Source organism: Gracilibacillus saliphilus (genome assembly GCF_010994085.1).
GTDB lineage: Bacteria > Bacillota > Bacilli > Bacillales > Amphibacillaceae > Gracilibacillus > Gracilibacillus lacisalsi.
This window is the reverse complement of sequence record NZ_WJEB01000005.1, coordinates 1-57,671: the sequence shown is the minus strand read 5'-3', so window position 1 is coordinate 57,671 and position 57,671 is coordinate 1. Positions and strand designations below refer to the sequence as shown.

Here is a 57,671-nt window from a genome sequence, read left to right as displayed (position 1 = left end):
TGCAGGAACACAATTTTTAGAGACATTGCCTGAAGATATAAAAGAGATATTAGTGGAAACTGGTGAAGAGGCTGCTACGTATGGTAATCAAATAGCTGAAGAGCAATCACAGGAAGTATTAGACCAATTTAAAGAACAAGGGATTACCATAAATGAAATAGACAAGACGGCATTTAAAGAAAAGACACAGAGTGTTTATCAATCATTTGAAAGCTGGACACCTGGTTTATATGAAAAAGTGCAAGAGTTAATAGAAGAACGATAAATATGAAAGCGTTAGTTAAAAATCAAAATAAATAGTAGGAGGAAACTATGTGGAAAAGATTATGGAAATATCTATTAAATATTGATGATTTCATAACGGTCACTGCTTTGTCAGGTGTACTCATTATTACGATTGTGAATGTATTTTTAAGGTTTGTCGTCAACAATCCACTAGTTTGGGCAGAAGAAGTAACGTTAGCTTTATTTGTATGGTTAATCTTTATTGGGGTCAGTTCCACTATGAAAAGAGATGCACATATAGGGATTGATTATTTTGTAAGAAGGTTACCTAGCTCCTTACGTTATATAGTAGATTTATTACGCTATTTCACTATATACTTTGTGCTAATTATCGTTTTCATCCTATTGGGATTAACTATCACTATCCAAGCAGAAATGAAAGTAACATCTGTCTTACGAATAAGCTACTCCTATATTTATATTTCTGTTTTCCTAGGAGGGCTTCTGTCTCTCGTACATCTTACCTCTGACTTTTTACTAACGTTTATTGGTAAGAAGAGAAAGGAGGAGATGTAATATGGCCTTAACGATGACACTCATTTTACTCGCAATATTTATTTTTATAAATGTACCGATAGCTTTTGCTTTAATTGCGAGTAGTTTTGTGTATTTTATGTTATCTGATAATTTTACAAACATTATTTTAATTCAACGAATAGTTGGTGGAGTAGAGTCGATCCCTTTATTAGCTATCGTGTTTTTTATCACAGCAGGCATTTTAATGAACTACACAGGTATTACACGACGTATGCTTACTTTTGCCGATGTGATAACAGGACATTTACCAGGTGGAATGGCAAAAGTAAATGTGGTTCTAAGTACTTTAATGGGAGGACTTTCCGGTTCAAACATAGCAGATGCAGCCATGCAGTCAAAAATTATTGTTCCTGAAATGGAGAAGAAGGGCTACTCTAAAGGGTTTGCAACTTCGTTAACAGCCGCATCTTCATTAATTACACCGATTATTCCTCCTGGTATAGCCCTAATTATGTATGGCTATGTAGGCGATGTGTCTATTGGTGATCTGTTTCTAGCTGGTATCATTCCAGGAATCGTCCTATGTATCCTTATGCTTGTATTAGTTGATTATATTTCAAAAAAGCGTGGCTATGAGGTACAAGAAGGAATAAAAAGACCAGAAACTAAAAAAGTAATAGGAGCTTCAAAGGATGCTGCTTTAGCCATTCTTTTACCCGTTATTATCATTGGTGGGATCAGATTTGGTGTGTTTAGTCCAACAGAAGCAGGTGCTGTTGCAGTATTTTATGCGTTGTTTTTAGGATTAATTGTATTTAGACAAATGAAAGTTAGTGAACTGCTTAAGCCTTTGATTGAAACGGTATATACTGCTGCTTCTATTTTAATTATTATTGCAGGTGCTTCTGCATTTGCCTGGGTATTGACAGTGGAGCAAGTTCCGCAAAGATTGACAGAAGTAGTAACAGGGTTTGTTGGAAATTCCTATATGTTTTTAATTATTATGATGATTTTTTTATTGATCGTCGGGATGTTTATTGAGGGGAATGTTGCCTTAATCATTCTAACACCTCTGTTCATGCCAATGTTAGAACAGTATGGAATTGATCCTGTGCATTTTGGTATCTTTTTTATCATTTGTTTGAGTATTGGAACGATCACACCTCCTTTAGGTACCGTCATGTTCTCGACTTGTTCGATAACTGGAGCAAAAATAGAAGAATTTATGAAGGAAGTGTTGCCATTCTATGCTGTGTTGATTGTAGGTGCTTTAATTATTGCCTTTTTTCCGATCATCACCTTGCTTTTACCGTCATGGCTATAAGTTATAAATATTAAAGATGGAAGGATGTTTACATATGCAAGTTATTCGTTGTGAAGAAGCCCACCAATTTAAAAAAGTAGAACAGGAAATGCCGAGTTTAGCAACAGATAAAGATGTGCTCATTAATATTAAATATATTGGTGTATGTGGGACAGATATTCATGCCTATAATGGCGTCCAGCCTTTTTTCAATTATCCGAGAATTTTAGGTCACGAATTGTCTGGCGAAGTGATAGAATTAGGTTCCCAAGTGGAAAATGTGAAGAATGGAGATAAAGTAGTTGTGATACCGTATATGGAATGCGGAGAATGTGTAGCATGCAGAAAAGGGAAAACGAACTGTTGTACAGACATGAAAGTGCTAGGTGTCCATATAGATGGGGGAATGAGAGAATACATATCTGTTCCAAGTGATCATGTGCTAAAGGTAAATAATATTGATCTTGCTGAGGCAGCGTTGGTGGAGCCGTTGAGTATTGGTGCCCATGCTGTTAGAAGGTCTAAGATTGGCGAAGGTGACACAGTATTAGTGATTGGAGCAGGTCCAATTGGTCTTGGAGTAATGAAATTTGCAAAATTAAAAGGAACAAAAGTAATTGCAATGGATGTCAATCAAGAACGTCTTCAATTCTGTGAAAAATGGGCTAATGTAGATGGGACAGTGGATGCTTTAGATAATGCTGAATCAGCGATTTCCGAGTTAACAAATGGTGACTATCCTGATGTCGTTTTTGATGCGACAGGAAATAAACAGTCCATGACAAACGCCTTTCAGTTGGTAAGTCATGGAGGACAGCTAGTATATGTGGGATTAGTAAAGGATGTTATTTCCTTTGAGGATCCTGAGTTTCATAAGCGAGAGATGAGTTTACTAGGTTCACGTAATGCTACTATTCAAGATTTTGATTATGTGATAACGCAAATGGAAAAAGGAAATGTAGATACAAAAGCCCTTATTACGCACAGACTTCAACTTGCTGATGTACCAGAAAAATTTGAGGACATCTTAGATCCACAGAAGAAAGTGATTAAGGCATTGGTGGATGTGGATTAGGGCTTGGTGACTAAAATATAAATTAGGAAAAAATAAACCAGAATGAGATTTCGATTATTTTCTTCTGGTTTATTTTTAAGGTTAGGGGAGTTTAAGATCACCCTTACTAGCCAGAATAAGTGCGTATAACATCCCCGTAGCTTATTGTTTTCCATGTTTCTACTTTTTAAAGAGCGGTAATTTTCCTAGATAGATGAAATCATCACGATCAGCAGCATCACCTTCAGCGAGGATTGCAGCCTTTGCCTCGACGATTGCTCCTGCTTTCTCCACAAGTTCTTCAAGTGCACGAATCGATTCGCCTGTACTGATGACATCATCGACAATTGCGATTTTTTTTCCTTTTAACAAAGCGGCATCTTTTCCATCTAAGCATAGCAATTGTTCATCGGTTGTCGTTATGGAATTCACTTTATAAATGTTCACCAGAAAACTCGTTACTTTCGTGATGAGATGAATGGTGAACGGTTTTGACAGATCGTTTGTTATAGTATCTTCATCTCTACTAGTAAAAAAAGCGACGATACTAGATAAGACAACTGAAATGGTGATCGTATATACCAAGTCTTGTGTAGCTAAATAAGTGATTAATCCTGTAGCAAAAGAAACCATTCCAGGAATTTTATCACCTTTTGCCATATCCCATGCAACTTTGGTAAGCATAATACCAACGCCCGCCATGATTCCATTGGTAATGACTGGCCCAATCCATTAAATGATCATTTCTAGTGCGCCAAATGCACCAATCACAAACATGATGAAGGCACCAAAAAAGATCATCGATTATCGTTCACGCATATTTTTCCCCATCGATCCTGCAACCGTAATGGTTTCTGCTTGGAATGAGATGACTGCGACGGATCCTGTTACACTATTTCCTAATGCACCTACAATAAAGGCCATTGCGGTTGGAACGGAAGCAAAGCCAAATGCTAATGCTAGAAGCCCTTGCGGTAAACCTTTCAGCACACCACTAAGTGCAGCTAAAATGTCTTTTAATATTTCCACTGTTCTCTTACCTTTCTGTTTTCTACGGAGCTTGCCTTATGTGCACTGCTACAGAAATTAGGAGAATAAATATAAAAAAACGCCTATGATTTCCATAGACGTTTGTATCTTAAAATATACAGAACTAAAGAATGATAGCACAATAATTTTAGATAAAGTGTTCTAACATCCAACGTCCATAGTAGAGCAATTATCGGTTGCTCCGTAGAAACTCCCAGACCATATTACTAGGATTATATGATATAGTTTTTATTTATTCATGTAATTTATCACATTATGTCGAATTAGACAAGGTATTCTTTTAATGTATTGAAGCAGCTAGATCTAAGCATGTTAAGCCAATTGTTAATTATTATTTTGTTCATACTAATAATGGTTTAAATTTGCATTCATAACATATATTGTCCGGTATTTGTCCACTATGATACGAATATTATAGGTTATCTTAAATCACTATTTTTAAGTATTAGGAAGACCTTTTAATTAGATAGTATCCATGTCTTTTGAAAAAATATTCCTACTACAACTCAGCATGTAATCGTGATATAATCAATGTGGATTTAGTTGTAATTCCACAAATTGTAGGAGGAGATCGATTATGCTGATGAAAGATCGCCAATCAAATATATTAGAGAAACTAAATCAATTTCATTCGATTCGCGTTACAGATTTAGTAAAGGAATATAACGTATCAGTTGAAACAATTCGAAGAGACTTAGAATATTTAGAATCCATTGGAAAACTGAAACGAGTACATGGTGGGGCCATCTTAGAAAAAGAAAACAAGGAAGAGAAATCTTTTATTGCTAGAGGCAATTTAAATGTGAAAGAGAAGCAAGAACTTGCTGAAATAGCAACAAGGTTTGTTAAGGAAGGTCAATCCATTGCAATGGACGTAAGTACAACCAACACGGAATTTGCCAAAGCTCTAAAAAAGAAGTTTACACGGCTAACGATATTGACAAATTCATTGCCAATAGCATATGAACTGTCCAGTATGCCACATTACACCATTATCATGGTAGGCGGGATTTTGCGTAATGAAGAATTGTGTGTAGTTGGTGATATGACGGAATCATTTATTACACAATTTCATATTGATACCTTATTTTTAAGTATGAGTGGTATCTCCTTGCATTCAGGGCTTACCGACTACGGTGTCATGGAATGGAATGTGAAGCGGAAGTTAGTGGAATCATCTAATAAATGCTATGTATTAGCTGATAGTAGTAAGTTTGATGCTGTATCTCTATTGAAAGTTTGTTCCTTTAATGAAGTGGATGGAATTGTTACAGACAGTTCTTTATCAGAAAATATAAAAGAAAATTATGAAAAAGCAGGCGTAGAGATTATAAATTCTTAATCAGTACGCCTGTTTTTTTATGCATAAAAAACATAAATGTGGACTTTTGTTTTAAAATGTTGTTTTTTACACAAAATTAAACATTTGTTAACACTTATTCCACATTTATTCGGTAGAATGAGAATGTAAATGATACGAGAAAGGAGTGATCAGGAGTTGGAAGTATCGATAGAGGAAAAAAATGTGGATAAACCCAAGGTGAAAAAGAATCGTTTTAATTGGTACATGTTAACCCCCTGGCTGTTTGCGTTACCGGCAATGATTCCTCTCGTTATTTTTTGGATTTATCCAATGATTAAATCGTTTTGGATCAGTTTAACCGATTGGGATTATATTAGTCCAAGCTACGAGATAGTAGGGTTAGAAAATTATATTCATTTATTTCAAAGCAGTAGTTTTTATCAAGTCTTGTGGAATACATTATATTTTTCGCTGGGAACAGTGATCCCGACAGTTTTTGGTGGACTGTTACTTGCGATGCTTCTTGTTAAAAACAGTAAAGGCTTCGGCATATTTCGTACTATTTTATTTTCGCCATGGGTTACCCCAACAGTTGCTGTTGCTATTGTTTGGTCATGGATATTTGAACCTGAAACAGGGTTAGCTAATTGGCTATTATCCCTTTTTCAAATTGAAGGATTAGCATGGACAAGCAGTCAAAGATGGGCAATGCCAGCTATTATTATTGTTACGATATGGAAAGGGTTAGGGTGGTCGATGATCTTTTATTTGAATGCATTAAAGAAGGTCCCGACTGACCTATATGAAGCAGCCTCTGTTGATGGTGCTTCAGGTTTAAGGAAGTTTATTCATATTTCACTACCACTTGTTTCGCCCACTACATTCTTTCTAGTGATTGTATCCACGGTTGAGGCGATACAAGCATATGACCAGATACAGGTAATGACTCAAGGCGGTCCTGCCGGAAGCACAAGAACGTTGCTGTATATGTATTATCAATTTGCATTTGAAGAGTTTAACATGGGTAGAGCAACAGCCCTTGCAACGATATTAATCATCATTACCGTGTTTTTGTCCCTCATACAATTTGTTGTATCGAAAAAATGGGTACATTACCAATAAATTGAGAAGGAGATTGCAATGACCATAAGGCAACTACTAACCACAACATCCAAATATGTGTTATTAACGATATTCAGTTTTATGATGTTCTTTCCGTTTTTATGGATGGTTGTAAGTTCTATTAAGACGAAGGAGGAAATTTGGCAATTTCCCCCTGTTTGGTGGCCAGGTGAACCGCAATGGGGAAATTTCGTGGAAGCATGGAACATGGCACCATTTGGACAATACATATTAAATAGTGTAATAACGGCGGTTGCCATTGTATTAATCCAACTAATTAACTCTGCGATGATTGCCTATGCTTTTACTCAGTTTCGTTTTAAGGGTAGAAATATCTTGTTCGGGTTAATTCTAGCATCCTACATGTTACCGGTAGCAGCCACCTATGTGCCAAGTTATGTAATCTTGGCAGATTTTCACCTACTTGATAGTTATGAAGGAATTATTATTTCAAATGCTGTTAGTGTTTTTGGAATCTTTCTCTTGCGTCAAGGATTTTTACAAGTGCCAAAAGATGTAGTAGATGCTGCGAAAATTGATGGGGCCAATCATTGGCGAATCTTATGGCGAATTTTCTTCCCATTGACATTACCATCTTTTGTCGCATTCGGATTGATAACGTTTGTGCAGAACTACAACAATTACTTATGGCCATCATTGATAATAAAAAGTGAGGATAAAATGCTGATTACACAAGGTATTCAACAATTTTTTATGCAAGAGGGTGGGTATGGAATGCAATGGCCGCTCATAATGGCAGCAAGTACATTTGTTATTTTACCATTACTGCTTCTTTTCTTGTTTGCACAAAGGTGGTTTATTTCAGGAATTAGTGATCAAGGTGTTAAAGGATAATACAAAGGAGGAAAATAGAATGATGAATCAAGAGCAAAATAAATTTAAGATCGTGCTGTGGGGATTGGTTCTTTTATTTGTAGTAGCTGGTTGTTCAAATGATCAGCAAGAAGCAAGCGCAGAAGAAGAAAATCAGGAAGTGACGGAGATAGAGTTTTGGTATGGACTTGGAGGTAATTTGGGTGACAATATGGAACGGATTATCGACGAGTATAATAATAGTCAAGATGAAGTTATCGTAAACGGTGTTGCACAGGGAGACTATACAGAAACCTATCAAAAATTACAGGCTGCAATTGCTGCGCAAGAGGTTCCTGCAGCAGTACTGTTAGGTGTAGACACCATGAATGCATTAGCACAAAAAGAAGCCTTAGCGCCAATGGATGATTTTATTGCACAAGCAACTGAATTTAATGAAACTGATTTTGTCGAGTCTTTTTATAGTCAAGGTCAAGTGGGTGGCTCACAATATGCACTCCCATTATATGGGACAACACAAGTATTGTATTACCGTGATGATGTCTTCAGTGAATTAGGTATTTCGCCAGATGCTTTGAATAACTGGGAAACATTACTTGAGGCAGCCGAAACGATTAAACAAGAAAAGGATATCTATGGATGGATGCCAATGTGGGGAGCTGGAAATCTAATAGATGCTTCGTTAAGCCGTGGCGGCACCATCCTTAATGAAGAGGGAACAGAAGTAATGATCGACAGTAAAGAATGGATTGAGACTTGGGAGTTTTTTAGAGAAGCGATTCATGAGGACGAAGTAATGGCTATTCAACATGGCGGACAAGGATGGGAATATTGGTATAAAACCATCGATGATGTTCTTCAAAATCGTGCTGCTGGTTACACTGGCTCAAGCGGTGATCAAGGTGACTTAGACTTCTCGATTGTTTCTGCACATATGCAGCCTGGCTGGGAAGGACATGATCCAGCTCCAGTAGCAGATACGTTATTAGGTTCGATTACGGAGCTCGCCTCTGAAGAGGAACAAAAAGCAGCATTTGACTTTCTATCTTACTTTACAAGCTCAGAAGTGACGGCGGATTGGTCGATGAATACTGGATATATTGCCGTTCGTAAATCTGCTAGAGAAGTAGACACATATAAAGAATTTTCAGAGGAGAATCCTCAAATTCTAGTACCTTTAGAGCAGGCAGAAAAAACAACGTCCCATGCTTTTGTTGATCCAACTGGTGGGAACATAACAGATGCTATTAGTAAAGCAGTCGATCTTGTGGAAATTGAGAATGTTCCGGCAGAAGAAGCACTAAAAGATGCTAAAGAAGAAGCGCAACAAGCACTTGATGAAGTATTGGATAATTAAAGGAGGACACTGCATGTCAAATCAAATTAGTCAGGGAAATCGAGCGGAAGTAAATACAAACTATGTAAAGCACTCATTTTTTGTTAATGAAAGGGGTGCTACACTTCGATTGAACTTATCCTTTTCTGTGCCAAATTGGATGATGCTACTTGTATGGGACCCTCATAATCATTTAAGAGCACAATATTTAAAAATAAATGAAGAAAACATTGAACTGTTTCTCTCTCCAGACGGTAGTGAATGCTCGTATAGTATAGTACCGGGTGAAATGACAATAGGGCAATGGGAAATAGAGATTTTTTCTAGTGTAGATCAATACTCATTGCAAGTAGAAGTGGAGTTAGGTCAACATGTGGTTCATTCTGAGCATAAACAAGGTTGGGTAAAAGCTATCAATCAGAAGGATTCTTTCTTTCGTTTAAATAATTACCATTATCAAAAAGTTGTCAACAAAGAGGCAGGGTGGTATAAAGGTGATTTCCACACCCATACGACAATCTCTGATGGTAAATTAACACCACTTCAAGGTATGAATCAAGCAAAATTACAAAATCTCGATTTCTTTGTTGCAACAGATCATAACGTAGTCCCAACTAATTGGATTGAGGATGATATACTAGTCATTCCAGGAGTAGAAATTACCGCAACGAAAGGTCATTACAATGCATTAGGTATTAACAGGTGGTTAGATTGGAGACCGACATGTAGTGATGGTGGCATGGAAAGTGAAGAAGGGATGAATCGGTTATTGCGTGAAACAAAAGAAGCGCAAGGCATTAGATCGATTAATCATCCGATGCTAAAACCATGGGATTGGCAATTCCAGAAAACGGCACTAACAGAAATCGACGTTGTGGAAATATGGAATGACCCAACCTATCAAGATAATGCACAAGCAACCGAGGATGCATTGACATTATGGGACGAATTACTTCTCGATGGTTATCATATCTATGGCATTGGTGGTTCAGATTCTCATATGCTTCCAACGGAAAGTTACCAAGAAGGCGGTGCACCATCGCTAATTGGCGATCCGGCAACATATGTGTTTGCAGAGCAATTAACTGCGCAATCTGTATTAGAGGCTTTAGGTAGAGGTGAGATCTATGTATCTAGAGGTCCTGAATTAGAAATCGAGATGGAAGATGAGAATGGACCAGTAAAATTAGGAAGTACTTGTACGGGTACGCAGCTTCACTATAAAATTATTTGTCACAATGTCACTGAATGTTCCAAAGTGAATTGGATTGTGAATGGAGAAGTAGTGGTGTCTAAGCAAATGGCAGATAACAGCATCATAGAGGAAACATTTCATTTAGACTCTTCCTATAGTTATGTACGAGCTGAAATTCGTAAAGAAGATGGAGAGTTATTAGCATTTACGAACCCAATATTTAAAGGAACGAAAGAGCAAAACCTAAGCAATTGGGGAGAATTATTACAAAAGGCAGGGAAATAATCTTTGGATGACATCAAAGCAATCATTTTTGATAAAGATGGTACATTAATGAAATTTCATAACATATGGAATAAGTCGATACATGAACTACTTTTACACATAAGTAATCGATATACAGATAGTGAAGAACTATATGGACATTTTTCAAAGGCGATCGGTTTTAATGGTGGACAGGTAGAAGCCACGGGTATATTGGCTGGAGGGACGACAAAAGATATCACATATGCATTAAATCAAGTCATTCAGTTATATCTGCCAATGGATACACCAAAAGTGGTTTATTCCTGGGTATCGAATTATATTAACCAGCAGACACAAAAATATATCCATGAAGTTCAACCAACAACTGATCAATTACCTCAACTATTGGATCGAATGAAGGCAAGGAATATTATTATTGGAATCGCAACTGCTGATGATTATACAACGACTAACCTTTGTCTAGATGCATTGCATCTTTCACATTCATTTGAATTCTTAGTGACATCTGATCGGTTTCCAGTACAGAAACCTGATCCAAAAATCATTGATCATTTTTGTGAACTGTATCAATTACGTCCATCACAAGTAGCGGTGGTGGGTGATACTCCAGTAGATCTGGCATTAGCAAAGAATGCATCGGCTGGGTTAGCAATAGGAGTCTTATCAGGCGCTAGTAACCAAAAAGATCTACAAGGAATGGCAGATATAATCATTCCCACAATTGGCGAATTGATAGATAACAATAATAAGTTTATCTGGGAAGAAAAAAAGCGGTAGCATTTAGCTTCGCTTTTTTTCCTTGTGATCATTTAAGTCTATGTGAATTATTTGTTTCTATAGTTCTCTCTATTCATCTTGGTGGCTATTTGGTGCAAGGCTATTATTATAGCAAATCGACAAATTCAGCAGGTGTATTAAAGATGGTATGTGAACAGAAAGGAGTTCATTAGATTTTCTTAATGTATATCTAAAATAAAGGAATATATAGTTATAAAATTTCTTCATCATGTCCAATGATTTATGTTGAATAAAGTTCATTTTATCTTCCATTCTGTCTATATCCTTCGTTAATTTAGTATGCTTTGTATCAACTTTCTCGGATAACTGTTGTATTGAAGTTTGATGTTGCTCCCCTTTTTTTGGACAGTGTCTGTATGGAGTTATAATTTTGATCAAATTTATCAGACAATTCGCTAATAGCTTGGAGGATATGTTTAATTCATTATTTTCCATTCTCTGTCACTCCTTTCTGTAGAAAATAGCACTAATAGCCCGAGATGACGTTGTATTCATCCTGGGCTATTCTGTTACATTTATTCAAGTAATTTTGCCTTTCTTTTGGTGATAATTTTTTTCAGTTTCCATCAAATATAAGATGTTCAGTAATTAGAACGTATTCTACTGAGCAAGAAAAGCTAATACTATGAAGTTTCAAAAGATTATAGTGATGAACTCGAACTTTATTTCAAGTATTCATTGATTCCGTTCTTAATAGCTTCTGCTAAAGATTGTTGGAAATCGTCTGTTAACATTGTTTGTTCTTCTTCTGGATTGGTTATATAGCCGATTTCAAGTAAAACTGCCGGCATAGTAGTATCCTTTAACACGAAATAATTTTCTTTCTTCACACCACGATTTCGAAAACCTGTCGTTTCAGAAACATGTCTGTGTATAATATTCGCCAATCGTTTTGAATTTTTATGATAATAGAAAGATTCTGTACCAGAAACAGATGGGTCCGTAAATGTATTAGCATGTAATGATATATATAAATCGGCATCTAGCTCATTGGCAAATTTAGGCCTTTCTCGAGTTTCTGCTGATAGAAAAACATCTTCTTCTCTTGTCATGTGCACCTCAAGTTTTGGTTCATCTTCTAATAAAATGGAGATCTTTTTAGCTAGACTTAATGTAAAATCTTTTTCGTATGAACCACTAGCACCGATAGCGCCAGGGTCTTCACCGCCATGTCCGGGGTCAATGACAACCTTATATTTTTCTTCTTTTGAGGAAGTGTAAGTAGTATCTGTCTGATTGGATGTATCAGGTTCTAGTTTGTCGGTTAGGGTAAAATACAATAAACCAATAAATAATAATAATAGTAGAAGTCGAATCCATTTTTTCATATAATACTCTCTCCTTCATGCATTTTAAGTTAATTTGAGTTCAGTGAATGACAACGGTCATAACAGTTAAAGTTATATGGTTCGGTGTTATCATCGATTTTCTTTGTTTGAAACCCGTTTTCAGATAAATAAGTTAATAGGGTGGACAGGTGATTGGCAGTCTCTGTTTGATCATGCATCAGAACAATAGATGTAACCCCTGCACTAGCTAAGTTTTCGATTTGATTCACAACAGAATCTACATATTGGTCACCTGATAATGACCAATCACTACTGTCAACATTCCAATCCCATAATTGTAACCCTTTACTAGTCAAAGCCTCTCGATAAGATTCGGTTAGATAAGGAATACTGCCATATGGTGTTCGTATCAACTTGGAATCAATGCCAGTAATGTCTTGAAGAGTTTCCTGAGCTTTGATCATTTCTTCAAGAGCAGTTTGCTCAGAAGCATAAAATTGATCTTTGTCATGCGTAACCCCATGCATTCCCACAGCATGACCGTCTTCTACCATTTTTCTTACCATATCTGGAAACTCTCTCATTGCAGGCTCTAACATAAAAAATGTCGCTTTAGCATTAAATTGCTTGAGCGTATCTAAGATATTTTTTGTTGCTGAGGTGGGGCCATCATCAAATGTTAGATAAACAACTTTTCCTGTATCTCGGGGCTGATCACCCTCCGATGATGCATCTTCATTATTAGAATCCTCGTTGAATGACTTTACATTATTTAGTTCAATCTCCTTTTCTGGTGAGTTCATTTGATACGTAGTCTGTTCACTTTGACAGGCAGAAATAGTGAGAAGAAAGACGAAGTAGATAATTATACTAATCTTCTTCATATGAAAACCTCAATTCTATGTTGTTATCTTCAATTAATAGATTAGTATAGGGAAATAAAGATCAGATAAAGATAAAGTGTATATAAGCTAAAGATTGAATTGCATAAAAAAACCATTCGTTTAATACCGTATTAGGTATTAAACGAATGGTTTAATCAAGCTAATGTCACACTTTATTTAAATAAAAGTAAAAACATACTCCTATTTCAGTATTAAATACTCCGAATGGAACATCATGAAGCTTTAAAATATTTTTAGAAATAGCAAGTCCTAAACCTGTACCCTGTTTTGAGCGTTGAGTTTTCTCTCCTTGATAAAAACGATCCCAAATTTTATCTAGCTGTTCCTCATCAATATGAATTCCTTCGTTTTCTATAGTAACCTTTACCTTCCCTTTCTCACTGATCGTTGAAACGGCTATTTTTCCTTTGTCTGGTGTATGTTGAATCGCATTAGAAAGAAAGTTAGTAATAACCTGTTCCATTCGATCATGATTAGCGATTACTTCAATCGATTGAAGATTTAGATTCACATCCATTTCTTGATCGATTACTTTTAATGACAGTTGATTGTAAACCGAACGAATCAATTCATCAATGAAAAAGGATTCCATTTCGATTTTATATGTCCCTGATTCATATTTAGCCAGTTCTAGCATATCCGCAATCAACCGATCCATGCGGTTTACCTCATTTTCCATCGCACTAAAATAATGATCTTTCTTTTCAACTGCAACCCCGTCTTGAAGAATCGTCATACAGCTTTTCATAATACTTAGCGGAGTTTTCAGCTCATGGGATACCCCTGCAATGAAATCTTTCCGTGTTTGTTCTAATTGCCGTTCCTTCTCGACATCCTGTTGCAGTTGATCGATATAGGACTGTAATGTTGTAGAAAGAAAATTAATATTGTTTGCTAATTCACCAATCTCATCTTTGGATTGAACAGTAATTTTCTCAGGAAAGTCCAAATTTGTCCTTCTTTTCGTGGCATCATTTATACGTAATAAAGGTCTTGCGATTCCTTTTGAATAATAAAAAGCAGCTAACAAAACTAACGCTACAACAAATAGAACAATATATATAATATTCTTTAATCATTTGTACGGCTTCATTAACTGGTTGTAAGGAAGCCATCGTATAGAAATAAATTGTTTCCCCATTGCTATTTTTGGCTGCATTAACGAGTAGCTTATATTGAATATTATCTTGCTCGAAATCCTGTATTTCTGTATCCACATTCTTATTTAGCAGCAGGTCAACCTGGAACTCCTTTAATTTGTCGAGAAATATGGGGTTGGAAAATATATTATGAGTTACATCTGGTATATAAATATCTTTGACGTGACCATATATCGCAAGAGAAGTATCGTCAAACACTTCGGCTTCTTGCAAACCTGTTTTCCCATAGTGTATAGGAATAGGATCCTTGTCTATCCAACACACCGTCAATTGTATCCTGAGGCCGTGCCTCCTGAACCGATTCCCATCTATCAAATACACTACCAAAAGTATCATCAGATCTCCAAAACAATTGATATGGATAAATGGTATTGTCTTCCTTTATCCCTTGAACTTCAACAGTTGGATATTCGTTAAGGATATTCTCTTGATTTATAAGCTCCTCTTGATTGATTAAATAATAAATAGGAATTTTGATTGGTTCATTTTCAACATATTTTCTTTCGACCTTTCTTGTGCTTGTATTTGCGAATATAAATGCTCTTTCTAGTTCAATAAAATAGTCTTCTGTTCCTTTTATGTTGCCATTCTCATCTAACACGACAATCCAAGCATTATGCTCCTGGTAAAAGTCTTGTCCCAATTGTCGCAACCTATCCTCCTCATCAATGTTTAGATATTCTTGACGAAAAGCTGCAATAGCTTCGGTTAACTGATCGACTTTTTTCTCGGCATAAAACCGTTCAAAAAATAAAGTTTGACCGACAAATATAGCCAGTATAATGAACAAACATAATCCAGTTGTTAAAAGGAATAACTTCATTACTATCCGGTTTTTCATGATTTCTCCTCAAATTTATAGCCAGCTCGAACCATTGTTTTAATTTGCTTTGCACTTGTCCCAAGTTTATTTCTTAAATTTCGCATATGTGTATTAATGGTTCGATCATCTCCGGCATACTCTTACCCCCATACTTGATTGATTAATTGTTCCCTAGTTATAACAATATTTTTATTCATCATTAAATACGTTAATATTTCAAACTCAGTATGTGTTAATGCTATGTGTTTTCCATCCACTTTTACTGAATGAGATTGAAGATTCACTTCAATATGTTGACTAGTCAAAAGATGGTCCTTTTTGTTTGGATTGGAGGAATGAGATGTCAGTAAACGTTTTGCCCTTGCCAATATACACGTGGACTATAAGGTTTTGTAACATAGTCATCTGCGCCTAATTCAAAACCTAATAATGTATCTTCTTCATCTGATCGTGCTGTCAAAATAATGATAGGGACAACAGACTTTTCACGGATTCTCTTACAGACTGACCATCCATCTAACTTGGGCATCATAATGTCTAAAATAATTAAGTCAATGGTAAAAGAGGGGGGATAAAATGAGTTTCGCTCGTTGTATATGCATTGTTCATTCATAGGCGAAAAAAACCTCATCTTCAATGAATGTGAAGGGCAAATCCTAATAAGAATTGCTAATTAGATATGAACTGAAAGTCAATATCAAGTAAGAAATAATACTATCGATCTATTTTTTTAAAATTGCAAAAATAGAATTGACATTACTTTTCGTGTAGTGTACATTGTATAGAAACCGGTTACATCCGAAGAAGGAAGAGCATACAATGAAACAAAAATCAATCACTATATACGATATAGCAAGGGAAGCAAACGTCTCATCTGCTACTGTTTCTAGAGTAATAGCAGGGAATTATCCAGTAAGTGAGAAAACGAAGAAAAAGGTCTTCGATCTGATTGAAAAATATGATTATCAACCAAATGCGGTTGCAAGAAGTCTGACAAAGAAAGAATCCAAGATGATAGGGGTTATTCTTCCTGATATCACTAACCCTTTCTTTGCTCAAGTATTCATCGAAGCTGAAAAATACGCACTTACTAAGGGATATACATTAATTTTATGTAACTCTATGAATAGTAGTGAATTGGAGTCAAAACATCTGAGAGTATTATCTGAACGACAAGTTGAAGGCATTATTTTTATGGGTGGAAGAATAAATAAGACCTACCCTGAAGTATCAGAAATCAATGAATTAAAGTATGTCATCGAAAAAATTCCAGTCATACTTGTTAATGGCAGAATGGAAACACTTGAATGTCCGAGTATTTCTACGAATGAGGCCAAGGGAATAGAATTAATTATCGACCACCTAGTCAAACAAGGACATACAAAGATTGGCTTGATCGGTGGGATGATAGGGATTACCACTACAGATATTAAAGTAGAAGCTTTTAGAAAAAGCTTAGAGAAACACAAATTAGCTGCTGTGGACAGTTGGCAAATTTATAGTGGATATGATGTCAAACGTGGCAAAGAAGCAATGGAGGAGATGTTAAAGGTAAATAAACATAATTTACCAACAGGGATCATAGGTATTAATGACCTAGTTGTTATCGGGGCATTAAAGCTGTGTCATCAAAAGAAAATGAATAACTTCTCTTTTGTAGGCTTCGATGATAGTGAATTAACTCAGAATTCAATACCTGAAATTACCTCTGTCAGTCACCCTTATAAAGAATTGGGAGAAAAAGCAGTAGATATGTTATTAAAATCGAAAACTACTGATATTAAAGCGGAAAATCTTTTCATTGACCCTCATTTAGTAATAAGAGAATCAACGATTTAGTGATAGTATTTTATTTTTTTACTAGTTAGTAACCGGTTACCATTATTACTTTTTTTAAACATGGAATAGTAACCGGTTGCTACCATTTAGATTATTGAAGTAACCGGTTACTAACTAGTTACTTTAGCTAAATAACAAATGATCACCCTGTGAAGTATTATACTCTGTAAAATGATAACGTTTACTAATGCTTTGTGAGGGATGATAGTAAAGGAGGTGGTGTATGGCTACATACATGCTATCGTGCAACTAAATTACTATAAGAAAAAAGGGGAGTGTAATGGTGAAAAAATTTAGTTTTTTATTCGTTCTGATGATGGCTGTTGTGTTCATTTTAGGAGCTTGTAGTGATGATGAGAGTGTGGATTCTGAAAATGAAGATGAAGATGTAGTTACTCTTTCACTTTGGAATAGATATTCGGAATTAAGGGGAGGATTTGCTCAATTAATCGAAGATTTTGAGGCGGAGCATCCTGGGATAAGAATAGAAACACAAGACACACCGGAACCTGAGACACAACTAAGAACCGCACTTTCCGAGGGTAGCTTGCCTGATATGTGGACCAATATCGTAGATTTATCAGAATTAATGGAAGTCGATGCTGTCAAAAATCTAGATGAAATATTTACGGAAGATGTAAAAGCGCAATTCCAAGATGGAACATGGTATGAAAATGGTACAACAGCAGATGGATCGGTTTATGGGTTCCCTTTAGCAGCACCACAAAGTAAGGCAATGATTATGTACTATAATAAAGACGTTTTTGACATGTTAGGGTTAACGGAGGATGATATTCCTGCATCATGGGAAGAGTTCAAAGCGTTAGGTCAAACGATTGTGGATGAATCAAACGGAAGTGTTTATCCGATTGTTTGGAATAATCCAGGATGGGCGAATGAACAATTAGTTTCTATGATGGGTACTGCTATTACGCCTGAAGTACCTTGGCAAGAGAACTATAAAGAGGGAGTACCTCAAGTTTATACAGACGGTAAAATTGAAAGCGCTAAATTTGTTAAAGAGTTATTAGATGAAGGGTTAATGTCACCAGAAAGTGTTGAGATCGGATTAGGTGAAGCAGAAGCTTTATTTTCTGTTGGACAAAGTGCATTTTTGTGGAGTGGTGACTGGGTTGGCAGACAATTAGTTGTGGAAAGCGAATTTGAAAATTGGGGTGTAGCACCTCTACCAACGAAAGATGGAAATCCTTATTACTATCATGCTGGTTCTGAAGCAACAAGTATCAGAGTTAGTAATGATACAGAGCATTGGGAAGAAGTTAAGATTTTCTTAGAATACGCATTAGAGCATCTCCATGAGACTGTTTATGTCAATACTGGTGCTGGTTTACCTGCCAAAGAAGATGTTGGGGGAGACCCACCTTTTGAACAATATAACGATATTCTTGAATTAGAAAGTCAATTAGCAATTCCAGTTCCAAAACCGGCAGAATTAAATCCAGAGATTGTAGAATTCAACCGTGCATATCGCAATAAACTCGAAGTTGGTGGGATTGGTGATGCAGTTGTCGGTTATATCACAGGGAATATAGATGATATTGATAGCGAAATAGAGCAAATTGATCAAGATATGAAGGATGCCTTTATGGAAACATTAGACGAATTTCCTGAAGTTTCTCAAGATGATTATATTTATCCGAACTGGGAGCCGTTCGAGCCATATACAGTGGATAAGTATGATGAATTAAGGTAGGCAGTTGACATTACTATAGTCTGGTGCGAGCGAGACTATAGTAATGTATCCTTTTCCTAACTAAAATATGAAAGGGTGATTGAGGTTGGCAAACAATATGGAATTAAGTCAGAAATCGACTAGCAAAGATACATCAAATTTAAGAACGCTTCAGAAACGAAAAACAATTTGGGCTTATATCTTTCTTGCTCCACAAATCATTGTCTTCTTTATCTTTTCTGCTTATCCCATTGTGATGAGTTATGTCTATTCCTTCTATGAATGGAGTGGCATTGGTCCGTTAAATGATTTTATTGGGTTAGCGAACTACCAGCAATTATTGACTTCAGGAAGGTTTTGGAACTCTGCGTTAGTATCGATATATTATATTTTAGGTACAACGTTACTAGGTGTAGGTGGTGCATTAATTTTAGCGATTATATTAAATGACCAAAAGTTAAAAAGCAAAGGCTTTTACCGCGCTATCTATTTCTTACCTGTTGTTACCACTACTGCTATTGTAGGGATCATTATGGGAAGTATATTTGGTATCAATGGTTTCTTTAATCAGTTACTTGTCGACTTTAATATCATCGATAAGCCGATTCCGTGGTTAACTGATCCGATTCTTGCCGTTATTATTTTAATTGTGATTGGTTCTTGGAAAGGGTTAGGGATCAATATGGTATATTGGTTAGCCGGTTTACAATCTATACCAAATGAACTGTATGAGTCTGCTCAACTTGATGGAGCAGGTTTCTGGGCGACATTAAGACATGTCACATTACCACTTTTGAAACCAATAGCTGCTGTTATTATCTTACTTTCTTTAGTAAGTGGGATTAATGCGTTTGATTTGGTGAAGACGCTTACTAATGGTGGTCCTAACTTTGCGACGGAAACGATGGATTTGTTTATCTATAATTATGCTTTTTCGAGCCAATTAGGTGGAGGTCAAGTCAGAATGGGATATGCTTCTGCAGCAGGCGTATTACTAGGATTATTTACCTTTGCTATTAGTATGGTTTTTGGTGCAGCTTCCTTTGGTAAACAAATCATTAAACTAAAAGGAAATAAAAAGAAAAAAGGTGGTGTGAAAGCACTATGATTACTACCAAATCAGCTAGGGTTATGATGCACGTTTTTTTAATTCTGTTCGGAATTGTGTGGATTTATCCTTTCGTTTGGATGGTGTTTTCTTCTTTAAAAACCAATAAAGAGTTTTTAACAAGTGGTACGAAGTTAATACCAGAAGACTTTCAGTGGCAAAACTATTCAGAGGCTTGGATCACAGCTAATTTCTCTGGGTATTTTTGGAATACAGTTATATTTACTGTCTCTACTGTTATTATCGTTATCGTGCTTTCCTCTTTAACAGGATATGCCTTAGGTAGAATTGATTTTCCCGGAAAGAAAACAATCATGATCTGCGTTGTGGCAATCATGTTTATTCCCAAAGGATACACGATTATCCCATTATTTAAGTTAGTTAATGCAATGGGATTGGATAACTCTATATTAGGGATTATTGTAGCGGAGTCATCAGGGGCCCATGTGTTGTTTATCTTAATGTTTGCTTCCTTTTTTGCGAATTTACCTAAATCAATTGAAGAGGCAGCAGAAATCGATGGAGCCGGCGTTTTAACGATTTTCACAAAAGTAATGCTCCCTTTAAGCATGCCTATTGTTGCAACTACGGCCATCATGCAATTTATTTGGACCTGGAGTTCGTTCCTAGTACCACTAGTCTTAACGATTAGTAAACCGGAACTAAGAACATTAGCGGTCGGAATGGAAAATTTCGTTCAAACCTATGCAGTAGACTTTTCAGGTATGGCGGCAGGTGCGACGATATCCCTATTACCAGTTATGATTATCTTTATTATCATGCAAAGATACTTTATTGAAGGTGTTGCAGGGGCAGTTAAAAGCTAGATAGGAAGGGTTGAATAAAATGCCAACTTATACCTCTTCATTTATTTATAAAGTTTCAGATTGGATCATGAAGTTGAGCTTAGTTAATTTGTTATGGATTTGTTTTTCTATCCTTGGCTTAGGGTTCTTAGGTTTGTTTCCTGCAACAGTAGCCATGTATACGGTAGTAAGAAAATGGATGAAAGGAAATACCGATGTTTCAGTAACGAAGACTTTTATCCATGCTTACAAAGGCAGTTTTTTGAAAGCGAATCTCTTAGGCTATATAAGTTCAGTAGGTGGTCTAGTGCTATATGCTGATTACCTGCTAGTTCGAAATATGGAAGGTATGCAATATATGGTGATGCTGCTTTTACTTGTAACAGTTAGTTTCTACTATATGATGATGTTGTTCTTTGTTTTTCCTGTCTATGTACATTATGACATTAAGTTGATGGAGTGCTTTAAGTATGCCTTTATTATCGGTGCCTCCTATCCGCTAAGAACGATTTACATTTTATTTGTAGGCTTTGTTGTATGGTATATAACAGCATCTATTCCTATTATTTTATTATTTTTCTCTGGGAGTGTGATGAGTTTAGTAGTGATGCGGTTTGCTTACGTAGCTTTTAAAAAGACAGAAGAAAGGAATCGAAACTTAACATCAGCTGCATAGCATAAAAGGAATTCTAAATCAGAAGGAGTGTGCTTCATGAATAATAGTAGATTACAGCAAAATTTGAATCTAGACTGGAAATTTTACCGAGGTGATGAGCCTAAAGCATGGTATAAAGGATTTGATGATTCTAAGTGGCGCAATATCAGCCTGCCACATGATTGGTCCGTCGAGGAACCTTTCTCTCAACAATATTCTAGTGGAACAGGTTATGTAGTGGGAGGTGTTGGCTGGTATCGAAAAGAATTCAAGCTACCAGCTAATGCAGACAATAAGAAAGTGTTCATTACTTTTGAAGGGATTTATAATCATTCACAGGTATGGTGCAACAGTAACTATCTAGGAAAAAGGCCGTTCGGTTATAATACGTTTACATACGACATCACAGAATTTGTGAAAGCGGATGATGTTAATGTAATCTCAGTAAAAGTTAATCATAAAGAAGTTGCAGACTCTCGTTGGTTTACTGGCTCTGGTATATATCGTGATGTATATGTAACAATTACTGATCCTGTTCACGTTGATCAATACGGTGTATTTGTCACCACACCACAAGTTTCTAACACAGAAGCAATTGTGCAAGCTGATACACAGGTAGTGAATGAACAAGCAACTGCTGAAACAGTGATTGTTCAGCAGACATTGGTCAACAAGGAAGGTGAAAAGGTTGGTAAAGCGCAAGAATCTATCAAGGTCGATTCGTTTTCTACAGGAAAAGTAGAACAACAGATAAAGTTGGAAAATCCAGCTTTATGGTCTCCCGATCATCCTCACTTATACCAATTAGTAACAGAGATTGTAGTAAATGAAGAAGTGAAAGATGAAGTGATTACGACAACAGGTATTCGTTCTATTGCCTTTGATGCAAAGAAAGGTTTTTTTCTAAATCAGGAGAATATGAAGATAAAAGGTGTATGTATTCATCATGATGCTGGTGGCTTGGGAGCAGCGGTACCAAAAAAAGTATGGGTCCGAAGATTAAAGGCTTTAAAGGAGATGGGATGTAATGCCATACGAACGGCACATAATCCACCTGCGCCTCACTTATTAGATCTATGTGATGAAATCGGCTTTTTAGTAATGGATGAGGCTTTTGATGAATGGGAAGGTGTGAAAAATAAATGGGCAGTTGGACATAATGTATATCCCCCTGAGCATTATGGATATTATGAAGATTTTCCACAATGGGGAGAGATTGATTTAAAAGAGATGGTTTTGAGAGACAGAAATCATCCATCCATTATCATGTGGAGTATTGGTAATGAAATAGATTACCCCAATGATCCATATTGTCACCCTTCCTTTCAGTCAATGACAGGGAATAATGATGCAAACAAACCAAAGCAAGAAAGAATCTATGATCCTGATAAACCGAATGCAGAGCGATTAGCGACTATTTCAAAGCAGTTAGTTCACTATGTAAAAGAGTGTGATACGACAAGACCAGTTACTTCTGCGTTAGCCTATCCCGAATTGTCTAACTTAACCGGTTATGCGCAATCTCTCGATGTAATAGGGTATAACTATAAAGAGCACTTATATAAAGAAGACATCAATAAATATCCGAATCATGTGATATATGGGAGCGAAAATAGTCCTGGATTGGAAGATTGGTTGATTGTTAGAGACAATGATGAAATAAGTGGGCAATTTATTTGGACTGGTATTGACTACCTAGGTGAAGCAAAAGGCTGGCCTGTCAGAGCCTCCCCAGCTGGATTTTTAGACTTGGCAGGAAATAAGAAATCTAGTTTTTACTATCGCAAGAGTCTTTGGAGCGATAAGCCAATGGTATATTTAGCAGCTAAACCCAAAGACGAAAGGGATCATCATTCTAGATGGAAAGGCGATCCACATTGGGAATGGCAAGAGAATGAAAAACTGGTAGTGTTTTGCTATACCAATTGTGAAGAAGCAGAATTATTCTTAAATGAGCACTCATTAGGTGTGAAGCGAAAAGGAGAAAAAGATAGTTATTTATCTTGGGATGTATCATTTGAAAGCGGGGAATTAAAGGTTATCGCAAAAGATAAATCAAGAAATGAACATAGCTGTCAATTAATGACACCCTCCACACCTCTCTATATTGATATGGTAACAGATAGTAATCATCTAAAGGCTGACGGACAAGATATAGCTCATATTGAAATGAAAATCACTGATTCCGAGGGGAACCCTGTCTATCTTGCCGATAATGAAATCCACTTATCGATAGAAGGACCTGGTGAACTTCTCGCAATGGAAAATGGTGATATTCAAGATTTACAACCCTATTATGAATCTAGCAGAAAGGTATATCATGGTAAACTACTGGCATTTGTTAGAGCAGGAGTTGAGCAAGGAGAGATAACGCTACATGCTAGCTCAAGTAAGTTAGAAGATGCAAGTATAACCATTTTGGTGGATTAGTTGTGTTCTCTTCCTTGGATATGTCGATTTATCCAAGGGAGAGCGACACTTTTCCAAGGAGTATCAAAGAGCTAAATAATTGGTGTCATCGTAGAATCAATCATTTGTTAAGTTATCCACACTTACGTAAATACTACCATTCTTTTCTACAGTCTCCCCAGGTTATTCAGATAAGCCCTTTTTTTATAACACTTCCATTGTCCCATTTGCTTCCAACACATCTGAGTCTTAGTTATAATACAATTTTCTAGACTTTATAATTCTGATATGTATACTAGGGAATGATGTTGATTTGAATTTTTTTGGAGGGATAGAATAATATGAGGAAGCAAAGTGAGTCTAAAACAGTCAAACTTCTAAATATAATAGAAAAATTCGGTAATAAACTACCTCATCCCGTAACTATATTTATTTTGTTTACATTAGCTGTTATTGGTTTATCACATATTTTATACATAATGGATGTTTCTGTTTCGTTCGAAGGTGTCAACAACGAAACGATGGAAACAGAAATGCTTACCGTTCAAGCGGTTAGTTTACTTACTTCAGAGGGAATTGCACACATGTTCTCTAGTGTAGTAAACAATTTCACTTCCTTTGTAGCACTTGGTCCAGTATTGGTCGCCATGCTTGGAGTTGGAGTTGCTGAGAAGAGTGGGTATATTAGTGCTTTAATGACAAATACTGTGACAAAGGCACCGAAAAAGTGGGTAACTCCTATTGTTGTTTTAATGGGAGTTCTCTCCAATGTTGCTGCCTCTGTTGGCTATGTTGTCCTTGTACCATTAGGAGCCATTATTTTTTTAGGTTTTAATCGTCATCCATTAGCAGGGCTTTCAGCAGCATTTGCTGGTGTTGCAGGTGGATACTCTGCAAATTTAGTAATTGGAACCAATGATCCTTTGCTAGCAGGTATTTCTACAGAGGCAGCAAGAATACTAGATGCAAGCTATATTGTTAATCCTACAGATAATTGGTTTTATATGTTCGCTTCTACCTTTTTAATCGTCATCATGGGAACCATTATTACAGATAAACTAATTGAACCAAAACTAGGACAATATAATTCAAATGAGGATTCTAATGAAAACAAAGCTACGGTAACACCACTTGAGAAAAAAGGTCTTCTCTGGGCAAACCTCTCTATATTAGTTACTATTATTGCGATAGCTGTATTAGTAATTCCGGAGAATGGACCATTAAGAGGAGAGAATGGCAGTATTATTACTTCTCCATTTATGAGTAGTATTATATTTCTGATGATGTTAATCTTCTTAATTCCTGGAATTGTTTATGGCATGGTTACTAAATCGGTACGTACTGATAAAGATGTGGCAGGTCTCATGACATCTTCATTAGAAACAATGGCTGGATTTATTGTACTCATTTTCTTTGCTGCTCAGTTTGTTGCACTTTTCAATTATACGAACTTAGGTACAATCATTGCAGTAAAGGGTGCCAACATTTTAGAAGCAGTTGAATTAAATGGTGTCTTTTTATTGATTGCTTTAATATTTATTACGACGATTATTAATATATTTATTGCAGCAGATTCAGCAAAGTGGGCGATTATGGCACCAGTATTTGTACCAATGTTCATGCAAATGGGCATTTCACCAGAAGTTACACAAGTAGCATATAGAATTGGTGATGCCTCAACCAACATCATTTCGCCACTTATGCCATTTTTTCCGCTTGTTGTAGCATTTGCTCAACGATATGGAAAACAAAATGGTGTAGGAACTGTGATTTCGTTAATGTTACCACATTCTATTGCTATTCTCGTTGTATGGACGATATTCTTTGCCATCTGGTACCTCTTCGGAATTCCAGTTGGGCCAGGAACTAGCTTAAACTACTAAGAGAGGATGAATGATATGAAAGTTACAACTACATGGACAGGCGGTAGAGCATTTACTGGGAAAGGGCAATCTGGTTATGAAAAAAATATGGATGCAACAGAAGCTTATGGAGGTTTAGGAAAAGGTGCTACACCTACAGAGATGTTACTTAGCTCTTTAGCTGGTTGTATTGGTATTGATGTAACAATGATATTACGCCCTCACTTAGAAAAAATATCTAAAATTGACATTGAAACAGATGGATCAAGAAAAGAAGAACCACCTAAAGGATTTACGGATATAGTAGTTACATTCATAGTGGAGGGAGATATCGATAGTAAAAAAATATGGCGTGCAATACGTCTGGGAGAAGAAAAGTATTGTTCTGTATCAGATTCATTAAGTGCAAATATATCATTTAAATTAATATTAAATGGTGAAGAAGTAACTGAATAAACTCGAAAGCCCTCACTTGTTGACAGATAAATCATACTCTCATTCGAATTCTTGTTTTATTTACTTTAATTAAAGAGATTGTCTTCCTGATAGGAGGTACAATCTCTTATTGTAATTATTTGTGGAAATTCTGCTATGAAAGAGTGCTTATTCCAAAAAAGTTGCAATATAGAATGCTTTATATACAATAGAAAGGATAATGATATATTATGAGTTGGGGTGATAAATATGGCATATGAGCAATTTAATGACAAGGAGCATGCGAACCCATTTGGTGAATCATTACCCGAACAAATTGCTAAACATATATTGAAAAAAATAATGCAAGGGGAATACATCCCTGGAGATAAAATAGCTGAAGAGCATATCGCTTCTGAATTAAACACAAGTCGAGCACCTGTTAGAGAAGCTCTATATCTATTACAAGTAGACAATATTGTAGAGAGAATTCCAAGAAAAGGTGTCATTGTCAAAACATTTACGGAGAGTGAGATTAAGGAATATGCAGAAGTTATGATTGGACTTATCCAAATGGCAATTGAGTTAACCAAAGAAAGCTGGACCAAAGATAAAATAGCCATTCTAGATAACAAAGTGCAACAAATGCAAGTGGACTATGGTCAACAAGATTTAATGGCGTATCAATCTAGTTCGGCCCATGTTACAGAATATTTATTCGAAGTTGCTAACAATCGCCCGTTGTCACATTTTTATAAGGAGTCCGTATATATTTTGAAAGTATTTGCCAACTTGAAATGGACAGTGGAAACAATGGAACATTTCCATTCTCAAATGACACGAATAGTTGAATTGTTGAAAGCGAACCAATTAGACAAGGCGAAGGCTCTTGTGCCTCATTTGTTACTAGATACTTTAGACTGATAAAAGAAGGGAGGATATTATCTTCTCAAGTTAAAATTGTCGACATTATACATTTTATAAGCTATCATTAATAGTACAGACTATTAAGATGAGGTGATGTAAATGAGTTTTGAAAATAAAGTAGTATTAATAACAGGGGCAGCTGGTGGAATTGGTCTAGCGGCGGCAGAAGCATTTGCAAAAGAAGGAGCAAAATTAGTTCTCGTTGATCTTTCAAAAGAAGCTTTAGAAGAAAAAACAAAGAACATTAACGCTAAAGATAAGTTATTAGTAGCTGCAGATGTATCGAAGGAAGAGCAAGTCCAAAATTATGTAGAAGAGGCGAAAAAAGCTTTTGGAACAGTGGATGTTTTTATTAATAATGCAGGTATTAATGGTGCATTTGCGACACTTGATGAACAGACAGTCGATAATTATCAGGCGGTATTCGGTGTGAATGTACTTGGTGCATTCCTAGGGTTAAAACATGTAGCTCCCATTATGAAAGAGCAAAAAAGTGGTGCAATCGTAAATACAGCATCCAATGGTGGGCTATTAGGTGCACCTAGAATGGGTATTTATGCTGCTTCCAAGCATGCTGTGATTGGCCTAAACAAAACAGCAGCATTAGAATTAGCTGATTTTGGTATCCGAGTTAATGCAGTAGCCCCATCTGGAGTAGATACACAAATGATGAAGTCAATCGAATCAAATGCGATGCCAGGAAAAGAAGAGGATGCTCGTACTAACTTTGAAAACAGTGTTCCGTTAAAAAGATATTCTACACCAGAAGAAATTGCAGACTTAATGGTCTTTTTAGCTTCTGATAAAGCTTCCTTTATTTCCGGAGCTTACTATCGAATTGATGGCGGACAAGGTGCAACCTCTGTTTAATGGAGGTAGCATATTGAAAGTGACCGATAAATGCTTAAAAGTGACTGATAACTGATTTATAGTGACTGATAAATAGAAATCACATGGAACTTTCCAGTATCACGAATGAATCATAATATTGAAACACCTCAAAAGACTCGATCATCTTAAAATGATGCTCGAGTCTTTTTGGTGTGCTTATGTTTTACTACTTTTTGACAATAAAAGTGATCATTATGACAAAAATAGTTGTCAAAATAATAAGGATACTTTACAATAGAGATATGTATAGGATTTCTCGTTCATGTAACTGTGAATAAGATATAAAAACATGCGAGGTGACAAGATTGAAGACAAGACTGAAAGAATTACGTGCAAGGGATGGATTGAATCAGACTGAACTGGCTAAACGAACAAAAGTCTCGCGCCAAACGATTAGTTTGATTGAACGTGAGGAATTAATGCCCTCTCTCCTCATAGCCGTGAAATTATCACGTATTTTTAATGAACCGATTGATCAGATTTTTATATTTAAGGAGGAAGAATTAGTATGAAAAGTTTCGTGAATTTTTTTATTGGAGCCGTTTTTGGATTTTTCATTATATATGCATTTTTAGCTTTAGAATTTGAATTAACCATGTTTGATATCGCATATGAATTGATATGGATTCTAGGGACTATTTCCCTGATTTTATTAGTATTAGCTATTGTAGGGATGTTGCAAATCAAACGAAAGGCATCGAGCCCTTTAGAAGGAGAAGAGGAAGATGATCGTGATAAGTGGCAATATAAAAAATTTAGTGATGTTTCACTAGTAGGGAATATCAGTATGATTTTTTCCATTATTACATTCAGCATAGTCATTGTAACCAAGCAAGAATTATTCCTGACTATTTGTGCGTTAATTCTAGTATTGATTTCCGGAGCAAGTTCATATGTATCGCCCTATTTGATGAAAGTGATGTATCCAGAACGCGACCTCCCAAAAGTATCAGATAAAGATTATACGAAAAAGCTACTTGCTTCTTCTGATGAAGGAGAGCGACATGTGATGCTAGAAGGGCTTTATTATACTTTTAATAGCACGAACTTATTACTTGTGGGTGCGATGATTATTTTGACGGTCTATTCTGTTAGCTCTGAACAATCACAACTATTTGCTATCTTTATTATTGGACTCATCTTGATTACGATCAATACGCAGTATATTTTACAGATACGTAATAAGTAAGAGGGATGTCATTCGAGAACTTTTTTATGATATAATAAAACTTAAAGTAGGTGTGGAAGATGGATAAATTTCAACGGATTGATCAATTAAAAAAAGATTTAGACCAAGAAAGACCACTACCACCAGAAGTTGTACAAAATCTTAAGGATGTATACAAAGTAGAATGGACATACCATTCCAATGCAATTGAAGGCAATACTTTGACGCTAATGGAAACCAAATTGGTGTTAGAAGAAGGTTTAACGATTGGTGGTAAACATTTAAGAGAACATTTTGAAGCAGTTAATCATGCAGAAGCTATTGATTATATTGAGGAAAAAGTTATTACGCAGAGCCATTTAGATGAGTCGATACTAAAAAAGATACATGCTATTATTCTAAAAAATATTGACGATAAGAATGCAGGGGTTTACCGGTCCATTAATGTAAGAATATCAGGTAGTGAGCATACCCCCCCACACTTTTTGCAAGTAGATCATGAGATGAGAAATCTGTTCGAATGGTATAATCAGGCCAAGAGTAAATTACACCCTGTTAAATTAGCTGCATTATTTCATTTTAAATTTGTTTATATTCCCCCATTTGTAGACGGGAACGGAAGAACCGCAAGACTATTGATGAATCTCTTATTAATGGAAGCAGGTTATCCACCAGCTATTATAAAAGCAGAGAATGACCAACGACTAAACTATTATAAAACTTTGGAATTGGCAAGTATGCAGCAGAATGTTGATCCATTTGTAAGTTTGATAGCAGAGTGTGTAGAAAATAGTCTTCAACAATATATAAATGCTATAAAATAAAGTGCCTGACACTCCTTGAAACCTTTTGCATATAAAATGACGTGTTGTTAAATGCTCTCTTTTCCTGAGATATTAAAGATGTCTAGTAAAAAATAAAGTACTTTCATTTAAAGGAATGGAAGTACTTTATTTTTTATTAGGCGCTAAGATACTAATATATGTAGGTCTTCAGTAATTGCATCTGCCCCAAAATAGTGATTTCACCCTATGTAATTGTGATTCCTTTATATGTTAAAATTTGTAATGGATATGATTTCCTTTACATAAGAGGGGTGGAATATGTCGAATTGGAAAGTGAGTATCAAAGAAATAAGTGACTTTGATCAAGAAATAAAAAGAGAAACGACCTCCATCAAAGAAGCATTTCATAAAGTGCAAAGAAATATAGATGAGATCATTAATATGGAGCAATTTCAAGGAGAAGCAGCGGATGCAGCAAAAGAATATTTTCAAGTTTTACATGCGACATTGCTTCAAGCATTTATCGGCGTTTTTGAACAGTTGGAAGCAAACATAACCAAGCATCTCCAAGCGTTCTCAGATGAAGTAGATAGCAGTAGCCATGCCATTATACAAGCTGATTACTTAGAATCAGAAGAAGATGATATACTAGATACATATCGACAACTAGAGCATGTACAAAGAGATGTGGAACGGATAATAGATCGTGTGTCAGACTTGACTACTGCCCAATCTCCATCGACTTATCATCTATTAGAATCCAAAGAAAATAGTGTTCGTGTGACGAGTAAACTATCACGTAAATTGAGCAGCTATGCTCATTCTTTTAGCAGCGATAATCAGCAGATGGAAAGCTCATTACATGAAATTAAAGTATTGATGGATAAAGTGGCCAAGCAAACAAATAAGCATGCAACTACGAATGATTTTCAGGCCTCATTACCTTTTATCACTTCGTTCGTATCGGATGCAATCGAGCAAGCACCATTTGAACGAATGCTTTTGACGCAAGAGGACAGAGATAGGCAATCTATTTTAGCTTCCAGGCATTCACGCGAGAGCAGACAACTAGTAGGCTTGAGAAAATATGAAAAAGCAACATTCGCAGATTCGCAATTAGAGGAACGGATCCAAAACTTATTCCGTGCCCGTCTTCGCCAGAATCTTCTTCAAGCAAATCGTTGGTGGCAGGAGACCGTAACGCAACAAATAAATGTAACCAATCGCTATCTATTACAGGGTGGGATAGCGTATACGGACTATTTAAACAACGTCAAAACAACAGGAAAAGACATTTTGAATGAGGAGATAGTAGAGCCCGTGACCAAGTCGTGGGACAGTGTTAAAATAATTGGTAAATCTATAGCAGACTCCGCCCAAGAAAGAAATGAAAAGAAGTATGAATCTGGCTATGATTTTGCCAACTACGCAACATTTGGTATACCAGGTGCTGTGTTGGGTATAAAAGAAGGATTCGATCAACGTTATCAGGCATTACAAGATGATGCGAGTGTCTCCACCTTTTGAACTATGCTACGATGGGGACAACTGAAATGACAGTAAATGCTGTTAACCCTGAGGAGGCGTATTCACCAGAACACTGGTTAAATAGCTTTGGTTTAGCGACGCTCCTTGCTAGTGGTGGGTTAAGTGCAGCTTCAAATCAGATATTAACCAAGCCTATATTGACGCAACCGAAACCGGCGGCAACCATTCCGAAAGGTCAACAGACAACAAAAACACAGCTCATTCCTTCTCGAACGGATTATATCAAGGGGAAAATGGACAAAGCGCTTGAACAAATAGGAAAAGTAAAAGTTCCTGTCTTAGTGAAAGAGGAATTAGCAACAGAATTTGGTTCGTTATCTATGATGCGGATGGAAACGAAAAGGTTCCAGGAGACGCAGTTGCAGTTGTTTAAAGGGCGTGGGGATGGTAATAAGGTTACAAGTAATGTTAATCCTGAGGTAATTCGTAAAGTAGATAACGATATTCTTGATAGAATGGAATCGCTTGGAGGACACACAATAGATAGGCATGTAGGTAAAACTAATGAGGAGCTGATTAAAAGAGCGATACAACAAAATGTTGAGGCAGCTACTTCGTTTACAGACAAAAGTACAGCGATTAAAGCTATTCAAGAAAATTTGCGTAAGAATGCAAATAATATTGCAGAATGGATAAATAATTCTGATACAGGCAGAAAGGTTTTTGATGTATCACATAAAAATTCAATTGGCAAAGGGGCTCTGGAGGATAAGAAGCAGATTATTTACGACCTTACTAATTCTAGAGTTGTCTTAATAAGAGATACAAGCAGTGAATTAGGATTTAGAATTTTAACAAGTTTTCCAGTTGATAAATAAGTTAGTGGGTGGGATTATTTTGAATGAGGAATTAAATTTAGAAACGTTTAAATATTTCCTTGAATGTTATTTTAACGTAAGTGCTAACTATAATGAATTAAATAAAATTGTTAATGATTTTAATTTATTTGAAAACGTCAAATATCGCCAAAAACTTCTGGCAGAATTAGAAATAATATTGGAATTAGAGAATTGGAATATTGTTCAAGAGGTCGTCAAAAAATATGGTATGAGAAAGATGGATGAAAGAAAAGTAAAATGGCTAATTCAAGTTATTGTGGGGAATTTAAAATCTAATTGATTATATTGCTATAACCACAATTCCCTAGAGGATTATTGAAGCCAAGAGCTTTCGAGATTATATAGGTTCGTTGTTTTATAGAAAATATAATGGATTACATTAATGATATAGCACTTGATTGCCTGTTTGGCAACAAGTGTTATTGTTTTTAGTAAAAAATTCAAACTTTGGACGGCTTTGAAATATGTTTTATCGAAATGTATAACCCATGATGCTTGTACCATTCAAGTATATTGTTTAAACAGTGGGGGTGAAAGAGGTATTGAGGTGGAGGTTCCAGAGGCTATTTCCACAGTAGCAATACTTCTAATGGGTGATGTTCAAAGCAATAGTCAACCATGGTTAAAATTAATAAACAAAGTTATAAGAGGCGAGTCAAATTATGAGGAATGTACAGGTAATAATTGTACATTGGAGATTAATCAAGATATAACAAAAATACTTGATAACTATAGTGAGGAAGAAGATGAATGTGTAATAGAAACAAATGAGCTAAAGAAGATAATAGAATTGTGGGCAGAAAAGATAAATAGTACTGTTGAGTAATTGATAAGAACCTTGAATGGTATTACGCTTTCAAGGTTCTTTTTTTGAAGGGCTACCCAGTGCCGAATAACTTCGATTTATTAAGAGAAAAGGTGATACTACTTGTAAACCCTGTATAATGCTTTAACAAATTATAAAGTACTTACAACACCTATAAAACGTATAACCTAATTAATTATCCTAGCTATTAGAAGTACTCATAAAACCATCAGTTACCACCTTCCATATTCTACAATACTATACCTTTGCTTTCCCTCTGCCTTTTAGAAATCTCTTTGATTCAAAGAGTGTTTGACTTAATAATAGAAGTTCCTAAAGGACAAATATTAAATATAGGTAGAGTTGAAAAGCAATATACAAAAACAGGTGCTTTACTAGAAGGTGATGCTGACCAAATACTTCTACCACAAGGGTGGCCATCTGAATGGATAAAAGATATAAGAAAAGTTCCGAGTAAATAGGAGGATTTTATGGATAAAATAGAGCAATTAACTAGACAAGTGAAGAGGGTAATAAATATTCTAGAAAAGGAATATTCTAGTGAAATAAAAAAAGGTATTTTTCAGTTAATATATAAAAGATATAAGAATGCACTGGAAATTATTGAAGATAATAAAGATCTTAACGGAATAAATATTATTGGTGGTGTTAGAGCTTATATGGATAGTTATAATGACTATCCAAATCCCTTGTTAAAAGAATTACACAAGGCTGAAAACTTACTAAAAGAAATATTATAATATATTTGATATTTACATCTAAACCTTGAATGACTGATAAGTTAGCCATGCAAGGTTTTGGGCAAGTGTAATGAGAAAGAATTATTTAGAATCAAAAACTCATGATGGTAAGCAAATCTACAAGATTTTAGTTGTCAATTAAATAAAATAAAATAAAAACTATTCAGGAAGAAATCAATTAATTGGTGGCGGTTATCTAAAAAGATAACTGTCTTTTTTAAAATAGGAGCGTGTTACTAGAATAAATTTAGAAAGTAGAGATAAGCTCTGTAAGCCCAATATGATGTTTTCCTGAATTATAAAAATGTAGAGAAGTTTAAACCGTTACTGGCTTTGCAGAATCCAATTGGTAAATGACATCTTATAAAGGAAGAATTTTAAACCTGCTAGCTTATTGTTAATTTGTTATAATGAGTGAGTAAGAAATAATAACCTGTTTAGTAATGTAGAGAGACAAAAGTAAATAAGGTAGGAACAAAGTGTACGGAAGCAGGTGATTTAATTGGAACAAAGGGTAGTGCAGGATCTACTGGAATTAGTTAATCAATCATTCGAAAATAAAAGGCTATTTCTAGGTAAAACGACAGACGAAACATTTTCGGTAGTGAAAATGTTAGGAGAAGATAGTAGAGAACTAGAAGAATTTAATAATCTTACTATGGATCTTAAAGAATCCTTTTGTCAGCTTATCTATCTTGGTGAACAAAAGCCATTAATCATAAACGATACAAGTAAACACCCTGTTACCAAAGATTTGGCTATTACGACTCAAGCAAATGTAGGGGCATACATGGGTGTACCTGTTTTTTATAAAGATGGGAAAATGTTTGGTACTCTTTGTGTAGTGGGTACAGAAAAAGGATCTTTTACAGAGAGGGATGAAGAGATACTTGAAAAATTCTCTCATCTATTTTCTTATGTACTAGAGCTTGAGAAATTAGCAACTATTGATAGTTTAACAAACTTATACAATAGACATTACTTGTATGAAAATTTCTTGCATATCAAAAATAAAAAAGCGATCATGTTACTTGACCTGGATAATTTTAAAGAAGTGAATGATACGTATGGTCATGATGTAGGTGACTTGGTGTTAAAAGAAGCTGCAAGTCGAATTAACCAACAAATCGGAAATAATGATATATTAGCTCGAATTGGCGGGGATGAGTTTGCCATAGTGATCACGGAAGAAAATAAGAAACCGTTAGAAGCTATTGCGAATGACATTATTCATGCTTTATCGGAATGGAGCAATTACCCTGTTGCTGTTTCGATTTCTGCCAGCATCGGAATATGTATGCTCGATGAAGATAATGCGAACAATATTCAAATAGCGTTAAAAGAGGCAGACACAGCGATGTATGATGCGAAAAGAAATGGGAAAAGTACTTATTTTGGGTTAACTTAGAGTAATGTTCATCACTTTGGCTAATCCTTTGGTCTAACACAAACGTCTAATCTATTTGGGCGTTTTTTTTTATAAAGGACAAAAAAGAGAGAAATGAGAGAAAAGTGTCCATCATAAGCGTGATGAAGGACAAAAAAGATGAAAACGAGAGAAAAGTGTCCATCATAAGCGTGATGAAGGACAAAAAAGACGAAAACGAGAGAAAAGTGTCCATCATAAACGTAATGAAGGACAAAAAATCTATCACTAGTGAAACATAGCGTTTTTTAACATACTATACCTGCTATTTTAATCGAAAAGTAGAACCATTGATCATATCGATGTCATCTCTTAATTGGACTTGTTTGATTAGTTTAAATAAAGCTGCATCTTTTTGCTTTGCTTCGATCATACAATCAATTTGTGGTACTGTTCCATTTATTTCTTTTAAAAAATGAAAAAACATATCGATATCTATATAATCAGTATGGTGACGGATCTTCTCTTTACTTTTTGGACTGGATATATGCATTTTGATCGGGAGAGGTGAATATTTCCATGTTTGTATAATACGCTCCCAGTTGTCCTCCCAATTATCCATTTGATGATGAACAATGTGATGATGATAGTCAAAAACAAGTGGAATCCCCAGTTTTTCACATAAAAAAAGCGTATCATCCAAAGTAAAAGAAGTATCATCATTCTCAAGCATGATCATTTTTTGAATAGCTCTGGGAACAACCATCCAATTATCCACAAATCGCTCCAGTGATTTCTCTGTTTCTTTATATTTTCCTCCGATATGTATCACACATCGGTGCTCAGGGTCTATACCCATTCCTTTTAACAATAAATAGTGCATTTTTAATGTGGTAATTGAATTTCTCAATACTTCCTTTCTTAAAGAATTTAGTAGGACAAAATGATCTGGATGGAAATCTACTCGCATTTGATGCTTCTTTACGTATTCTCCAATTTCATTTAGATTCTCCTTGAGTGGTTTCAGATAATTCCAATCCAAAAGCTCTTCATGGTTAGCTAATGGAATAAGTCTTGATGTTAAACGGTAAAAGTATATATCTGAAGCTACGTTATGCTTTAAAATTCTTAATGTATTATGTAAATTATGGTTGGCGATACGCTCTAGTTTACGAACGGCTGCCTCTCTATCAGCTATCTTATCAAATTGCTTAAACGTCATCTTTTGTGACGGTGAGGCATTTTGAACATATTTGCTCATTGCAACATAGCCAAGGCGGACAATAGTCATGTTTACCTCCAGTTTTACGAAAATTTGTGATAGTAGTTTTTCCTGAAAATACTTTGTATATGTAAAAGTATTGTATTTATTTAAATAGATAGAGTTAGAGTTCAAACACCAACCTTTGAGACAAGTGCAAGAGCCTATATTGCCTTTTTAGCAAGTCAAATATTAACAAATGAAGTTCTATCTGAGAGGTTGGATTTGGCAGATGAAATTTTTCATATTGTAATGGGGCTTCAATATCCAGAAGACTTGATGGAGTGGTTTGAAATCAATGAAATGATAGACATGCTTAAATATGACAATTCTCCATTAGAATTTAATGAAAAAGACGTAAAGTTAAAAATTATAAAGGAAGCTAAACTTATTGTGGAAGCTAATGAGTGAAAGAATTCAACAAGATGATCATAAAAAATGGTCATCTTTTTCTTTTGTAAGAGTAAATCATGTTATGATGGAAATACGTAGGCTTAATACTAGGACGGGGATGATTTAACAGGGAGGCTAATTTGATAAAAAGAATAGACATCAGTATGAGAAAAAACGCGGAAGATATATTGGATCTTCAAATACCATCATATCAGGTAGAGGCAGAAATCATTGGTTCATATGATATACCACCATTAAAAGATACAGTCGATACTTTGCAAAGTTGCGGAGAAACTTTCTTTGGTTATTATGACAATGAAGCATTATGTGGAGCAATATCTATAAAAGTAGAGGATGAAACATTGGATATACATAGATTAATCGTCCATCCAAACCATTTTAGGAGAGGTATTGCACAAATGCTGTTCCATTTTATCGAAAGTAGGTTCGAACTTAAAACAATAAAAGTAGCAACAGGATCTAACAATACACCAGCCATTCATTTTTATAAAAAGAATGGATTTCAAAAGATGAAAGAAGTCCGAGTAAATAAACAACTATCGTTAACCTTTTTTGAAAAAAAGGTAGTAACTAATAAGGAGGAAATAAACATGGCAAACAATAAAAAGGAGTTGTCACTAGAACAACAGGAAGAATTACTTCAGACATTGCAAGCGCGTTTTGAGAAAAACATGAACCGTCATGAGGGTCTTGAGTGGGCTAAAGTCCAAGCCAAGCTAGAAGCTAATTCTGATAAACTGTGGTCACTCAATGAAATGGAAAGAACAGGCGGTGAACCGGATGTTGTGGACTATGATAAAGAGAAGGATGAATACATTTTTTATGATTATTCAGCAGAAAGTCCTAAAGGTCGCAGAAGTGTTTGTTACGACCGCGAAGCACTGGAGGCAAGGAAGAAACATAAACCAGAAAATAGCGCTATCGATATGGCAACAGACATGGGCATTGAACTTTTAACGGAGGAGCAATATCGAGCGTTACAGGGAATGGAAAGTGTCGATTTAAAAACCTCGAGTTGGGTGCAAACACCTTCGGATATTAGAGAACACGGCGGAGCCCTTTTTTGTGATTATCGCTACGGGCATGTCTTCTTGTATCACAATGGTGCGTCCTCTTATTATGCTGCCAGAGGATTTCGTGGCTCGTTAAGGGTTTAACAATTTATTGGTAGCTCGATGACCATTTTAGCAATCGATATATTCTCTTTTTTACACAAGAAGATGATCATCACCTAATCTACTAAATAGTGGAAAATACCTATTGAAGTCGTTGCATATTAATGGTATTTTTTACATTGTTAACTAAACTTGAAGAGGTGACGAAGTGGAGAATAATAATACGCAAGAATCGGAGCAAAAAGATCAGATTGAAGAGGTGAATTTAGACCAAGAAACTGGAGAGGCTGTAGCAATCTCAACGGAAAAAAAGAAACAAGACAGCTCATCTACAAACTTTGATTTTGGAGAAAGTGTAAAAGAAACAAGAAGTATTTTGAAAGATGCTATCCTAAGACCACATGCAATTGTGAGTTCAAGTAGAACGATTCGTATCCAAACAAGTGGACTAATTTTAATGGCTTTATCATTATTGATAGGTATTTGTACCTTCCTTTTTTACAGGTTTGGTTTTGATGGCTTATTAAGTATGTTTAGTGATATTGGATTTATGTTTGCAATCAGAAGTATTTTTTCTTGGATTATTACGTTTGCTGTCGGCTATTTTTCCCTATACCTGTTATTGCTTTATACTGGTAATAGAAAGATGGATCACAAGGAATTGCTGACCAATTATGCGATCGTCAATATTCCTTTTGCAATTGTCTTTTGTGTAGTAATTCTTCTTTTTGGATTTTTAATGGTAGATTTATTTGTGATTACATATGTGTTTGCATTAATGCTCTATGGAGTATTACATATCTATCTATTCCTTGTTCATATGAAGGAAGCGAAATTTGATTTGTACTGGACAATTGCTGGATATCTATTAGTATTAATCGTTGCAACCTATGTACTAAATGGAATTGATATAGCTACATTTTAATGGTTCATACACCTCATGGAAAAAAGACCTCTTGTACGAGGTCTTTCTCTTTGTTATTTCTTTTCATCATTAAACCAAAGTGGGTCCATGTTATCTACATCGCCATTATAATTAATGACAATCTCATCACCAGCAGTTATATCTGTGTATGCATAAAAGTCAAAGGTATGATTATCAAAGTTAATCTCATAATTGGCATTTGGTTCATAGGAATGATTAAATAGCATTCCGTAGCCAAAAAGGATAGCAGAATGATTTATTCCATACTCGAATGCGTAATCAGCAAGCAAGGTTTTTTCAATGTGTTTGTGCTCTTCATTTGGATAAGCAATAACAGGTGCTTCATGGATAAGCTCCCCTTTTTTAATATCAATTTTAGCGAACACTCCTCTATTGAATTCCCCATCACTGAGTGCAGATGTTTTTATTTCTATTATGTCGTTCACCTACTCACTTTTTAAATTTACTTCATGTTGAAAAGTTCGTTATAGCATTAGACTTACGAGAATCCTTAGAATTAAATAATACCATTTATAGTGGGAGAAAACAATTAGCTAGGGATTTGTCAAGCTAACCGATCCATGTAACAGATGTTGGTGGATGCTTTCAGGATAAAAGCAGCGCGTGGCTTATTAAATTTAGAATGGGAGGAAATGAATATTTTACCTTTTCTTATTTTTGCATTTTGAAGAATAAAATGGAACTAAATGTTAAAATAATGGTGTAGTGGTTACTATGCTCTAGAGAGCTTAGGTAATAAAAAGGGGCGATATGGTGAGAAAGGTGGAAGTCTGTCCGTATAATGAAAAATGGCCGGCAATGTTTTTGGAGGAAGCAAACAAACTTAAAATCATTTTTGGGAATGATATTGTAGACATTTACCATATAGGCAGCACATCAGTTCCAGGGTTAAAAGCCAAACCTATCATTGATATGATGCCTGTTGTTAAGGATATTAATAGTATTGATAGATTCAATGCGGAAATGAACAAGATTGGATATATACAAAAAGGAGAAAATGGCATACCTGGACGGAGGTACTTTCAAAAGGGTGGAGACAATCGTACTCATCACGTCCATTTTTTTCAGGTTGGTAGTTATGAAATAAAACGACATTTAGCTTTTCGGGATTACTTACGATTTCATCCAGAATCAAAGAAAAGTTATGGAGAGTTAAAAGAAGAATTAGCTCAACAGTTTCCCTATGATATTGGATCATATATTAATGGTAAAGAACAACTTGTAAAAGAAATAGAAGCAAAAGCAATAGACTGGTATCAAGGATAACTTTAAAATGGTTTTAGGAAAGCAATAGAAAGTAGGTGAACCACTTATGTTAAAAGTAAAACCTTTAGAAGATAAAGATTATCAACTAATTCAAGAAGCCGAAAAAGTAATTGAAAAAAATTATAAGTATGGTCGACATCATATTGGTTCAGCTGTAAGAACAACATCTGGCCGTGTTTTCTCAGCTGTCCATTTAGAAGCAAATGTCGGTAGAATAGCGGTATGTGGGGAAGCAATGGCAATTGGCAAATCTATATCTGAAGGTGAGAACGAATTTGAAACGATTGTAGCAGTGGCTCATCCACATCCTCACGAAGACATAGAGAAATGTTGGGTTGTTTCTCCTTGTGGTATGTGTCGAGAACTTATCAGTGATTATGGAAAAAATACGGATGTCATCATTTCTTATCATAGTAAACTAGTAAAGTGTAATGTGATGGAGTTGTTACCAGAGAAGTATACAAAAGAAGTTGAGTAATATATATTTTCAAAACGAATACAGACGGAGGTACTTGAATGGAGTTTGAATCTGTAAAAGTGGAAATTTTGGTTCCAGAAGATTATATAGAAAGGTTGCGAGATGAGTTAAATAATATTGGTCTATTAACTGTTGGAAAGTATGATAATGTTGTTTCATACTCTGTTGTGAAGGGCTACTGGAGGCCATTAGAAGGATCTTCCCCTTTTGATGGAACGAAAGGGGAAATTTCCTTTGGATCTGAGTGTAAAATGGAATTTAGATGTTCACTCGAAAATATCGCTGAAGCCAAAAGAGTTATTAAAAACATCCATCCTTATGAAGAACCTGTCATCAATGTCATACCATTATTAGACTTATAAGTTTAGGATAAGCGGACAAAAGAAAGCCAAAAATCGGAAAAAGTGTCCCCGAGATCGGTTCTCGAGGACAAAAGGAAGTAAAAATCGAAACAAATGTCTTCGAGAGTAGCACTTGAAACAAAAGTAAAGTCAGCTTCTTAAGAAATTACCTTTGCTTATTTATTTTGCTATTTATTCATGATTTCCGCCCGCTTCTATTCATTCGGAATTCGAAGTGTCATGTCATAAGCAACACCTATGTCAGCTCCCATTTTCTAACCATTCAACTTCATCTCTCGATAGTTCAATATTTGATCCTTCCAAACAGGAGACAAGTTCTTGCTCATTTTGGGCTCCAATTAGGGCACAAGTAGGGAAGGCTTGATTTAATACATAAGCCAAAGCAATTTGGATTGCGGTTACGCCTTTTTTATCTGCTAGTTGTTCTGCTCTTGCCAGTCGCTCCCAATTGGCATCACTATAAAACACGCGAACTAGATCTTCATTACTTCGATCCTCTGGTGTAAACCTGCCAGTGAAAAATCCTCTTGCTTGTGAAGACCATGATAAAAGGGGAAGTTGTGTTTCTTCGTGCCATTTCTTGTCATCACTATCAGTTGAGACACATCCCTTCCAGAATGGCTCATTTGCCTTAGCTAAACTAAGGTTCGGACTGCTGAATGAAAAGCCTATTAAGCCATTGGCAGCTGCGTACTCATTTGCAGCTTGAATTCGTTCTGTTGTCCAGTTGGAGCCGCCAATCGCTTTGATACGACCAGCTTCAATATGTTCATTTAAGGCATCAATAATTTCACTTACGGGTACATCAGGATCATCTCTGTGTAATGCATATAAATCAATATAATCGGTACCAAGTCTTTCTAAACTTTCAAAAAGGTCTTGACTAATTGCCTCAGGATTTACACGTGGTCCGTTTTGGTCATGATGAGCGCCTTTAGTTAAAATAACGACATCCTCTCGATTATTCCGTTCTTTTAGCCACATGCCGATCGCTACTTCACTTTCTCCACCACAGTAAATATGAGCGGTATCAATCGTATTGCCCCCGATCGCTATATAACGATCTAATACCTGACAGACTTTATCATATACACTCGGTTTAAAATAATCGGACCCTTGAATTAATGTAGTAATAGACTTATCTAGGCCATCGATTTGAATCGTTTTCATTTCAGCTCACCCTTTCGTAATTTCAATACGTTTTCTTTCCTCAGCGGAAGTAAGACATGCATCCAACACCTTCATGTTTAAAATGGCATCTGCAACAGGAAAAGGTAATGTCTTATTCTGCTGAATACTATGTCCAATTACATCTGCTTGTAGTGCATACTGATTTACATAGGGGACTTCTACCTCTTTTGTTCCTTTACTAGTGTGTAGGTAAAAATGGTCTTGCTTATTCTGATTTGTAACAAAAGCAGAAGGAATCTCAATTCTACCTTCTGTCCCTAAAATTTCTAATCGATTTCGGAAGTCTGCCCACATGCCACAATCAAAGGTAAGTGCAACACCATGATCAAATTCCAATATTCCGGATGCCATCATATCTACCTGGTCATGCTGTTCGGAAAAGAAAGCATGAACAGTTGCTGCTTGTGGCTCTTCATTTAAAATCATTCTAGCGGCACTTATCGGATAAACTCCAACATCATATAAGGAACCACCACCCCAACCCTTTCGGAAGCGAACATTTTCATTTGCAGCTGCATTGTTGAAAGTGAATGCTCCATGTATGCCGCGTATTTCTCCGATTTCTCCTGATTGAATGATCTCTTGAATCTTTTGATATCTGGGGTGATAGCGATACATAAAGGCTTCTGCCAGAACAACTCCGGCTTTTTTACTTGCTGCTTCCATTTCTAGTGCTTCCTTGGCATTTAAAGCAATCGGTTTTTCGCAGAGTACATGTTTTCCAGCTTCCATAGTTTTTATCGACCATTCTTTATGCAAATGATTCGGTAATGGGATGTAAACGGCATCAATATCAGGATCAGCTAATAATTCTTCATAACTTCCATATGCAACGGGAATCTCTAATTCCTCAGCTGTTTCTTTTGCATTGTCTAGATTTCGACTGGCAATGGCATATACTTCACCTGTTTCTGACTCTTTTATTCCTGGTATAACTGCTTTTTGTGCGATATTTGCGGTGCTTATAATTCCCCATTTAATCGTCATCGTTTAACCTCCTCCTATAACTTTATTGTTATTATAATCGATTGGTATTAATATGAAAATAGAAGCTTTTTGCTATCAGATAACACAATATTGTTCTATAGGATGTGAGGATAATGAATCGTCAAGTTTTATTGCCTATACTGAAAAAACATGAATATATGATCCTGCCTGAATCAGTTGGGTGCTATAGGTTGAAAGCGGACCATGACGTCTATCGGGAAGCAGGCTCATTAGATAATTTTAGTATACATTTTGTTGTAGCGGGGTCTGGCTATGTAGAGATAGATAGAAAGCAATATATGTTAAAAAAAGGAGATGCCTTTCTTTATTTCCCGGAGCAGGAACAACGGTATTATAGTAGCGAAGAGGATCCTTGGAGTGTTAGGTGGGTTCATTTTTATGGAAATCCACTGCATACGTTTTTATCGGAGATTGGTTTTGGCAGATTTATTTTGTGGAGACTGCCGAACGTAGATAAATTAGAACAAACCCATGAACAATTATTACAAGAAGCTGAGGAAAACAGCTTCTTACAGCTATCAACTTTATCAACATTAACCTATGCTTTTTTGTCCACCTTTACCAATATTGCCGTGCCAAGTGAGTCCAATTCTAGGCAAGAATTAGATGTGCGGATTCAATCCCTTTTACCGAAAATGCAAGAAAAGGCACCAGAACCCTTCGATCTCGAATATTGGGCAAAAGAAACGGGAGTAAGCACCTATTATTTCTGTCGATTGTTTAAACGTGTCACACAGATGACTCCGATGGCTTTTATCACTTTATGTCGGTTGCAATGGAGTAAACAATTACTGTTAGAAGAAAAAGAGTTAACGGTTAAGGAAATCGCGGAAAGATCTGGCTATCCGAATCCTAGTTATTTTAATAAACTTTTCTTAGAAAATGAAGGGATGACTCCTACTAAATATCGGCAAATGTATGTGTGATAGTAGGTTATAACTAACTGAACTTGCCGAATTTAATGATATTGATGAATCATTTTTTTAACGTATAAATTTTGAAAAAATCTTGACAACGCAAAAATATAATATTATAGTGTGTGTAACGGGTTACAGGTAAGGGGTTAGAAAACATGCCAACGATAAAAGATGTAGCAAAATATGCAAGCGTTTCAGTAGCGACTGTTTCGAGAGTTCTTAATAAAAAGGGATATGTAAGTAAAGAAGCAGAGGAGAACGTATTAAAAGCGATATCTGATTTAAATTACAAACCAAATTCTGTAGCTAGATCCCTTTATCATAAAACATCTAAAATGATAGGGTTATTGATACCGGATATCTCCAACCCCTTCTTTCCAGAGTTAGCGAGAGCGGTTGAAGATGTAGCATTAACCTATGGATATACGGTAGTTATTTGTAATACCGATGAAGATATTCGAAAAGAAGCACAGTATTTAGAAGCGCTTCAGCAAAAATATATTGATGGCTTGATTTTAACGACAAATCAATTGAGTACTGATAATTATGAAAACCTTGGCATTCCACTTGTTGCATTAGATCGACAGTTTAGTAATCGGGTACCAACTGTTAGCTCGAAAAACTATGAAGGTGCTAGAAAAGCAACAGAATATTTAATTGACAATGGAAGCGAGTTCATCGCACATATTCGCGGGCCTTATCGTGTAAAACCAGCTGATGATCGGTATCGAGGATTTAAAGATGTAGTAGAGGAACAAGGGATTGCTCATATTGTAGTAGATTGTGATTTTACGATGACAAATGCAATGGAAGTTGCGAAAGATTTATTTGAGAAATACCCAACTATTGATGCAGTATTTGCTAGTAGTGATATAGCTGCTGCGGGTGTTCTAAAAGTCGCAAAAAGTATCAACAAACAAATTCCTGAAGACCTCCAAATAATCGGATTTGATGGCATACCTTTAGGTGAAATGTTAACACCTGCCATAACTACTGTTGCACAACCAATCTATAAAATGGGAGCTTTATCAGCAAGGCTGTTAATAAAGCAAATTGAAAAACAATTACTTGATGTAAGAAATTATGAAGTTGAAACCACTATTCAATATCGAGAAACAACAAGGAGTGATACATGATGAAGGAGCCATCCATTACCGTTATCGGTAGTATAAATATGGATCTAGTAACAACCAGTGAACGGATCCCTGAACAGGGAGAAACCATAATGGGCGAGTCATTCTTTTATAATCCAGGTGGGAAAGGAGCTAATCAAGCTGTTGCATGTGCAAGGTTAGGAGCACAAGTTAATATGTTAGGTTGTGTAGGAGATGATCCTTTTGGTCAAATATTAATCGATAATCTCAGCAAAGAAAAGGTTAATATCGACAATGTGGAACCGGTTACCGATGAGCATACCGGCGTGGCTACGATTTTAATAAAAGATAATGACAATCGAATTATCGTCACACCTGGTGCAAACTATAGCATTACCCCATCTTATCTTCAGCAATATTTGGATGTTATAGACGAGAGTGACGTTGTATTATTACAGTTAGAGATACCGTTAAATACGATTGAGTATGTAATCGGTTACTGTTCTGAGAAAGGAATACCAGTTATATTAAATCCTGCACCAGCACAACGTTTATCAGCATTTGTTTTAGAACATTGCACATATCTAACACCTAATGAAACAGAGAAGTTAGAAATTTCAGATGATATAGATACTTATAAAGAGAAAATGATCGTTACGTTAGGTGAAAAAGGAGTAGAATACTGTTCCGAAGATAATCTCAAAACGGTAACCGGTTACAGAGTGACACCTGTTGACACAACAGGTGCGGGAGACACGTTTAATGGGGCCTTGGCGGTTCAACTTGCTAAAGGGACACATTTGAAAGAAGCGATTACTTTTGCAAATGCAGCAGCAGCCTTATCTATACAAAAAAGAGGCGCTCAACAAGGAATGCCGACAATGCGAGAGGTTATTGAATTTCTGGAAGGAGCACCATCATCATGAAAAAAAATGGCGTATTAAACAGAGACATATCGATAGCATTATCAAAATTAGGACATACAGACCAAATTGTTATAGCTGACTGTGGCTTGCCGATTCCTAACGATGTAACATGTATTGATCTTTCTTTAAAACCGGGTGTGCCCCATTTCTTGGACGTACTTTCAATCATGTTACAAGAGATGGAAGTAGAACAATTCACTTTAGCAGAAGAGATAAAGATGAAAAATCAACCGTTACATGCTGCCTTATTGAAATATGATATACCTGTCCATTATGTGCAACACGAACGGTTTAAACAATTAACTAGAGACGCCAAAGTCATTATTCGAACAGGAGAAAACACACCATATGCCAACGTTATTTTACATGCAGGAGTTATCTTTTGATGAAAGGGGTGTAGTTGATGATTGAAATGAGTGGCATTGAAAAGTCTTTTAGTGGAACAAAAGTATTGAAAGGAGTCGATTTCACGTTAAGGGATGGAGAAATACATGCACTCATGGGAGAGAATGGTGCTGGTAAATCAACGATGATGAAAATATTGGCTGGAATTTATTCACGAAATGAAGGCACGGTTAAAGTAAACGGCCAAGAGGTAAATTATACCAACCCTAAGCAAGCTGAGAAAGATGGTATTGCCGTCATTCATCAAGAACTAAACATCTTACCTGAATTATCTATTGCAGAGAATTTGTTTTTAGGAAATGAACAAACGATCGGTAAGACAGGTTGGATTAAGACAAAAGAAATGAACGAGATTGCGCAAAAACAACTTTCCAAGCTTGGATTACATGTCAAACCATCTATGCTAGCCAAGCATCTATCAGTGGGACAACAGCAAATTGTTGAAATAGCTAAGTCATTACTAATTAATGCTAAGTATATTGTCATGGATGAACCAACTGCAGCACTTACAGACCGTGAAATAGAAACACTATTCGAAACGATAGATGATTTGAAGAAACAAGGTGTTTCCTTCGTCTATATTTCACATCGCATGGAAGAAATATTTGCGATTTGTGACCGAATTACAGTACTTCGAGATGGTGCATCCATAGGTACAAAGGTGATTAAAGAAACGAGCTTTGATGAAATAGTCAGCATGATGGTTGGGAGGGAACTTGGGGAGCGTTTTCCAGAACGAAAAGGATCACCATCTGACGTGAAATTAGAAATTGACAATTTGACACGTGAAGATGAATTTGATTCTGTCTCCCTTCAAGTACGTGCAGGTGAAATTCTTGGTATATCAGGCTTAATGGGTGCAGGTCGTTCCGAATTAGTTGAAACTATTTTTGGCTACCGTCAACCTGATAAAGGAACGATAAAAGTTGATGGGAATCCAGTGAAAATAAAAGATCCAAGTTATGCGATGCAACAAGGGATTGGATTTGTATCGGAAGATCGTAAGTCAAAAGGGTTAGTCGTTGATTCTTCCATTCAAAACAATTTGAATATGACTAGTTTACGAGAATTATCCCAAAATGGATGGATGCTACAACAAAAAGAACAAAGCCTTTATGAAACAATGGTTAAGAAATTAAATATTGTGTCTTCCGGTGCGGGCCAATTAGCTAAATCATTAAGTGGTGGTAATCAACAAAAAGTAGTTATCGCCAAGTGGCTAGCGATTAATCCGAAGATATTAATCTTGGACGAGCCTACTCGGGGAGTTGATGTGGGTGCGAAAAAAGAAATTTATTCAATTATGAATGATCTAGCTGATCAAGGTGTAGCCATCATCATGGTTTCATCTGAATTACCCGAAATTATCGGAATGAGTACAAGGGTAGTTGTAATGTGTGAAGGGAAGCATATGGCAACACTTCAGCGTTCCGAGTTATCCGAAGAGAAAATAATGCACTATGCTACAGGAGGTAATTAAAATGCTTGATATAAAAAAGATAAAGACAATGCTTGGTTTGCTTGGCCCATTACTTGGTTTGTTTTTTATCGTCGTCATCATTAGTATCTTAAACCCAGAGTTTCTATCTGCTAGTAACTTGTTAAATGTATTACGTCAGGTTTCGATTAATGCGTTGATTGCCTTTGGTATGACGTTTGTTATTTTGACAGGTGGTATTGACTTATCTGTCGGGTCGATTTTGGCGTTATCAGGTGCTGTAACCGCATCTTTAATGGCAGCAGGAATGGACCCAGTTTTAGCAGTTATTATCGGTTTATTAACCGGTACATTATTAGGTGCTATTAATGGCCTAGTGATAGCAAAGGGGAAAGTTGCGCCTTTTATAGCGACATTAGCTACGATGACAGTGTTTAGAGGCTTTACTTTAATGTTAACGGATGGACGTCCTGTTTCAGGTTTAGGGGAGTCTACTTTTTTTGAAATGTTAGGAAAGGGATATTTCTTTGGTATCCCTGTACCAGCTATTACCATGTTAGTTTCCTTTGTTGTTCTTTTCTTAATTTTAAAGAAGACAACTTTTGGTCGCCGTGTTTATGCAGTTGGTGGCAATGAAGAGGCTGCTATTCTATCAGGAATTAGTGCAACAAGAATTAAAATTTATGTTTACTCATTAATCGGTTTCTTATCTGCTTTAGCAGGTATGATCTTAACATCTAGATTAAATTCTGCACAACCCACGGCAGGTCAAATGTATGAGTTGGATGCCATCGCAGCAGTTGTACTAGGTGGAACAAGTTTGACAGGAGGTAAAGGGTGGATTTTTGGTACCTTTATTGGTGCCTTAATCATAGGGGTCCTTAATAATGGACTCAACTTGTTGGGAGTAAGTTCGTTTTTCCAACAAGTAGTAAAAGGTAGTGTCATTCTATTAGCGGTATTACTAGACCGTAAAAATGCTTAAAGGAGTGGAAATTATGTTAAAGAAAACAGTATTATTTTGGATAATCTTAGTGGTAGGTAGTGTACTCATGGCATGTTCAACAGAATCACCAGTCGAAGAAGAAACTGGTAGTGAGGACAACGATGGAGAGTTAACGATTGGCTTTTCCATTTCAACGTTAAACAACCCATTTTTTGTTACCCTTCAAGAAGGGGCGGAAGCAAAGGCTGAGGAAATTGGTGCTGAATTAATTACCGTTGATTCACAAGATGATGTCGCAAAGCAAATTAATGATGTAGAGGATTTAATTGAAAGAGAAGTGGATGTTATTATGATTAATCCGACAGATTCAGCATCAGTAGTAGCAGCAGTTGAATCTGCGAATTCAGCTGGTATTCCTGTCGTTACATTAGACCGTGCTGCAGATTCTGGCGATGTTGCCGTTCATGTTGCTTCAGATAATATCGCAGGTGGGGAATTAGCAGGTGAGCTGATGGTAGAATTAGCAGGTGAAGATGCTCAAGTAGCTGAACTAGAAGGAATCTCAGGCTCCTCTGCAGCTCGTGAGCGTGGCCAAGGATTCCATAATATAGCGGAAGATTCATTAGACATTGTAACTTCTCAGACAGCTAATTTTAACCGTGCAGAAGCTTTATCTGTAATGGAAAATATATTGCAAAGTAACTCAGAAATTACAGGGGTCTTTGCTCATAATGATGAAATGGCACTGGGTGCATTAGAAGCAATTGAAGCAGCCGGACGTGATGATATTCATATTATCGGTTTTGATGCAACAGATGACGCGGTTGCTGCTGTGGAAGAGGGAAGAATGGCTGGCACCGTTGCACAACAGCCAACAATGATTGGTGAAACAGCTGTTGTAGAAGCTGAAAAAATATTCAAAGGCGAAGAAGTGGAAGAGTTTGTTCCGGTAGAACTCGAATTAATTCAATAATAGTGATAGAATAGAAATAAGAAAAGTATATAATACTACCCAAAATCATTTCAATGTTGATGTGTTTGGGTAGTTTTGCTTTTAGCCCAAAAGTTAGAGTATGTCTATCCATTAGTATTTTTATCCTTTTTACACGATGCGGGGAAGAATAATTAAAGTTAGCGATATCAAATTAGAATAGGATTATTGGTTTGGGAAATGATAATATGGGTACATATATAATGGATGAGACTCTAATAATGCCTTCCTAAAAACCTTTTAAGTAACACCTTTCCTGCTATTTACTTAAGGTTCTGAGAATGGTATTTTAATATAGTGGATAAGATAGAGGAGAGGTAGGAAGTTCATGAAAAAAATATCAAGTGTATTTTGGATAACGATTTCGATCGTTTTGGCGGCAGTTATTTTCGGAATTGCAGCACCAAGTAGTTTCGAAAAACTGACTGAGAATATTCAAGCAATGATTACTTCAACGTTCGGTTGGTATTATCTTATATTAGTAACAGTTATTGTGCTTTTTTGTATATTTTTAATTTTTAGTCCTGTTGGTGCTATTAAACTAGGTAAGCCTGATGACAAACCAGATTTTAAAAAGTCAACATGGTTTGCTATGCTCTTTAGTGCTGGTATGGGAATCGGACTTGTTTTCTGGGGGGCTGCAGAACCTCTATCACATTACCTCAACCCTCCACTTGCCGAAGGAGGCACGAACGCTGCTCAAAAAGAAGCGATGAGATATGTCTTTTTCCATTGGGGGATTCATGCATGGGGAATCTATTCGATGGTAGGTTTAGTTTTAGCATATTTTAAATTTCGTAAAAATGAACCAGGGTTAGTATCGGCCACTTTAAAACCTTTATTTGGCTCCAAAATGAATGGTGGTTTTGGTAAAGTTATCGATGTACTGGCGGTATTTGCTACTGTAGTAGGGGTAGCAACTACTTTAGGTTTTGGTGCCGCACAGATAAACGGTGGACTTTCCTATTTAACAGGAGTGCCAAATAATTTCACCGTACAGTTCATTATAATTATCGTTGTCACCATCCTATTTATGATATCAGCTTCAACTGGTTTAGGAAAAGGCATCAAATATTTAAGTAACACGAATATGGTATTAGCAGTTGGATTGTTTGCTTTAATGTTTTTTATTGGTCCAACTATTTTAATATTAAATATGTTCACAGATTCGATAGGTGGATACATACAGAATCTAATTCAAATGAGTTTTCGTATTGCTCCATTGAACGAAGAACACCGTACATGGATTAACGATTGGACAATTTTTTATTGGGCATGGTGGATATCGTGGTCACCATTTGTAGGTATTTTTATCGCTCGTGTATCACGTGGTAGAACAATACGAGAATTTATGATGGTGGTATTATTATTACCATCTGTCGTTAGTTTTCTATGGTTTACTACTTTTGGTATATCCTCCATCGGTGTACAGAAAAGTGGAAATATTGATCTATCTCCATTGCCTACAGAACAAATATTGTTCGCTGTTTTTAGTGAATATCCAGGATCAGTAATATTGTCGATTGTTGCTATTGCCTTGATTAGTACGTTCTTTATTACTTCTGCAGATTCGGCTACTTTCGTCTTGGGGATGCAAACAACGTATGGTTCCTTAACCCCTCCAAACCGTGTTAAAATGATATGGGGGATTGCTCAATCTGCGATAGCGTTGGTGCTATTATATAGTGGTGGACTGCAAGCATTACAAAATATCCTAGTCATAGCAGCACTACCTTTCTCCTTTATTATGTGTTTAATGATGCTTTCATTATATCGATCGTTAGCGAAGGAGAAGAAGGAGCTTGGTCTTTATCTCAAGCCAAAACCTCGAAAAAATAAAAGAGCGGAACAAAAAACGAGAGAGTTTTAATGAGGATATGACAAAACATTATTTATCACGGTGTTAAACGTTTGTAAGCACACCCACTTCAAGCTTCAAGTAACACAAGGATAAGTTTAGGGGTAACAGACGCTAATACCCTGATAAGTTTCGGTAATAATCCGTAGGGATCCAACCACCCGAATCAAAACAGGGGAGAATGGAAAGTTGACTATCGAAGATTTACGACCTGGTCAGTATTTACTGGTTGAAACTGGTCCATTAATAGGTTGTCAAGCAAATCCACCTGTTTTATTTATAATCGGAGAAGGACAACTAGAAGCAAAACAAATAACCATTACGAATAAGCAAAACCGTTCAGAAGTAGAACTAACCAATTTAGACCGAGATCACGCAGATAAAGTATTGCAAGGTGCAGAATTTATGCTCCAAGATGAAGAAGGCAATATCGTGGCACAAGGGTTAACTACTAATCAAGATGGTAAGATTAATGTTAATGGTCTGAAACCTGGTGTCTATTCATTCATTGAAATGAAAGCACTTCAAGGCTATATGAGAAGATAGTCCTATTTAGTTTGCAATCGAGCTAGGACAGTCTGAACAAATTGAAGTGAAAGCATACAATCAATCAGAAGGAACAGGTAAGTAACGATCGTGATGAGGTCAGTCAAGAGCAAGGCAATCTTTCGAACACAGCAACAAACATGTTTAATTATTTCTTATTTGGCGGAGGACTAATGATTGTTGGGATCTTAGTTTTCATATTCTATCGACGAAGGAAACAATAACTGAAAAATACGAAGCATTAGTAGTGCAGACCAAGAATATGGTTTGTGCTACTATTTTTTTTAGTAAAGAATCCATATATACCGAAAGATAAAGTGAAAATCGTCTTCTTGTTGAATGGCTCATCATAAATTCACAAAAATTTAATTTCTCGTATAAAGTTGTCATCTGGTTCACATTTTATAGCACAGGGTAGAAAGCGTCTTCACACAAGACTTATACTGTTTTTAATTTATTTCTTATGTCCTTAATTTATGGAATTATCAGTAAATCTTTGAACGCAACCAGTCTGATTATAGAACTTTTAACCTATTAATATGATAACTAGTTTAAAAATTGTTTAAGAATATGTTCAGTATTTACCTTTATAATCCAAATTTGGGTAGTGTGACTAGCTAATCCTACATGCTTAATAAGCCATGGAATCTTTGAAAGTATAGACATGGTGTAGAGATAATTTTCTCATCTCAATCATACATTAGTTAAAGTAACCTCTCAGTGTTAGATGGGAAAGTTTATCGGTTCCATTTTACAATTCTGATTTGTAATAGGTTACCTCATCACTTAAGCGTGTTTTAAGCGAAATAGTGATCGTCTTCACTACCATCCAGTTCAAGTGGAGATAGTCATGCTTGATGCTTATCTTCATTTTGATCAATTCTAGGTGTAGAAAGGAGTTTTAACTTTTAATGACAAGGAAAGTAAGTATTGCTTTATTAGTGGTATTATTGTTTCAGACATTAACAAGTAGCCTTATGTTGCCTTCACAGGCTATTACGTCTGCAGACACGTCTATCTTTAAGAATATTAGTGTTGTAGACGAAGAAGGCAATCCAGTTGATGCGGAAACAATGCCTGGTAGCGATGTAGAAGTAAGTATCGATTGGTCTGTTGCTGATCTAGAAGTAGAAGCTGACAGTACAGAGACAATCACATTTGATTCTGACATTGTCGTGCAACAAGAACAAACTAGTAATCTACTTTTTGAAGAGCAGCAAGTAGGTGAATACACAGCTGGAACGGATAATACGGTCACGATAAGCTTGAATGAAGTGATCGAAGAATATCCTGAAGCGAGTGGTAATTTTGTTATTTCAGCTGTTACTTCCGATGAACAACAAGAAGCTAATTCTGAGGAAGAGGTTGTTGATGTTGAGTCAAATGAAGAGGAGCAAGAAGCCACCACTGATGATCAAGCAACCGAAGAAAAGGATGTGGATTCAGAAGTGACAGAGGAAGACGCTGAAGAAGAGCAACAAGAGACAGCAAATGGAGGCGAAAACGCGTCTTCAGAAGAGTCAACGACTAAGTCCACTTCTGCCGCCTCTGATATTGAGCCTTCCGCCGAATTAGGAAATATCTTTACCTTTGATTACCTCACAATTGATGGGGAAGATATTGAGGATGGCGATATTATTGATATAGACAAAGATACTACAGCACACTTAGGATTCAAATGGGATACACAGGGTCATAATGCAAAAGCTGGTGATACAGCTGAAATCCTTCTTTCTGACGCTTTTGAAATGGTTAACTCTCCGGAGCAATCAATCATAGTTGATGGGATTGATGTAGGAACTTACTATATCGAGAATGGTGTACTAAAGTTCGAATTCAATAAAAATATTGAAAATGATAATGTCCATAACGGATTTGTCGATCTTGGATTAAAGTTCAATCTGGCAAAATTCAGTGAAGATATTGAACAAGAGATTAAATTCAATGATAGTGAAGACAATTCGTTAACGATTATCGCAAAACCAGATGGGGAGATTAGTGGTATTGATAAGGAAGGACACCCTGACACTGACCATGATGCAAGAGAAATCACATGGGAAGTAGACGTTATCAATACGAATGAAGAAGAGATAACAGGTGCAACTCTAGCAGACAGCATTCCTGAGGGTTTAGGCGAAGCTAGAGATTTTGTGATCCATGAGTTGGTCATAGGCTATGATGGAGATAAGACGGTTGGTGCTGAGGCATTACCTGGATCAGAATCAGTAGCTGAAGGTGAATTTGAAGTAGAATTGGGTACTATCGCTCCATATAAAGGTTACCGCATTCAATATACAACAACCATTGAAGATTACTCGAAAGATTCGTTTACCAATGATGCAACATTTAATTATGGCGACGAAAGCTTACCTGCACAAGCTACAGTTGGTGGATTGGAAAGAAGTAATCCAATAGAGAAGTCCGGTAGGCAAATTGGTAACGAGGATAAAATTCAGTGGAGTATAGATGTTAATAAAAATGGAAGTATAATTAGCGATGGTAGGGTAGAAGACAACTTACCTGACGGGTTAACCGTAGTCCCAGATAGTATCGAAGTTGTTAGAATTACACAAGAATGGGGTAGTTGGACAGAAGGAGATTCTCTTGAAGGTGAATTTACTGAATTCCCTATCGAATTAGGTGAATTAGGCCAAGAGGATGCCTACAGAATTAACTTTGAAACAGATGTTAATTGGGGAGATGTAGAAGATGGCGTCTACCAAAAAGAAAATGGTTTCTTAAATACGGCAACACTCTATGATGGTACGGATGAATTAAATAATGATGATGCAATAGTTGATATCGTCAGAGATCCTGTTCTGCGAAAAGAAGGGACATCTAATGTAGATTATAACAACAAAACGGTTACTTGGACTATTCATGTGAACGAAGCAGGACACCCAGTTGGAGAAGCTGTATTAACAGATTTAATTCCAGCGGGGTTAGCCATTAGTGAAGATGCTATTGTTATTAAGAATGAGGACGATGAGCTGTATTCTCCTGATAACATCAACATTAACCCTAGTGCTGATGGTGGAACAGAAGTTGTTATTGAATTAGGAAATGTAGGGACTCAACAGCTTAACGTTACTTATACAACCGAAATAACCGATTTCACGAAAAATACATTTGTTAATGGTGTTGGCATCGAAGGTGAAGGTATCGGTGAAGATGGTACGGAAAGTAATGCTACGATCAACCCGGTAGGTAATAGCTATACTAAGAGTTTTGCAGGAATAGACTATGCTGAAAAGACAATTGATTGGAAACTAAATGTCAATCCAAAAAGGGAAGCAATTAACGAATTAGTAATAGAAGATACCTTTCCCAATAAAGGCATGATCTTACTTCCAGCCACGGTAGAAGTTACCCATAAAGGAGAACCTCTGACAAAAGGCGATGACTATACGCTTGAAGCTAGAACAGAAGATGGTGAAACTGGTTATCATCAAGGGTTTATCATCGAGCTTCAAAGTGGGGTATTACCTTTAGACGGCGGTCAACTAGAAATTCAGTATCAAACTTCTTATGATCCACAGAAGGACGTAGATGGTAATACACTTGATCCACATCAGAGTGATGAAGACCAAGATAGAGTGTATAAAAATCATGCACAGTTCACAGGAACAACTGAAAATGATATTGAGATTGATCAAGGAAGAGAAGCAGATACAACGGTAAGAGAAGACTCTTGGAACAGTGGTAAAAAAGAAGGTCAACTCGTACATGAGGATGGTGAAGGAAATCTAGTTAATAGCTGGGAAAGCGGATCTGAAAGAAAAATCGCTTGGCAGCTATATACGAACTATCAAGAACAAAATCTGGGATCAGATGTTACCATAACAGATGCGTTACAGTATGATGGAAAAATTGATGAAGAGAGTATTCAAGTATCTGTTTATAATGTAAAGCCTGATGGAACAACTAAGATTACTGATGAAGTGCTAGATTCTAACAACTATATCGTAGATGTTGAAGGTAAAGAATTCAGCTTAACTTTTACTGAAGATGTAACAAAAAGGTATGTTGTTGAATTTACAACTTCCGTACCAGATATTTCAGAACCCAACTATACGAATAATGCAATGGTTAAAGTTGGCGACGAAGAATATCCATATTCTTCAACTCTTAACTATGATAAACATAACGACTTCTTAGCAAAAGGCCCAGTCAGTGTTGATGGAGATAGTGTTTTCACAGGGGATGAAATAGACTGGGAAGTTAAAGTGAACGAAAGTCTATCAAACATTAAAGAACCTATCATTACGGATACCATTAGTGCAGGGCTTGTCTATGTAAATGATAGCCTTGAAATTTCCAGATTGGATGGAAATGAAGAAATTGTTCTAGAAGAAGGAACAGACTATACGCTTGAAGTAACTACAACAGACGATAATGAGAATGTATTAACGATTCAACTTAATGATGAATTGAAAGACACCATAATCTTAAGATATTCAACTGTCGTAACTGAAGAGGACGGTGGAGTGAACAACACAATCTCATTAGAAGGATCCGAGATAGAAGAAAAATCTGTAGAATCTCAGGAACTGCAAGCAAGAGTATTCTCTAACGTAGGTGGTGAATGGGCTACTGATAGAGGGGCATTACGTGTAACTAAAGTCGATGCTGAAAGAAAAGACATCATAGCAAACAATGAAGCCACCTTTAAGCTTGAATTCGACTTAAATGGCGAAAGACAACAATTTGGTGAGTATACAACAGAAAACGGTGAGTTAGAAATTGGGAATTTACCACTTAGAACCTATTATCTAACAGAAGTTACAGCACCCACCGGATATGTTCTTTCTGATGAAGAGATAGAAATTGTTGTGGACGAAGGCTACGACAACAATGATGAGAATATGGTGGAAGTAGAATTTGAGAATACCAAGGAAAAAGTGAATATCACTGGCACAAAAGTCTGGGAAGGCGGACCAAAACCAGCCATTGATTTACAATTGTTTAGAAATGGTGAAGCATTTGGAGAGGCTGTAACTCTGGAAGAGGGCGCAACAGAATACACTTGGTCAGATTTAGATCAAACAGATATCGATGGTAATGGGTATGAGTATACAATAGACGAAGTAGAAGTTCCTGATTATTATGAGAAGACATTATCAGATGATGGTCTAACGATTACCAACAGCTTTACAGTGGACCCTATAAGTTTCAACGTGGAAAAAAGCTGGAACGATGCCGATAACCAAGATGGTATTCGTCCAGACGCCATCACTGTGAAATTACTGGCAGATGGGGAAGAAACAGACCAAGAATTGACTTTGAATGAAGACAATAACTGGAAAGGGACATTTTCTGATTTACTAGCAATAGATCAGACTGGTGAAGAGATTCAATACAGCATCGAAGAAGAATCCGTAGAAGGTTATGAAACAAACATAACTGGGAACCCAGTAGAAGGCTATGTCATT

General features: G+C 36.2%; 58 protein-coding genes, 3 pseudogenes and 1 riboswitch (1 of these 62 running past the window's edge). Of the genes and pseudogenes, 47 read left to right on the top strand and 14 right to left on the bottom strand.

The annotated features are described in order from the left end of the window. The 4 genes in view from GHT08_RS08025 to GHT08_RS08010 are tightly spaced (at most 47 nt apart) and all read left to right on the top strand, a layout consistent with a single transcriptional unit that may run on beyond the window. A protein-coding gene (locus tag GHT08_RS08025; protein ID WP_163580913.1) for a C4-dicarboxylate TRAP transporter substrate-binding protein crosses the window boundary here: on the top strand, positions 1 to 265 show its final stretch. The gene continues 776 nt to the left of window position 1, outside the view; the window shows 265 of its 1,041 coding nt (coding positions 777-1,041); its start codon lies off the left edge, out of view; the stop codon is at positions 263 to 265. 47 nt (positions 266 to 312) lie between these two features. Then, on the top strand, positions 313 to 801 hold the full coding sequence (locus GHT08_RS08020; RefSeq protein ID WP_163580912.1) for a TRAP transporter small permease: 489 nt from the start codon (positions 313 to 315) through the stop codon (positions 799 to 801). Position 802: 1 nt separating this feature from the next. After that, a complete protein-coding gene (locus GHT08_RS08015; protein WP_163580911.1) occupies positions 803 to 2,086 on the top strand; it encodes a TRAP transporter large permease in 1,284 nt (427 codons plus the stop codon). 34 nt (positions 2,087 to 2,120) lie between these two features. Beyond that, positions 2,121 to 3,140, top strand: a complete 1,020-nt coding sequence (locus tag GHT08_RS08010) for a zinc-binding alcohol dehydrogenase family protein (RefSeq protein WP_163580910.1) — start codon at positions 2,121 to 2,123, stop codon at positions 3,138 to 3,140. A gap of 159 nt (positions 3,141 to 3,299) precedes the next feature. On the opposite strand, the gene GHT08_RS22160 is transcribed toward GHT08_RS08010, so the two are convergent. Further along, on the bottom strand, positions 3,300 to 3,803 hold the full coding sequence (locus GHT08_RS22160) for a phosphoribosyltransferase family protein (protein WP_238343528.1): 504 nt from the start codon (positions 3,801 to 3,803) through the stop codon (positions 3,300 to 3,302). Between the two features lie 120 nt (positions 3,804 to 3,923). Then, the gene (locus GHT08_RS22155; RefSeq protein ID WP_238343527.1) at positions 3,924 to 4,148 is read right to left on the bottom strand and encodes a hypothetical protein; all 225 of its coding nucleotides are present in this window, start codon (positions 4,146 to 4,148) and stop codon (positions 3,924 to 3,926) included. A 159-nt stretch (positions 4,149 to 4,307) separates the two neighbouring features. Continuing rightward, a riboswitch (purine riboswitch) is annotated at positions 4,308 to 4,409 on the bottom strand. A gap of 337 nt (positions 4,410 to 4,746) precedes the next feature. Here GHT08_RS22155 and GHT08_RS07995 point away from each other — a divergent pair. The 6 genes from GHT08_RS07995 (at position 4,747) to GHT08_RS07970 (ending at position 11,003) form a co-directional block, all read left to right on the top strand. Beyond that, positions 4,747 to 5,511, top strand: coding sequence for a DeoR/GlpR family DNA-binding transcription regulator (locus GHT08_RS07995; protein ID WP_163580909.1), 765 nt, complete (start codon positions 4,747 to 4,749; stop codon positions 5,509 to 5,511). Positions 5,512 to 5,736: 225 nt separating this feature from the next. Next, positions 5,737 to 6,594, top strand: a complete 858-nt coding sequence (locus tag GHT08_RS07990; protein WP_163580928.1) for a carbohydrate ABC transporter permease — start codon at positions 5,737 to 5,739, stop codon at positions 6,592 to 6,594. An 18-nt stretch (positions 6,595 to 6,612) separates the two neighbouring features. Beyond that, positions 6,613 to 7,449: a carbohydrate ABC transporter permease gene (locus tag GHT08_RS07985; RefSeq protein WP_163580908.1), complete on the top strand. Its 837-nt coding sequence runs from the start codon at positions 6,613 to 6,615 to the stop codon at positions 7,447 to 7,449. Between the two features lie 19 nt (positions 7,450 to 7,468). After that, on the top strand, positions 7,469 to 8,785 hold the full coding sequence (locus GHT08_RS07980; protein WP_193568283.1) for an ABC transporter substrate-binding protein: 1,317 nt from the start codon (positions 7,469 to 7,471) through the stop codon (positions 8,783 to 8,785). Between the two features lie 13 nt (positions 8,786 to 8,798). Further along, positions 8,799 to 10,244: a CehA/McbA family metallohydrolase gene (locus tag GHT08_RS07975; RefSeq protein ID WP_163580907.1), complete on the top strand. Its 1,446-nt coding sequence runs from the start codon at positions 8,799 to 8,801 to the stop codon at positions 10,242 to 10,244. Positions 10,245 to 10,247: 3 nt separating this feature from the next. After that, positions 10,248 to 11,003 (top strand): HAD family hydrolase, encoded by a 756-nt coding sequence (locus GHT08_RS07970; RefSeq protein WP_163580906.1) that lies wholly within the window; start codon positions 10,248 to 10,250, stop codon positions 11,001 to 11,003. 69 nt (positions 11,004 to 11,072) lie between these two features. Here GHT08_RS07970 and GHT08_RS07965 read toward each other — a convergent pair whose 3' ends face one another. From GHT08_RS07965 to GHT08_RS22560, 8 genes and pseudogenes are all read right to left on the bottom strand, one after another. Next, a complete protein-coding gene (locus GHT08_RS07965; protein ID WP_163580905.1) occupies positions 11,073 to 11,459 on the bottom strand; it encodes a hypothetical protein in 387 nt (128 codons plus the stop codon). Between the two features lie 227 nt (positions 11,460 to 11,686). Next, positions 11,687 to 12,352, bottom strand: coding sequence for an N-acetylmuramoyl-L-alanine amidase family protein (locus tag GHT08_RS07960; RefSeq protein ID WP_163580904.1), 666 nt, complete (start codon positions 12,350 to 12,352; stop codon positions 11,687 to 11,689). 29 nt (positions 12,353 to 12,381) lie between these two features. Continuing rightward, positions 12,382 to 13,197, bottom strand: a complete 816-nt coding sequence (locus GHT08_RS07955) for a polysaccharide deacetylase family protein (protein ID WP_163580903.1) — start codon at positions 13,195 to 13,197, stop codon at positions 12,382 to 12,384. Positions 13,198 to 13,363: 166 nt separating this feature from the next. Beyond that, positions 13,364 to 14,167 carry a HAMP domain-containing sensor histidine kinase gene (locus GHT08_RS22580; RefSeq protein WP_420370958.1) on the bottom strand — a complete coding sequence of 268 codons (804 nt, stop codon included), beginning with the start codon at positions 14,165 to 14,167 and terminating at the stop codon, positions 13,364 to 13,366. 22 nt (positions 14,168 to 14,189) lie between these two features. Next, positions 14,190 to 14,591, bottom strand: coding sequence for a hypothetical protein (locus tag GHT08_RS22575; protein WP_420370957.1), 402 nt, complete (start codon positions 14,589 to 14,591; stop codon positions 14,190 to 14,192). After that, the gene (locus GHT08_RS22570) at positions 14,569 to 15,219 is read right to left on the bottom strand and encodes a hypothetical protein (protein ID WP_420370956.1); all 651 of its coding nucleotides are present in this window, start codon (positions 15,217 to 15,219) and stop codon (positions 14,569 to 14,571) included. Before GHT08_RS22570 ends, GHT08_RS22575 begins: the two co-directional genes overlap by 23 nt. After that, a pseudogene (locus tag GHT08_RS22565) lies at positions 15,216 to 15,467 on the bottom strand (winged helix-turn-helix domain-containing protein); the annotation flags it as partial. The gene GHT08_RS22570 and the pseudogene GHT08_RS22565, both read right to left, overlap by 4 nt. Positions 15,468 to 15,538: 71 nt before the next feature. Further along, positions 15,539 to 15,757: pseudogene (locus tag GHT08_RS22560) on the bottom strand (response regulator); the annotation flags it as partial. Between the two features lie 263 nt (positions 15,758 to 16,020). Here GHT08_RS22560 and GHT08_RS07940 point away from each other — a divergent pair. The 19 genes from GHT08_RS07940 to GHT08_RS07850 all read left to right on the top strand — a co-directional run bounded on the left by GHT08_RS07940 (position 16,021) and on the right by GHT08_RS07850 (position 35,119). Continuing rightward, positions 16,021 to 17,040, top strand: coding sequence for a LacI family DNA-binding transcriptional regulator (locus GHT08_RS07940; RefSeq protein WP_163580902.1), 1,020 nt, complete (start codon positions 16,021 to 16,023; stop codon positions 17,038 to 17,040). 283 nt (positions 17,041 to 17,323) lie between these two features. Beyond that, positions 17,324 to 18,754, top strand: a complete 1,431-nt coding sequence (locus GHT08_RS07935; RefSeq protein ID WP_163580901.1) for an ABC transporter substrate-binding protein — start codon at positions 17,324 to 17,326, stop codon at positions 18,752 to 18,754. A gap of 85 nt (positions 18,755 to 18,839) precedes the next feature. Beyond that, a complete protein-coding gene (locus GHT08_RS07930) occupies positions 18,840 to 19,841 on the top strand; it encodes a carbohydrate ABC transporter permease (protein ID WP_163580900.1) in 1,002 nt (333 codons plus the stop codon). Further along, the gene (locus GHT08_RS07925) at positions 19,838 to 20,668 is read left to right on the top strand and encodes a carbohydrate ABC transporter permease (RefSeq protein WP_163580899.1); all 831 of its coding nucleotides are present in this window, start codon (positions 19,838 to 19,840) and stop codon (positions 20,666 to 20,668) included. Before GHT08_RS07930 ends, GHT08_RS07925 begins: the two co-directional genes overlap by 4 nt. Before the next feature lie 19 nt (positions 20,669 to 20,687). Further along, positions 20,688 to 21,323: a YesL family protein gene (locus tag GHT08_RS07920; RefSeq protein WP_163580898.1), complete on the top strand. Its 636-nt coding sequence runs from the start codon at positions 20,688 to 20,690 to the stop codon at positions 21,321 to 21,323. Between the two features lie 36 nt (positions 21,324 to 21,359). After that, positions 21,360 to 23,732, top strand: coding sequence for a glycoside hydrolase family 2 TIM barrel-domain containing protein (locus GHT08_RS07915; RefSeq protein ID WP_163580897.1), 2,373 nt, complete (start codon positions 21,360 to 21,362; stop codon positions 23,730 to 23,732). Positions 23,733 to 24,052: 320 nt separating this feature from the next. Next, positions 24,053 to 25,594, top strand: a complete 1,542-nt coding sequence (locus tag GHT08_RS07910) for an AbgT family transporter (protein ID WP_163580896.1) — start codon at positions 24,053 to 24,055, stop codon at positions 25,592 to 25,594. Positions 25,595 to 25,609: 15 nt separating this feature from the next. After that, a complete protein-coding gene (locus GHT08_RS07905) occupies positions 25,610 to 26,029 on the top strand; it encodes an OsmC family protein (RefSeq protein ID WP_163580895.1) in 420 nt (139 codons plus the stop codon). A 228-nt stretch (positions 26,030 to 26,257) separates the two neighbouring features. Further along, positions 26,258 to 26,911 carry a GntR family transcriptional regulator gene (locus GHT08_RS07900; RefSeq protein WP_163580894.1) on the top strand — a complete coding sequence of 218 codons (654 nt, stop codon included), beginning with the start codon at positions 26,258 to 26,260 and terminating at the stop codon, positions 26,909 to 26,911. 102 nt (positions 26,912 to 27,013) lie between these two features. Further along, on the top strand, positions 27,014 to 27,784 hold the full coding sequence (locus tag GHT08_RS07895; RefSeq protein WP_163580893.1) for an SDR family NAD(P)-dependent oxidoreductase: 771 nt from the start codon (positions 27,014 to 27,016) through the stop codon (positions 27,782 to 27,784). 326 nt (positions 27,785 to 28,110) lie between these two features. Further along, complete coding sequence (locus tag GHT08_RS07890) at positions 28,111 to 28,317, top strand: helix-turn-helix transcriptional regulator (protein WP_163580892.1); 207 nt, start codon at positions 28,111 to 28,113, stop codon at positions 28,315 to 28,317. Further along, positions 28,314 to 28,994, top strand: a complete 681-nt coding sequence (locus GHT08_RS07885) for a DUF3169 family protein (RefSeq protein WP_163580891.1) — start codon at positions 28,314 to 28,316, stop codon at positions 28,992 to 28,994. The genes GHT08_RS07890 and GHT08_RS07885 overlap by 4 nt, the downstream gene beginning before the upstream one ends. A 59-nt stretch (positions 28,995 to 29,053) precedes the next feature. Further along, positions 29,054 to 29,797: a Fic family protein gene (locus tag GHT08_RS07880; protein WP_163580890.1), complete on the top strand. Its 744-nt coding sequence runs from the start codon at positions 29,054 to 29,056 to the stop codon at positions 29,795 to 29,797. A gap of 279 nt (positions 29,798 to 30,076) precedes the next feature. Beyond that, positions 30,077 to 31,285: a T7SS effector LXG polymorphic toxin gene (locus GHT08_RS07875; protein WP_163580889.1), complete on the top strand. Its 1,209-nt coding sequence runs from the start codon at positions 30,077 to 30,079 to the stop codon at positions 31,283 to 31,285. Between the two features lie 26 nt (positions 31,286 to 31,311). Then, positions 31,312 to 32,124 carry an RNase A-like domain-containing protein gene (locus tag GHT08_RS07870; RefSeq protein WP_202882524.1) on the top strand — a complete coding sequence of 271 codons (813 nt, stop codon included), beginning with the start codon at positions 31,312 to 31,314 and terminating at the stop codon, positions 32,122 to 32,124. 19 nt (positions 32,125 to 32,143) lie between these two features. After that, positions 32,144 to 32,425, top strand: coding sequence for a hypothetical protein (locus GHT08_RS07865; protein WP_163580888.1), 282 nt, complete (start codon positions 32,144 to 32,146; stop codon positions 32,423 to 32,425). A 267-nt stretch (positions 32,426 to 32,692) separates the two neighbouring features. Beyond that, positions 32,693 to 32,971 carry a hypothetical protein gene (locus GHT08_RS07860; protein WP_238343526.1) on the top strand — a complete coding sequence of 93 codons (279 nt, stop codon included), beginning with the start codon at positions 32,693 to 32,695 and terminating at the stop codon, positions 32,969 to 32,971. Between the two features lie 470 nt (positions 32,972 to 33,441). After that, positions 33,442 to 33,711, top strand: coding sequence for a hypothetical protein (locus tag GHT08_RS07855; RefSeq protein WP_163580887.1), 270 nt, complete (start codon positions 33,442 to 33,444; stop codon positions 33,709 to 33,711). Between the two features lie 502 nt (positions 33,712 to 34,213). After that, the gene (locus tag GHT08_RS07850) at positions 34,214 to 35,119 is read left to right on the top strand and encodes a sensor domain-containing diguanylate cyclase (protein WP_163580886.1); all 906 of its coding nucleotides are present in this window, start codon (positions 34,214 to 34,216) and stop codon (positions 35,117 to 35,119) included. A 283-nt stretch (positions 35,120 to 35,402) separates the two neighbouring features. Here GHT08_RS07850 and uvsE read toward each other — a convergent pair whose 3' ends face one another. After that, a complete protein-coding gene (gene uvsE, locus GHT08_RS07845; protein WP_163580885.1) occupies positions 35,403 to 36,368 on the bottom strand; it encodes a UV DNA damage repair endonuclease UvsE in 966 nt (321 codons plus the stop codon). Between the two features lie 195 nt (positions 36,369 to 36,563). On the opposite strand from uvsE, the gene GHT08_RS07840 reads away from it, so the two are divergent. From GHT08_RS07840 to GHT08_RS07830, 4 genes and pseudogenes are all read left to right on the top strand, one after another. Further along, on the top strand, positions 36,564 to 36,749 hold the full coding sequence (locus GHT08_RS07840; RefSeq protein WP_163580884.1) for a hypothetical protein: 186 nt from the start codon (positions 36,564 to 36,566) through the stop codon (positions 36,747 to 36,749). Positions 36,750 to 36,895: 146 nt separating this feature from the next. After that, a pseudogene (locus GHT08_RS22150) lies at positions 36,896 to 37,300 on the top strand (GNAT family N-acetyltransferase); the annotation flags it as partial. 42 nt (positions 37,301 to 37,342) lie between these two features. Further along, complete coding sequence (locus tag GHT08_RS22145; protein WP_238343529.1) at positions 37,343 to 37,909, top strand: DUF4256 domain-containing protein; 567 nt, start codon at positions 37,343 to 37,345, stop codon at positions 37,907 to 37,909. 166 nt (positions 37,910 to 38,075) lie between these two features. Further along, positions 38,076 to 38,792 carry a hypothetical protein gene (locus tag GHT08_RS07830; protein ID WP_163580882.1) on the top strand — a complete coding sequence of 239 codons (717 nt, stop codon included), beginning with the start codon at positions 38,076 to 38,078 and terminating at the stop codon, positions 38,790 to 38,792. Positions 38,793 to 38,845: 53 nt separating this feature from the next. Here the strand turns inward: GHT08_RS07830 and GHT08_RS07825 are convergent, their stop codons facing one another. Further along, on the bottom strand, positions 38,846 to 39,229 hold the full coding sequence (locus tag GHT08_RS07825) for an SET domain-containing protein (RefSeq protein ID WP_163580924.1): 384 nt from the start codon (positions 39,227 to 39,229) through the stop codon (positions 38,846 to 38,848). A 337-nt stretch (positions 39,230 to 39,566) separates the two neighbouring features. Here GHT08_RS07825 and GHT08_RS07820 point away from each other — a divergent pair, with 337 nt between their 5' ends. From GHT08_RS07820 to GHT08_RS07810, 3 genes are read left to right on the top strand one after another with little or no spacing between them, the layout of a single operon-like run. Beyond that, on the top strand, positions 39,567 to 40,079 hold the full coding sequence (locus GHT08_RS07820) for a GrpB family protein (protein WP_193568282.1): 513 nt from the start codon (positions 39,567 to 39,569) through the stop codon (positions 40,077 to 40,079). Positions 40,080 to 40,125: 46 nt separating this feature from the next. Continuing rightward, positions 40,126 to 40,557: a cytidine deaminase gene (locus GHT08_RS07815; protein WP_163580880.1), complete on the top strand. Its 432-nt coding sequence runs from the start codon at positions 40,126 to 40,128 to the stop codon at positions 40,555 to 40,557. 38 nt (positions 40,558 to 40,595) lie between these two features. Continuing rightward, positions 40,596 to 40,919, top strand: coding sequence for a YqfO family protein (locus GHT08_RS07810; RefSeq protein WP_163580879.1), 324 nt, complete (start codon positions 40,596 to 40,598; stop codon positions 40,917 to 40,919). A 240-nt stretch (positions 40,920 to 41,159) separates the two neighbouring features. Here the strand turns inward: GHT08_RS07810 and GHT08_RS07805 are convergent, their stop codons facing one another. Together GHT08_RS07805 and GHT08_RS07800 are read right to left on the bottom strand one after the other, a co-directional pair. Continuing rightward, entirely contained in the window at positions 41,160 to 42,089 is a 930-nt protein-coding gene (locus GHT08_RS07805) for an aldo/keto reductase (protein ID WP_163580878.1), read from the bottom strand. Positions 42,090 to 42,095: 6 nt separating this feature from the next. Beyond that, positions 42,096 to 43,097 carry a Gfo/Idh/MocA family protein gene (locus tag GHT08_RS07800; RefSeq protein WP_163580877.1) on the bottom strand — a complete coding sequence of 334 codons (1,002 nt, stop codon included), beginning with the start codon at positions 43,095 to 43,097 and terminating at the stop codon, positions 42,096 to 42,098. A 113-nt stretch (positions 43,098 to 43,210) separates the two neighbouring features. On the opposite strand from GHT08_RS07800, the gene GHT08_RS07795 reads away from it, so the two are divergent. The 11 genes from GHT08_RS07795 to GHT08_RS07745 form a co-directional block, all read left to right on the top strand. Further along, on the top strand, positions 43,211 to 44,044 hold the full coding sequence (locus GHT08_RS07795; protein ID WP_163580876.1) for an AraC family transcriptional regulator: 834 nt from the start codon (positions 43,211 to 43,213) through the stop codon (positions 44,042 to 44,044). Positions 44,045 to 44,190: 146 nt separating this feature from the next. Next, positions 44,191 to 45,171 carry a LacI family DNA-binding transcriptional regulator gene (locus GHT08_RS07790; RefSeq protein WP_163580875.1) on the top strand — a complete coding sequence of 327 codons (981 nt, stop codon included), beginning with the start codon at positions 44,191 to 44,193 and terminating at the stop codon, positions 45,169 to 45,171. Further along, entirely contained in the window at positions 45,171 to 46,055 is an 885-nt protein-coding gene (gene rbsK, locus GHT08_RS07785) for a ribokinase (protein ID WP_163580874.1), read from the top strand. Before GHT08_RS07790 ends, rbsK begins: the two co-directional genes overlap by 1 nt. Then, the gene (gene rbsD, locus GHT08_RS07780; RefSeq protein ID WP_163580873.1) at positions 46,052 to 46,441 is read left to right on the top strand and encodes a D-ribose pyranase; all 390 of its coding nucleotides are present in this window, start codon (positions 46,052 to 46,054) and stop codon (positions 46,439 to 46,441) included. Before rbsK ends, rbsD begins: the two co-directional genes overlap by 4 nt. Positions 46,442 to 46,458: 17 nt before the next feature. Continuing rightward, positions 46,459 to 47,940, top strand: a complete 1,482-nt coding sequence (locus tag GHT08_RS07775) for a sugar ABC transporter ATP-binding protein (RefSeq protein ID WP_272953886.1) — start codon at positions 46,459 to 46,461, stop codon at positions 47,938 to 47,940. Between the two features lies 1 nt (position 47,941). Continuing rightward, positions 47,942 to 48,883, top strand: coding sequence for an ABC transporter permease subunit (locus GHT08_RS07770; protein ID WP_163580871.1), 942 nt, complete (start codon positions 47,942 to 47,944; stop codon positions 48,881 to 48,883). A gap of 13 nt (positions 48,884 to 48,896) precedes the next feature. Then, complete coding sequence (gene rbsB / locus GHT08_RS07765) at positions 48,897 to 49,817, top strand: ribose ABC transporter substrate-binding protein RbsB (protein WP_163580870.1); 921 nt, start codon at positions 48,897 to 48,899, stop codon at positions 49,815 to 49,817. A 346-nt stretch (positions 49,818 to 50,163) separates the two neighbouring features. Continuing rightward, positions 50,164 to 51,705, top strand: coding sequence for a glycine betaine uptake BCCT transporter (locus tag GHT08_RS07760; protein ID WP_163580869.1), 1,542 nt, complete (start codon positions 50,164 to 50,166; stop codon positions 51,703 to 51,705). Between the two features lie 126 nt (positions 51,706 to 51,831). Further along, a complete protein-coding gene (locus GHT08_RS07755) occupies positions 51,832 to 52,239 on the top strand; it encodes an MSCRAMM family protein (RefSeq protein ID WP_337747280.1) in 408 nt (135 codons plus the stop codon). A gap of 59 nt (positions 52,240 to 52,298) precedes the next feature. After that, positions 52,299 to 52,463, top strand: coding sequence for an LPXTG cell wall anchor domain-containing protein (locus GHT08_RS22555; protein WP_420370959.1), 165 nt, complete (start codon positions 52,299 to 52,301; stop codon positions 52,461 to 52,463). 687 nt (positions 52,464 to 53,150) lie between these two features. After that, on the top strand, positions 53,151 to 57,671 hold a 4,521-nt coding region (locus GHT08_RS07745; protein WP_163580867.1), incomplete at its 3' end, for a collagen binding domain-containing protein.

What these genes read in the sequence shown, in the direction of transcription:
- GHT08_RS07775 (WP_272953886.1), top strand. Translation starts at nt 46,459, where the DNA reads ATGATTGAAATGAGTGGCATTGAAAAGTCTTTTAGTGGAACAAAAGTA.
- GHT08_RS07770 (WP_163580871.1), top strand. Translation starts at nt 47,942, where the DNA reads ATGCTTGATATAAAAAAGATAAAGACAATGCTTGGTTTGCTTGGCCCA.
- GHT08_RS07910 (WP_163580896.1), top strand. Translation starts at nt 24,053, where the DNA reads ATGAGGAAGCAAAGTGAGTCTAAAACAGTCAAACTTCTAAATATAATA.
- GHT08_RS07875 (WP_163580889.1), top strand. Translation starts at nt 30,077, where the DNA reads ATGTCGAATTGGAAAGTGAGTATCAAAGAAATAAGTGACTTTGATCAA.
- GHT08_RS07895 (WP_163580893.1), top strand. Translation starts at nt 27,014, where the DNA reads ATGAGTTTTGAAAATAAAGTAGTATTAATAACAGGGGCAGCTGGTGGA.
- GHT08_RS07885 (WP_163580891.1), top strand. Translation starts at nt 28,314, where the DNA reads ATGAAAAGTTTCGTGAATTTTTTTATTGGAGCCGTTTTTGGATTTTTC.
- GHT08_RS07805 (WP_163580878.1), bottom strand. Translation starts at nt 42,089, where the DNA reads ATGAAAACGATTCAAATCGATGGCCTAGATAAGTCTATTACTACATTA.
- GHT08_RS07975 (WP_163580907.1), top strand. Translation starts at nt 8,799, where the DNA reads ATGTCAAATCAAATTAGTCAGGGAAATCGAGCGGAAGTAAATACAAAC.
- GHT08_RS07760 (WP_163580869.1), top strand. Translation starts at nt 50,164, where the DNA reads ATGAAAAAAATATCAAGTGTATTTTGGATAACGATTTCGATCGTTTTG.
- GHT08_RS07965 (WP_163580905.1), bottom strand. Translation starts at nt 11,459, where the DNA reads ATGGAAAATAATGAATTAAACATATCCTCCAAGCTATTAGCGAATTGT.
- GHT08_RS07905 (WP_163580895.1), top strand. Translation starts at nt 25,610, where the DNA reads ATGAAAGTTACAACTACATGGACAGGCGGTAGAGCATTTACTGGGAAA.
- GHT08_RS07960 (WP_163580904.1), bottom strand. Translation starts at nt 12,352, where the DNA reads ATGAAAAAATGGATTCGACTTCTACTATTATTATTATTTATTGGTTTA.
- GHT08_RS22145 (WP_238343529.1), top strand. Translation starts at nt 37,343, where the DNA reads ATGGCAAACAATAAAAAGGAGTTGTCACTAGAACAACAGGAAGAATTA.
- GHT08_RS07980 (WP_193568283.1), top strand. Translation starts at nt 7,469, where the DNA reads ATGATGAATCAAGAGCAAAATAAATTTAAGATCGTGCTGTGGGGATTG.
- GHT08_RS07915 (WP_163580897.1), top strand. Translation starts at nt 21,360, where the DNA reads ATGAATAATAGTAGATTACAGCAAAATTTGAATCTAGACTGGAAATTT.
- GHT08_RS07795 (WP_163580876.1), top strand. Translation starts at nt 43,211, where the DNA reads ATGAATCGTCAAGTTTTATTGCCTATACTGAAAAAACATGAATATATG.
- GHT08_RS07880 (WP_163580890.1), top strand. Translation starts at nt 29,054, where the DNA reads ATGGATAAATTTCAACGGATTGATCAATTAAAAAAAGATTTAGACCAA.
- GHT08_RS07870 (WP_202882524.1), top strand. Translation starts at nt 31,312, where the DNA reads ATGACAGTAAATGCTGTTAACCCTGAGGAGGCGTATTCACCAGAACAC.
- GHT08_RS07855 (WP_163580887.1), top strand. Translation starts at nt 33,442, where the DNA reads ATGGATAAAATAGAGCAATTAACTAGACAAGTGAAGAGGGTAATAAAT.
- GHT08_RS22160 (WP_238343528.1), bottom strand. Translation starts at nt 3,803, where the DNA reads ATGCTTACCAAAGTTGCATGGGATATGGCAAAAGGTGATAAAATTCCT.
- GHT08_RS07990 (WP_163580928.1), top strand. Translation starts at nt 5,737, where the DNA reads ATGTTAACCCCCTGGCTGTTTGCGTTACCGGCAATGATTCCTCTCGTT.
- GHT08_RS22570 (WP_420370956.1), bottom strand. Translation starts at nt 15,219, where the DNA reads ATGAAAAACCGGATAGTAATGAAGTTATTCCTTTTAACAACTGGATTA.
- uvsE (WP_163580885.1), bottom strand. Translation starts at nt 36,368, where the DNA reads ATGACTATTGTCCGCCTTGGCTATGTTGCAATGAGCAAATATGTTCAA.
- GHT08_RS07940 (WP_163580902.1), top strand. Translation starts at nt 16,021, where the DNA reads ATGAAACAAAAATCAATCACTATATACGATATAGCAAGGGAAGCAAAC.
- GHT08_RS07800 (WP_163580877.1), bottom strand. Translation starts at nt 43,097, where the DNA reads ATGACGATTAAATGGGGAATTATAAGCACCGCAAATATCGCACAAAAA.
- GHT08_RS07985 (WP_163580908.1), top strand. Translation starts at nt 6,613, where the DNA reads ATGACCATAAGGCAACTACTAACCACAACATCCAAATATGTGTTATTA.
- GHT08_RS08010 (WP_163580910.1), top strand. Translation starts at nt 2,121, where the DNA reads ATGCAAGTTATTCGTTGTGAAGAAGCCCACCAATTTAAAAAAGTAGAA.
- rbsB (WP_163580870.1), top strand. Translation starts at nt 48,897, where the DNA reads ATGTTAAAGAAAACAGTATTATTTTGGATAATCTTAGTGGTAGGTAGT.
- rbsK (WP_163580874.1), top strand. Translation starts at nt 45,171, where the DNA reads ATGAAGGAGCCATCCATTACCGTTATCGGTAGTATAAATATGGATCTA.
- GHT08_RS07955 (WP_163580903.1), bottom strand. Translation starts at nt 13,197, where the DNA reads ATGAAGAAGATTAGTATAATTATCTACTTCGTCTTTCTTCTCACTATT.
- GHT08_RS07810 (WP_163580879.1), top strand. Translation starts at nt 40,596, where the DNA reads ATGGAGTTTGAATCTGTAAAAGTGGAAATTTTGGTTCCAGAAGATTAT.
- GHT08_RS07815 (WP_163580880.1), top strand. Translation starts at nt 40,126, where the DNA reads ATGTTAAAAGTAAAACCTTTAGAAGATAAAGATTATCAACTAATTCAA.
- GHT08_RS08020 (WP_163580912.1), top strand. Translation starts at nt 313, where the DNA reads ATGTGGAAAAGATTATGGAAATATCTATTAAATATTGATGATTTCATA.
- GHT08_RS07790 (WP_163580875.1), top strand. Translation starts at nt 44,191, where the DNA reads ATGCCAACGATAAAAGATGTAGCAAAATATGCAAGCGTTTCAGTAGCG.
- GHT08_RS07900 (WP_163580894.1), top strand. Translation starts at nt 26,258, where the DNA reads ATGGCATATGAGCAATTTAATGACAAGGAGCATGCGAACCCATTTGGT.
- GHT08_RS07925 (WP_163580899.1), top strand. Translation starts at nt 19,838, where the DNA reads ATGATTACTACCAAATCAGCTAGGGTTATGATGCACGTTTTTTTAATT.
- rbsD (WP_163580873.1), top strand. Translation starts at nt 46,052, where the DNA reads ATGAAAAAAAATGGCGTATTAAACAGAGACATATCGATAGCATTATCA.
- GHT08_RS07920 (WP_163580898.1), top strand. Translation starts at nt 20,688, where the DNA reads ATGCCAACTTATACCTCTTCATTTATTTATAAAGTTTCAGATTGGATC.
- GHT08_RS08015 (WP_163580911.1), top strand. Translation starts at nt 803, where the DNA reads ATGGCCTTAACGATGACACTCATTTTACTCGCAATATTTATTTTTATA.
- GHT08_RS07995 (WP_163580909.1), top strand. Translation starts at nt 4,747, where the DNA reads ATGCTGATGAAAGATCGCCAATCAAATATATTAGAGAAACTAAATCAA.